The following is a 57671-nucleotide window of genomic DNA, read 5'->3' on the forward strand; positions in this document are numbered from 1 at the left end:
CGCCCGTGCTGACGCTGACGCTGGCCCGCCTGTCCAACGCCTCCGGCCAGGCCGGCATCGCGCTGGGCGGCGTGCTGTCCAGCTTCAGCCTGATGGTGGCCATGGCCATCATGGTGGCCAGCTTCCGCGTCTCGCTCGACGACTGGCTGCAGCACCTGCTGCCGGCCGATTTGTATGTGCGCTCGGCCAGCGGCGGCGTCACGGCCGGCCTGCGTCCGCCGGAACAGGCCGCGCTGGCCGCACTGCCGGGCGTGCGGAAGGCCGATTTCCTGCGCGCCCGCGCGCTGTCGCTGGCGCCAGACCGGCCCAACGTGGCCCTGATCGCCCGTTTTATCGACGCGGCAGACCCGGGCCGCCTGTTGCCGCTGGTCGGCCCGGCCCTGCCCGCCCCGGCCGGCATGGCGCCCGTGTGGGTTTCCGAGGCGATGGTCGACCTGTACGGCATGGCGCCGGGCCAGCGCATCGCCCTGCCGCTGGCCGGCAAGCCGCATCCCTTCTTCGTGGCCGGGGTATGGCGCGACTATGCGCGGCCCACCGGTTCGATCCAGATGCGCCTGTCCGACTACCGCGCCATCACGGGTGACCTGGAAGTGAGCGACTCGGCGCTGTGGCTGCAACCCGGCACCAGCACCGCCCAGATAATAGAGCGCCTCAAGCGCCTGCCTTTCGGCGCCCGGCTGGACTTTGGCGCGCCGTCCGACATCCGCGCCATGAGCATGAAGGTATTCGACCGCAGCTTCGCCATCACCTATCTGCTGGAGGCGATCGCCATCGTGATCGGCCTGTTCGGGGTGGCCGCCACGTTCTCGGCCCAGACGCTGGCGCGCTCGCGCGAGTTCGGCATGTTGCGCCACGTGGGCGTGACGCGGCGCCAGGTGCTGGCCATCCTCGCCATCGAGGGCGGCTCGCTCACAGGGCTGGGCATCGCCACCGGCTTCGTGCTGGGCTGGGTCATCAGCCTGATCCTCGTGTTCGTCATCAACCCGCAATCGTTCCACTGGACCATGCAGCTGCACCTGCCCTGGGGCTTGCTGGGCGCCGTGGCCGGCCTGCTGCTGGGCGCTGCCGCCCTGACGGCGCTGCTGGCCGGGCGCCAGGCCCTGTCCGGCGGACCGATACGCGCTGTCCGGGAGGACTGGTAACCATGCTCCAACTGCCTGTACTTATGTGGCCCGGCGCGCGACGCCCCCTGCTCGCCTTGACCGCGTTGATCGCGCTGGCGGCGCCACTGACCCTGGCGTCCACGCCGGCCCTGGCCGCGCCGCCACAATACGCGTCCGTCACGCCGCTGGCCGCGCCACTGCCCTTCCCCGCCAGCTACGGCGCCCATCCCGGCTACAAGACGGAGTGGTGGTATGTCACCGGCTGGCTGCAGGGCGCGGACGGCAAACCGCTGGGCTATCAGGTGACCTTCTTCCGCAGCGCCACCCCGCACGACCGCGCCAATCCCAGCCGCTTCGCGCCCAGGCAGCTGATCATCGGCCACGCCGCCCTGTCCGACCCGGCCAACGGCAAGCTGCTGCACGACCAGCGCAGCGCGCGCGAAGGCTTCGGCCTGGCCTACGCCAGGGTGGGCGACACCGACGTCAAGCTCGACGCCTGGCGCATGGTGCGCGACGCCGACGGCAGCTACCGCATCAGCGTCGACACGCCCGGCTTTGCCCTGGCGCTGCGCCTGGCGCCGCGCCAGCCAGTGTTGTTGGAAGGCGACGCCGGCTATTCGCGCAAAGGCCCGCAGCCGGCCCAGGCCAGCTATTACTACAGCGAGCCGCAGCTGGCCACCACCGGCAGCGTCACCCGCCAGGGCAAGGCGCAGGCCGTGTCCGGCGCCAGCTGGCTCGATCACGAATGGTCGTCCCAGGTGCTCGATCCGGCCGCCTCGGGCTGGGACTGGGTGGGCGCCAACCTGGACGACGGCGGCGCCCTGATGGCTTTTCAGATCAGAAGCGCCACAGGTGGTAAACTATGGGCGCACGCGACATGGCGCGATGCATCCGGTAAGATCACGCAGTATTCGCCGGACCAGGTCAGTTTTACCCCGCAGCGGCGGTGGCGTTCACCCCGCACCAATGCCGAGTATCCCGTCGCCACCCTGCTTACCACCGGACGCACCGCATGGCAGATCGTGCCGCTGCAGGACGACCAGGAGCTGGACTCGCGGCGCTCGACCGGCGCGGTGTACTGGGAGGGTGCCGTCACGGTCAGCCGCGACGGCGCACCGGCTGGGCGCGCCTACCTGGAACTGACCGGGTATGTACGGCCCATGAAACTTTGAAAACGATGACAACTCAAACTGCCAACACGATGACCAATAGCACCACCGCCAGCACACCGTCCGCCGCAGCTCCCACCGAATCCCGCCAACTGAAAAAAGGCAGCCTGGCCGCCTTCAAGGGCCTGATGCCGTTCCTGGTGCCCTACCGCCGCCAGTTCATGCTGGCCGGTATCGCGCTGGTGGTGGCCGCCGCCTCCACGCTGGCCATCCCGGCCGCGTTCAAGCAGATGATCGACCTGGGCTTCGGCGGCACGGCCGGCACCAAGAGCATCAAGCATGTGGACCTGGTGTTCCTGGCCCTGTTCGCGGTGGCCACCGTGCTGGCACTGGCGACGGCGGCCCGCTTCTACACCGTGTCCTGGCTGGGCGAGCGCGTCACGGCCGACATCCGCAGCGCCGTGTACAAGCATGTGGTCACGCAAAGCCCCGAATTTTTCGAAACCACGCAGACCGGCGAAGTGCTGTCGCGCATCACCACCGACACCACGCTGATCCAGGCCGTGGTCGGCACCAGCATCTCGATGGCGCTGCGTAACGTGCTGCTGTTCCTGGGCGGCCTGGTGATGCTGTTCGTCACCAGCGTCAAGCTGTCGTCCATCATCATCGGCCTGCTGGTGCTGACGGTGCTGCCGATCGTGATGTTCGGGCGCCGCGTGCGCAAGCTGTCGCGCGATTCGCAGGACCGCATCGCCGACGCGTCGGCCATGGCCGGCGAGATCCTCAACGCCATGCCCACCGTGCAGGCCTTCACCCACGAGAAGGTGGAATCGGACCGTTTCGGCGCGTCCGTCGAAAACGCCTTCCTGACGGCCATGCGCCGCATCCGCGCCCGCGCCCTGCTGACCATGATCGCCATCGTGCTGGTGTTCGGCACCATCGTGTTCGTGCTGTGGCTGGGCGCGCACGCCGTGATCGAGGGCACTATGACGGGCGGCGACCTGGGTCAGTTCATCCTGTACGCCTCCATCGTGGCCGGCGCCATCGGCGCCCTGTCGGAAGTGATGGGCGAAGCCCAGCGCGCCGCCGGCGCCACCGAGCGGCTGCTGGAACTGATGTCGGTCAAGTCGCGCATCGAATCGCCGGCCCAGCCGCTGGCGCTGCCGCCGCGCGCGGCCAACGGCGCGTCGCTGGCCCTGCAGGACGTCTCGTTCAACTATCCGTCGCGCCCCGACACCCAGGCGCTGGAACACCTGTCGCTCGACATCCAGCCCGGTGAAACGGTGGCCGTGGTCGGCCCGTCCGGCGCCGGCAAGACCACCCTGTTCCAGCTGTTCCTGCGCTTCTACGACCCGCAGCACGGCAGCATCAAGCTCGATGGCGTGGACATCACCCGCCTCGACCTGCACACGCTGCGCGACGCCATCGGCATCGTGCCCCAGGATACGGTGATCTTCTCGGCCGACGCGATGGAAAACATCCGCTACGGCCGCGCCGGCGCCACCGACGCCGAAGTGATCCAGGCCGCCAAGCTGGCCGCCGCCCACGAATTCATCGAGCGCCTGCCGCAGGGCTACCAGTCCTTCCTGGGCGAGCGCGGCGTGCGCCTGTCCGGCGGCCAGCGCCAACGCATCGCCATCGCCCGCGCACTGCTGAAAAACCCGCCGCTGCTGCTGCTGGACGAAGCGACCAGCGCACTGGACGCGGAATCGGAACGCCTGGTGCAGTCGGCGCTGGAAGCGGCCATGGTGGGCCGCACCACCGTCATCATCGCCCACCGCCTGGCCACCGTGCAGCGCGCCGACCGCATCATCGTCATGGAAGACGGCAAGATCGTCGAAACCGGCACCCACGCTTCGCTGGTAGCGCTGGGCGGCGTGTACGCCAACCTGGCTGCCCTGCAATTCCACAACGTCCACGTCGTCCACTGACCGGAGACTGCCTTGACCGACGCCGAACTGCGCCAGCAATGCCATACCGTCCTGCCGGGCCACCGGCAGCCGACGCCGGCCGAGACTTTCGCGGCCATGGCGGCATGGTGCGAGGCCAACGGCGTGGCGCACGACACCTACGGCGACGGCGCCCTGCTGCAGCAGTTCGAGGCGAAGGTGGCGGCCCTGCTGGGCAAGGAAGCGGCCGTGTTCTGCATCACCGGCACCATGGCCCAGGCCACGGCGCTGCGCCTCGCTTGCGGGGAACGGGGCAGCCGGCTGGTGGCCTTGCATCCGACGGCCCACATCCTGCGCCATGAGCGGGGCAACCACCAGCTGTTCGACCATTTCCAGGTACTGCAGATCGGCGACCAGTACCGGCCCTGGACGCTGGACGAACTGCAGGCCATCCCGGACCGCCTGGGCGCGGCTGCGCTGGAGCTGCCGGCGCGCGAGATCGGCGGCCAGTGCCCGGACTGGGACGAACTGGAGGCCATCAAGCGCCACTGCGCCGCGGCGAACATCCATTTGCACATGGACGGCGCCCGGCTGTGGGAAACCGCTGCGGCCTACGGCAGGCCCGTGGCCGACATCGCCGCCGGTTTCGACAGCGTCTACGTCTCGCTGTACAAGGGCATAGGCGGCCTCGGTGGCGCCATGCTGGCCGGCAGCCATGCCTTCGTGGCCAAGGCCGCCGAATGGTATCGCCGCCAGGGCGGCAATATCGTGCACCGCTCGCCCTACGTGGTGGCGGCGGCCATGCAGTTCGATGCCCGCCTGGCCGCCATGCCGGACTACTTCCGCCGCACGCAGTGGCTGTACGAAGCGCTGCGCGCGCACCCGCGGATGATGGTCAATCCGGCCCGTCCGCAAGCGAGCATGCTGCATCTGCACCTGCCCGTGAGCCGCGAGCGCGCCACGGAGATCCGCGACGAGATCGCCGCCCAACACGGCGTCTGGCTGTTCAACCGCGCCAACCATGGCGCGCTGCCGGAGCACAGTGTGGTCGAACTCTATGTGGGCGACAACCTGCTGTCGCTGCCCGACGAGCGCGTGCGCGACATCCTGGCCCTGTGGGCCGCCGCTCTCGCCAACCCCGTCACGAATTAAGCGGGCGGCCGGCCCTGGCGGCTGCGCCGCCCTTCCCGCCTTCCGCCTTTCCTGCCTCTTATTAAGCACACCATGACTTTCCATTCCCTCGGCCTGATCGATCCCCTGCTGCGCACGCTCGAAACGCTGGCCTACCGCGAGCCCACCCCGGTCCAGAAGCAGGCCATACCGGCCGTGCTGGCCGGGCGCGACCTGATGGCCGCCGCCCAGACCGGCACCGGCAAGACGGCCGGCTTCGCCCTGCCCATCCTGCACCGCCTGACCATGGAAGGCGTGGTGGCGCCCCTGTCCGTGCGCTGCCTGGTGCTGGTGCCTACGCGCGAACTGGCCGAACAGGTCTACGACAGCTTCCGTACCTATGGCCGCAACCTGCCGCTGCGCTCCTTCGTGGCCTATGGCGGGGTGCCGATCGAGCCGCAGATAAACAAGCTGCGCAAGGGCCTGGACGTGCTGGTGGCCACGCCGGGCCGCCTGCTGGACCTGCTGGGCCAGCAGGCCGTCACCTTCGACTCCCTGCAAACGCTGGTGCTGGACGAAGCGGACCGCATGCTGGACCTGGGCTTCTCCCACGATCTGGACCTGCTGTTCATGGCCATGCCGAAGAAGCGCCAGACCTTGCTGTTCTCGGCCACCTTCTCGGATGCGATCCGCGCCATGGCCAAGGGCTTGCTCAACGATCCCCTGTCGATCCAGGTCAGCCCGCGCAACACGGCCACCAAGACCGTCACCCAGTGGCTGATCCCGACCGACAAGAAGCGCAAGCCGGAACTGTTCCTGCACCTGATGAAGAAACGCCGCTGGGGACAGGTACTGGTGTTCGTCAAGACCCGCAAGGGCGTAGAACAGCTGGTCCAGACGCTGCTGCAGGAAGGCATCGCAGCCGACTCCATCCACGGCGACAAGCCGCAACCGGCCCGCCTGCGGGCGCTGGACCGTTTCAAGACAGCGCAGGTGCAGGTGCTGGTGGCGACCGACGTGGCCGCGCGCGGACTCGATATCGAAGCGCTGCCGCAGGTAGTGAACTTCGACCTGCCGACGGTGCCGGAAGACTATATCCACCGCATCGGTCGCACCGGTCGCGCCGGCGCCTCGGGCGAAGCCGTGTCCATTGTCTGCGCCGATGAAGTCGACCTGCTGGCCGCCATCGAAACCCTGACTGGCCAGGTGATACGGCGCGAGGAAGAACCGGGCTTCGAGGCCGACCACCGCGTGCCCGCCACGGGCGGCGCGGCGTCCACCACCAAGACGGACGCCCCGGCCAGGAAGAAGCGCCCCTTTACCGGCCCTCCGGGCGGCAAGGCGGCGCTGGCTGCCGGCGGCGGACAGCGACCATCCAGCACCGCGCCCGCTGGGGGGCGCGCGCCGCAAGCGGGCGCACCAGCCAAGCGCGCCACGCCGGCGGGCAAACCGGCCGCGCCAGGCACGCGCGGCGCAGGCAGCGCAGGCGGCGCCAAGGGCCCCGCTCCAGGTGCATCGGTGCCGCGCGGCGCCGTGATTGTGGCGGGCGGCCGGGGTGCCAAGTCGGTTGCGCGCAGCGCCGCCAAAGCAACGGCCGGCGGCGCGCGCAAGGCCAAGGCCGGCGGACGGGGCCCGTCCCGCTGAGCTCCGCCCTGAATCCGGCCTGCTACAATAACCGCCTTTCCGGGCCCACGGCCCTCGCCTCATGTTGGAGAATTGAATGCAGCAATACCAGGATCTGATCAAGACGGTACTCGACACCGGCAGCTGGCAGGACAACCGCACCGGCATCCGCACGCTCAGCGTGCCGGGCGCCATGATGCGTTTCGACCTGCTGAACGACGGTTTCCCCGCCGTGACGACCAAGAAGCTGGCCTTCAAATCCGTGGTCGGTGAACTGTGCGCCTTCCTGCGCGCCTCGCGCAGCGCCGCCGACTTCCGCGCCCTGGGCTGCAAAGTGTGGGACCAGAACGCCAACGAAAACCAGCAGTGGCTGGACAATCCCTATCGCCTGGGCGAGGACGACCTCGGCCCCGTGTACGGCGTGCAGTGGCGCGGCTGGCCCGGCTACAAGCTGATCGCCGCCGACCAGACGGCCCAGATCGAGGACGCGCAGCGCAACGGCTTCCGCCTGGTGGCGCCGCTGCAGGACGAGGGCGTGCCCAAGGTCCTGCTGTACAAGGCCATCGACCAGCTGCGTGAATGCCTGGACACCATCGTCAACAACCCGGGCAGCCGCCGCATCCTGTTCCACGGCTGGAATCCGGCCGACCTGGACGCCGTGGCGCTGCCGGCCTGCCACCTGCTGTACCAGTTCATTCCCAACGCGGCCACGCGCGAGATTTCGCTGTGCCTGTACGTGCGCAGCAACGACATCGGCCTGGGCACGCCGTTCAACCTGGCCGAAGGCGCCGCCCTGCTGCACCTGGTGGGCCGCCTGACGGGCTACACGCCGCGCTGGTTCACCTACTTCGTGGGCGACGCGCACATCTACGAAAACCACCTGGACATGGTCAAGGAACAGCTCACCCGTGCGCCCTTCCCCGCGCCCCGGCTGGTGATCTCCGACCGCGTGCCGGCCTACGCGCAGACGGGCAAGTACCAGCCCGAATGGCTGGAACTGATCGAACCGTCCGACTTCGCGCTGGAAGGCTACCAGCACCATGCGCCCATCACGGCGCCCATGGCGGTATAACACGCCGTGATCCGGCTCGACTTCATCCCCGGCACCATGTGCGACGAGCGCATGTGGTCCGGGCTGACGCCGCTGCTGGACGCTGGCGCCGACTGCCGGTTCGTGCCGCTGCACCAGGTCCGCGACCGGGCCGCCATGCGGCAGGTGATTGCGGCGCACAGCGCGCCGTCGGCCAACCTGGTGGCGTTTTCGATGGGCGCCTACCTGGCGCTGGAACACGCGCTGGCTCATCCGGAGCGCGTCAGCTCGCTGGTGTTGATCGCCGCCTCGGCCAAGGGCCTGGAGGCCGATGAAATCGAACGCCGCCAGCGCACCATGAAAGTGTTGGCCAGCCATGCCTACGCCGGCATGTCGGCGGCGCAGCTGCGCGACTTCGTCCATCCGTCCAACATGGAGAACCAGGCAGTGGTCGGCGTGATCCGGCAGATGGCGCTGGAACTGGGCAAGGATGTCCTGCTGGCGCAATTTGCCGCCGCGATGGAACGCGCCGACCTGCTGGACCGGCTGGCGGAACTGCGCTGCCCGGTGCTGCTGATCGGCTCCACGGACGATCGCAAGGTGGACGCCGGCGACCTGCGCCAGATGCACGCGCGCTGCCCCGGCAGCCGCCTGGCCATGCTGCACGATACGGGCCACATGATCCCGCTGGAAGCGCCGCAAGCCGTGGCGGCTGCCATACAAGACTTCTACGCCTTCGGCCCGGCATAAGGGCTGGCCCTGCGGGCGCCACGCCCATCCAAACCCAGAGCAGCAGCCAAGCCAGGTCCGCCACGCACCGCAGCGGCGAAGCCTTCTCAAATCGTTCGAACAAATCGAATGATTCATCAATAACTTACAAATAGACACAACATTACCTGCCGTCGATAATCCGTGCATACGAATAATGTAATAACGGAGCAATGCGATGATGAAAAAGGTAATAACAAACGCAAAAAGCCTGCTGCCCGGCTTGCTCCTGTGCGGCGCCGTCACCGCCGCCGCCCACGGCCTGGAGGTGCTCGAGGTGCGCCTGTTCGGCCGCGCCTGGCTGGAAAGCCTGGTGCTGGCCATCATCCTCGGCACCATCCTGTGCACGGCGCGCGGCCTGGCGCCCCGCTACCAGGGCGGCGTCAAGTTCAGCGCCAAGACCTTGCTGGAAGTAGCCGTGGTGCTGCTGGGCGCCTCCGTCAGCGCCAGCGCCGTCCTCGCCCACGGCGCCTCGATGATCGTGGGGATCGCCGTCGTGGTGGCCGTCACCATCACCGGCAGCTACGGCATCGGCCGCGCCAGCGGGCTGCCCGGCAAGATGGCGCTGCTGATCGCCTGCGGCAATTCCATCTGCGGCAATTCAGCCATTGCCGCCGTGGCGCCCGTCATCAATGCGGATGGCAAGGATGTGGCGGCGTCGATCGCTTTCACGGCCGTGCTGGGCGTGCTGGTGGTGCTGGCCCTGCCCTTGCTGGTGCCCCTGCTGCACCTGTCGGACGTGCAGTACGGCGTGTTCGCGGGCATGACCGTGTATGCGGTGCCGCAGGTGCTGGCGGCCACCGCCACTGTCTCGCAGACGAGCGTCCAGATCGGCACGCTGGTCAAGCTGGTGCGCGTGCTGATGCTGGGCCCCGTGGTGCTGGCGCTGTCCCTGCTGGGCCGCGACGATGCGGGCCGCCGGCCGCCCCTGTCGCAGATGGTGCCCTGGTTTATCGCCGGCTTTCTCGTGATGATGGGCTTGCGCTCGGCCGACGTGCTGCCGCAGCCGCTGCTGGAGGTGGCCCACGAAAGCGCCGGCTATCTGACCGTGATGTCGATGGCGGCGCTAGGCCTGGGCGTGGATGCCCGCGCCGTGCTGCGGGCCGGCGGCCGCGTCACCGGTGTGGTCGTGCTGTCGCTGGTGGTGCTGGGTGTATTCAGCGCCACCCTGATTCAGTTGCTGCGCATCGCCTGACGCGATCAGGCAAATCCGGTTCAGGCGATCAGCGCTTCCAGCGCCAGCGACGCCTTGTTCTTGTAGCGGGCCTGGTGCCGCAGCAGGCAGAAGGCGCGAGCCGGCAACGCGAAGTCCACCTTGCGCAACAGGCCGGCCTGCAGATAGGCCGCCGCCACCAGTTCCGACACGACGGTGGCAAAGCCGCCGACCATGGCCGCCGTGCAGACCGCCTCGTTCGACGGCAGCGTCAAGGCGACATCGAGCCGCGCGCAATCCATGCCCAGCGCGGTCAGCATGCCTTCAAACGCCGAGCGGGTGCCCGAGCCCTGCTCGCGCAGCACCCAGCGCCCGGCCAGCAGTTCTTCGCCCGTTACACTGATTTGGCCGTCCCAGCGATGGCCGGGCGCCACCAGTACCGCGATGCGATCCTCCGCCACCACCTGCACCGACAGTTCCGGCTCGTCGATCTCTCCTTCCACGAAACCCAGGTCGGCCCCGCCCTCGACCACGGCCCGCGCCACGCTTTGCGTATTGCCGATGGTGAGACTGAGCTCGATCTGCGGATAGCGCTGGCGGAACTGCACCAGCAGCGCCGGCAGCCAGTAGCTGGCGATGGTCTGGCTGGCGTGGATGCGCAGCGCGCCCCGTTTCAGGCCGCCCAGTTCGGCCAGCGTCAGCTCGGCGCTGCGGGCCATGGCCAGCGTGGCCTGCGCCTCGGCCAGGAAGATGCGGCCCGCTTCGCTCAATTCGATGCGGCGCCCCACCCGGTTGAACAGCGGCGTGCCGTAGCGGTCTTCCAGCGCGCGGATGGCGGCGCTGACGGCCGATGGCGTGAGCGCCAGCGCGCCGGCGGCCTGCGTCAGGTGTTCACGCTCGGCGACGGCGATGAAAATCCGTAATTGGTCTAGCGTCATGGAATGGCGGCCTCCGGGGATGGCCGGCAAGTTGCGGCAACAACAGATTGTATAGCGTGCGGCAAGGCCGCGTATAGCGCCGACGGGGCCGTCGGCGCCCGGTAGCCAGTCGGACTTAGGGTCGTCGGCTACCAGGCCCGCCGGCGCGATGCACCGGGCGGGCCAGGCGGAGGTGCTGGCCCTCCGTCTATTCAAAACAATATCAAGCCGCGTCGTTACGGCGGCGGCTACGATAGGCGACCAGGATGGCGCCGGCCAGCAGCATGCCGTAGGTGGCCGGTTCCGGTACAGCCGAGGTAATCACGGTGCCGCTGTAGCTGGTCGCTGCCGGCGACAGGATTTGGCCCGTCACCAGCAAATAGTAGCTGTCCGGCACCAGATGGCTGCTGACGAGCTTCCACAGGTCGACATTGCCATCGAGCACCTGGGTGCCACCCAGCGACAATCCGCCGGAATTGAACAGGGAAAAGCCCGTGATCTTGATGCCGTCCGTTTGCGGGCTGATGGCCGAGACGTGCGCCACCAGATTGCCGTCGCCGGTGGTGGTGAAATTGTAGCGGTCGCTGAACGTATTGCCGCCGTTGCCCAGGTCAAACACGTGACCGAAGACGTTGGCCCCCGCGCCCAGGGAAAGCGTTTGAGCAGGCTGGCTGGCGTCCGCTGCGCTGGCGGTGCCGCCCGCCAGAGCCGCACCGGTCAGCGCCATGACGGCGAGCGCCGATTTGAATTTGGTCATATTTCCTCCTTGTAGTGCGGGACACTGTCGTCCCGCAGATTGATCACATACTGCTGTTTGATCCTAGCATGGTTGATTTGACATTTTTAATCGTGCGACACTATTTCAATTCTTATAGGAAATGTTTCATATTGCCAATTTTCAGGCCATGGACGTGGTTCAACCGGGCTCCGCCCTATGAAAACCGGGACGGTACGGCACGCGCCGACGCCGCCGCCGACGTTTCCGTAGGAGACTTCCTACAAAAAGACGGGAAAAACAGGGCTATATCGGGGGGGCGTTGCGGCGCTGGCTGTCGACAATGGCGCGCACCGCGTCCAACAGGCCAGGCCGCGCCGCCAGGCAGGCAGCGCGGTCCTGTGCGATGCGCACGCGGTCCGCCTCCAGCGTGGCCTTTTCGAGCACCATGCCCAGGCCTTCGTAGCCCTCTCCGGTGGCCAGCGCACGCAGCACCTTGTCGCCCAGCGCCTTCTTGAAGTGGCCGCCCTCCCAATACCATTGCGTCGGCGCCGGCGATCCGCTGGCCGGCACCGCTTCGCACTGGCGCTCGCCGAACCCGCTGAAGTCGGCAAGCACGATGCGGGCGCCGGGGTGGCGCGCCCGTGCCGCCTCGACTTCCTGCGCCAGGATCGCCTTCCACGCCTCGAACCTCGGCCACAGCCCGGTTTGCTCGAACAACAACAGCACCTGGGCGTGGTAGGGATAGATGACCAGTTTGATGTCGGCGTCCGATGCGGCCAGCAAGTCGAGGATGCGACGGGTATCGCGCCTTGCCCCGTCGGCATCGAATCGGGCGCGCGCCTTGCGCAGGTAGTTGGCCGCGTTCTCCTCGGCACGGCGCTGGAACATCAGGTGATAACCATCGACCCGGGCAAAGGCAAGGTACTCGCGCAATGGGTTGAAGCCGCGCGGGCTGATCGACTCGGCGTAGGCATCCTGCTGGATGCGCAGCGTGCGCACGCTGTCCTTGAGCGAGGCGAACGAGTAAAGCGTGTCGAAGCGCCAGAACGCGCGGTCGGCCGGATGGACCGCCGCCACGGGCGATGCCACGGTGTGCGCGGAGCGCGGCGCATCCGCAAAATCGAGAAATTCCATGCCGACGATGGCGCCAGCAGGCTTGACGCCACGCGCCAGCAAGTAGGCGATCTGGCCGATCGCGGTGGCCATGCCGGAGCCGGAGATGGCCAGGTTGTACGCGTTGCCCAGGGTCTCCGGGTCGAATCCGATCTCGGCGCGCGAATTGCCAAAGATGAATGTGGCCGCGCCCGAGCGCAAGGCATTGGTGGCCTTGATCTCGACCTGATAACGCGTGAGCGCAGGCTTGACCGAGTTCATGCCCGCCCGGTTGACGGCGCCGTACAGGCTGTAGGGGTCGACCACATAGACGAAAGCGGCGCAGGCGACGCTGCCGGCGGCCAGCGTGAGCAGGACGGTGCGCAGGAAGGTGCGGGTATGCGCTTGCATCAGAACTGGAAGTAAAGAAAATCGCTGGGGCGATTAAGTGAGAGCAGGTCCAGCAGCGCGATCACGCCGATCACCACGCCCCACGCGCGTGTCGGCGCCCATGCCAGGCGCGCCGGCCGACAGGCGCCGCAGTCGAGCGCAGGTTCGAAACGCGCCGTGATCTGCTGGGTATTCGGGCCCAGGAACACGATGGCGGCGACCGCGCCGATAGCGCTCCAGGTTTCGATGAACTGGCTGCCGCCGCCACCGTAGAAGGTGACACCCAGCCGTTCCATGGCCGGCAGCAGGCTACCAAGCCGGCTGGCAAAGGCATCGGGCAGCGCGATGCCGTTGGCGCCACTCATGCCCCGTGCCATCGCCAGCGCCCCGTGCAGGTCGGTGGCCCGGAAGAATACCCACGCATAGCACACGGCGAGGAAGGTGATCGCCGTCGCGCAGCGCCGTTCCAGCGGCAGGCGCAGCGCAGTCCATGCATGGTGTACGGCGAGGTAGAGCCCGTGCAGCCCGCCCCAGATCACGAAGTTCCAGCCCGCGCCGTGCCACAGGCCGCCGAGCAGCATGGTGGCCATCAGGTTGGCGTAGCGGCGCACCTTGCCGCGCCGGTTGCCGCCCAGCGGAAGATACAGGTAGTCGCGCAGGAAGCGCGACAGGGTCATGTGCCAGCAACGCCAGAATTGGCTGATGTTGGCCGCCTGGTACGGAGAATTGAAATTGAGCGGCAGCCGCACGCCGAACAGGCGGGAAAGGCCGATCGCCATGTCGGAGTAGCCGGAGAAATCGAAATACAGCTGGAAGGCATAGGCCAGCACGCCGCCCCATGCCACCAGCAGCGACGGGCTGCCGCCATGGTTGAATACCGCATTGGCATAGGGCGCGATGTTGTCAGCAATGAGCACTTTCTTGGCCAGCCCGGCGAAGAAGATGGTGGCGCCGACCGCGAAATCGAGCGCACGGGGACGGTAGATGCGCGGGTCGGCGAACTGCGGCATCATTTCCTTGTGGTGCAGCACCGGTCCGGCCACCAGGTGCGGGAAGTAGGTCACGAACAGCACGTAGTGCACGAAGCGGCTCTCGCTGACCTTGCCCTGGAAGGTATCGACCAGGAACGCGATCTGGGTGAAGGTGAAGAATGAGATCCCGACCGGCAGCACGATGGCCGGTATCGGCAGATGCACGGTCGCCGCGAGGAAGCCGGCATACTTGAACCAGCCCAGGGCCAGCAGGTTGGCCGCAACCCCGGCCGCCAGCCAGCGCCGGCGCGGCCTGTTTCGCAACAGGACGCCAAACCGGTAGTTCAGCAGGACCGAGGCAAGCAGCAAGGGCAGCAGGCGGGGATTCCAGTAGCCGTAAAAGAACAGCGAGGCGACGGCCAGCCACCAGGCCGCGGCCACGGTCGAACGGCGCCCCAGCAGGAAAAAGCCGGCCAGCACGGCCGGCAGGAACAGCAGCAAGAAGGATTGAGAATTGAACAACATGGCCGGCGCGCCAACGGAAATGGCCATCGTAAGCCGGCCCGCGCGGTGCGGCTTTATGCCAGATCAAGCCACGCGACTACCCGCGCGCCGGGCGGTGGTGCGGCACGCGGCCATTTGCCACCAGCCTTTGCCATCCGCCTCATTTGTCATTTGTCATTTGTCATTTGTCATTTGTCATTTGCCATCCGACATCCGACATCAGCCATTTGCCGTCCGCTCTCCGCCTTCCGCCATCGCCCCCCTCGCCTACACCAACGCCCGGGTGCCGCCCAGCAGCGGCGCCAGGCGTCAGAACTCCTCCCAGTCGTCCTCAGCCTGGTTGCTGTTGACCACAGCCTTGGCACGGGCCGGCGCCGCGGCAGGCGCCGGCTTGGCCGCACGCTGGGCAGCTGGCTTGAGCGTCCGCACCGGCGCGGGCCGGGCCGCGGATGGGCGCGGGGCGGTGGCGGACAGCTGTGGCGAGGCGGCGGATGGCCGAGCCGCGGCCGCCGCAACCGGCGCCATGCCGTCCAGCCGGAACACGCTCACCACCTGGGCCAGCGAGCCGGCCTGGTCCTGCAGCGAGGTGGCGGCGGCCGATGCCTGCTCCACCAGCGCCACGTTCTGCTGGGTAATGGCGTCCATCTGGCCGATGTCGCCGTTAATCTGATCCAGTCCCGCCGTCTGCTCCTGGCTGGCCTGCGTGATCTCGCCCATGATGTCGGCCACGCGCTGGATACTGGTGACCACTTCCTGCATGGTCGCCCCGGCCTGGTCCACCAGGCGCGCGCCGCTGCCGACCTTTTCCACGGAATCGCCGATCAGTTCCTTGATTTCCTTGGCCGCACCGGCGCTGCGCTGGGCCAGGTTGCGCACTTCCGACGCCACCACGGCGAAGCCGCGCCCCTGTTCGCCGGCGCGGGCCGCCTCGACGGCCGCGTTCAGGGCCAGGATGTTGGTCTGGAAGGCGATGCCGTCGATCACGCCGATGATGTCGACGATCTTCCTGGAAGAATCGTTGATCGATCCCATGGTCTGCACCACTTCGCTCACCACGCTGCCGCCCCTGACGGCCACTGCCGAGGCCGACTGCGCCAGCTGGTTGGCCTGGCGCGCGTTGTCGGCGTTCTGGCGCACGGTGCCCGTCAATTGTTCCATGGCGGAGGCGGTGCGCTCGAGCGAGCTGGCTTGTTCACCGGTGCGGGCCGACAGGTCCATATTGCCGGCCGCGATCTGGCCCGACGCGCTGGCAATGGTATCGGTACTGCCCCGCACTTCGCGCACGATGCTGGCCAGGTTGCCCTTCATCCGGTCCAGCGCCGTGAGCAGCGCCCCGATCTCATTGCTACTGTGCGATTCGATGCGGCCCGTCAGGTCGCCGCCGGCCACCCGGGTGGCGATCGCCATCGCCTGTTGCAGCGGGCCGGAAATGGCGGCCAGCAAGGCCATGCCCACGGCGCCGCCCAAGAGCAGGCCCACCGCCAGCACGGCCACCATGGTCCAGGTGGTCGACTGGAGGCTGGCGTCCACGGCCGCCTCGTTGGCCTGGGCCTTGGCCGCCGCAAATTCCGTCAGCGCCTTGAGGGCGGCATCGCCCTTGCGGTAGGACGGGTTGATTTTCCGGATCAGCACCGATTCGGCTTCATCCCATTGGCTGGCCTGGATGGCGGCGCCGGCGGCCTTGATGGCCTCCAGCCCCAGGCCGGCGCTGTCGGCGTACCATTGCTCGGCCAGGCGCTTCTCGTCCGGTGAAGCGATGGCGCCCAGGTAGGCGTCCCAGCGCTTGGCGGTACGGCCCGTGTAGGTATTGATCAGGTCGAAATGCACGGTCAGCGGATGGTCGTGCAGCTTGGCCCAGGCCAGGTCGGGGTTGTGCTGCAAGGCTTGCAGGATCTGGCTGCGGCTCTGCTCCATGTCCAGCCGCATCGCGTTGAGCTCGGTGCTGTGCTGCTGGTCGCGCAGGGTGACTTGCCGCACCAGGCCGACGGAATGGCCGGCGCCGTAGATGCCCATCAGGCCATTGGCCAGCATCAGTGCCAGCAGCACGGCCAGCACGCCTATCACCAGAGTGCGTATCTTAAGGTTCATAAACATGTCCTACTCCCTGTATTGGTATTGTTCTCGGCGCCAGGCCCGGTATGTCCCACTCCCGGCACTGCTATTGTTCTCGGCGCCAGGCCCGGATGGGGAGTTGTTAAATTTCCAACTGGAAATCGCTAACAATTCCCCCGTACAATACGCAAAAAAATCAAACATGAAACTCACACATTTTCACTCTGGAATGATTGATCTAAATATCATTGTGCAAGTCACTGTGCAGTCTCCCCTTGCGGGGCCGAATTCAACGATAATGTCGCCACAACGCCGCGCGCCAAAAAAGCAACGCAACAGCAACGCAACTGCAACCAAACGGCAGCACCGGAACGCGGCCATTCCGACCAGCCCTTTCAGGACTTGAGCAGCACATGAGCCAATTGAACATCATCGTCGCCATGGACGCCCAGCGCGGCATCGGCATCGCCAACACCCTGCCGTGGCGCCTGCCGGAAGACCTGGCCCATTTCAAGCGCCTGACGACGGGCCACCCCATCCTGATGGGACGCAAGACCTTCGAATCGATCGGCCGGCCGCTGCCGGGCCGGCGCAACATCGTCATCACCCGCAACGCCGGCTGGCGCCACGACGGCGTGGAGACGGCCGGCTCGCTGGCCGCCGCCGTTGCCATGGTGCAAGACGTTCCGGCTTACATCATAGGCGGCGCCGAGATCTACGGACAGGCCCTGGCGCTGGCCGATCAGCTCGATCTGACCTGCATCAACCAGACCTTCGCCTGCGACGCCTTCTTCCCCGCTATCGTCGAGGAAGACTGGGTCGAAACGGCCCGCGAACCCCATATATCGGCCGATGGCCTGGAATATGCCTTCGTCACGCTGCGCCGCAAGGCCGGTCAATAACGCCATTCATACCGACACTTACTGAGAGGAAGCCTACCACCATGTCAGGTCACGGATTTCACGTACACGGCCCGCACGATCACGCGGTCGAACATGCTGCCCACAGCAGCGATAGCTTTTCCAACAACATCGCCGTCATGACGGCCATCCTGGCCACGGTGGGGGCCATGTTCGGCTACCAGGGCGGCGCTACCCAGAACGACGCGGCCCTGTTCAAGAACAACGCCGCCATCGACAAGACCCAGGCCGCCAACAGCTGGAACTACTACCAGGCCAAGTCGAACAAGCAGAACCTGGCCGAGCTGGCCATGACCCTGCCCGGCGTGGACGCGGAACGCTACAGGTCGGAAGTGGCGCGCTACAAGGCGGAAAAGGAAGACATCAAGAAGGAAGCGGAAAAGTGGGAGGCATCGTCCAAGGAATGGAACCACAAGTCCGATGAAGCCATGCATGCCCACCACCAGTGGGCGCTGGCCACGACGGCCGAGCAGATCGCCATTTCCCTGGCCGCCATCACGCTGTTGACCCGGAAGAAATGGTTGCAAGGGGCCGCCTACGGCATCGCCGGCATCGGCATCGCGCTGGGCGCTTTTGCCTGGCTCCATGTGGACCCGCTGGGCGTCCTGCTGCTCAAGCTGGGCGGCGGCGCCGCCGGCCACTGACGGTAACGGGACGATAACGCGAAAAAGCGCTAATTTTTTCACCACAGCGCCCCCATTTCTGCGAGAATCCCGTTCTTATTTTTTTTATGCGCCCAATATAGAGCAATGGGCGCCCAGCCCGCCCCTGTACAACCGTCAGGGGCGGTCTTCTTTTTTGGAGACAGCATGAAATTTCGTTTCCCCATCGTCATCATTGACGAGGATTTCCGTTCCGAGAACACGTCCGGCCTTGGCATTCGTGCCCTGGCCGATGCGATGGAAAAAGAAGGCATGGAAGTGCTGGGCGTGACCAGCTACGGCGATTTGTCGCAGTTCGCGCAGCAGCAATCGCGCGCCTCGGCCTTCGTGCTGTCGATCGACGACGAGGAATTCGGCGGCGGCTCGGTGGAAGAAACCGACCACGCACTCAAGTCGCTGCGCGCCTTCGTCGAGGAAATCCGCTACAAGAACGCCGACATCCCCATCTACCTGTACGGCGAAACGCGCACTTCGCGCCACATCCCGAACGACATCCTGCGCGAGCTGCACGGCTTCATCCACATGTTCGAGGACACGCCGGAATTCGTGGCGCGCCACATCATCCGCGAAGCGAAGTCCTACCTGGACGGCCTGTCGCCACCGTTCTTCCGCGCCCTGGTCCATTACGCCAACGACGGCTCCTACTCCTGGCACTGCCCCGGCCACTCGGGCGGCGTAGCGTTCCTGAAGTCGCCCATCGGCCAGATGTTCCACCAGTTCTTCGGCGAGAACATGCTGCGCGCCGACGTCTGCAACGCCGTCGAAGAACTGGGCCAGCTGCTCGACCACACCGGTCCCGTAGCCGCCTCCGAACGCAACGCGGCGCGCATCTTCAACGCCGACCATTGCTATTTCGTTACCAACGGCACGTCGACCTCGAACAAGATGGTGTGGCACTCGACTGTCGCCCCGGGCGACATCGTGGTGGTGGACCGCAACTGTCACAAGTCCATCCTGCACTCGATCATCATGTGCGGCGCCATCCCCGTGTTCCTGATGCCGACCCGCAACCACCTGGGCATCATCGGCCCCATCCCGCTGGAAGAGTTCACGCCCGAGAGCATCGCCCGCAAGATCGAGGCCAACCCGTTCGCGCGCGAGGCGGCCAACAAGAAACCGCGCATCCTCACCATCACCCAGTCCACCTACGACGGCGTGATCTACAACGTGGAAACGCTGCGCGAAATGCTGGACGGTAAGATCGACACCCTGCATTTCGACGAAGCATGGCTGCCGCACGCCACCTTCCACGACTTCTACAAGAACATGCACGCCATCGGCAAGGACCGCCCGCGCGCCAAGGAGTCGATGATCTTCTCGACACAGTCCACCCACAAGCTGCTGGCCGGCCTGTCGCAGGCCTCGCAGGTGCTGGTGCGCGAGTCGGAATCCGTCAAGCTGGACCAGGACGCCTTCAACGAGGCTTACCTGATGCACACCTCGACCTCGCCGCAATACTCCATCATCGCCTCGTGCGACGTGGCCGCGGCCATGATGGAAGCGCCGGGCGGCACCGCCCTGGTGGAGGAATCGATCATCGAGGCGCTGGACTTCCGCCGCGCCATGAAGAAGATCGACGAGGAATGGGGCAAGGACTGGTGGTTCAAGGTGTGGGGTCCGGACGAGTTCTCGGACGACGGCATCGGCTCGCGTGAAGACTGGATGATACGCGCCGAGGACACCTGGCACGGCTTCGGCAAGCTGGCGCCGGGCTTCAACATGCTCGACCCGATCAAGGCCACCATCGTCAATCCGGGCCTGTCGCTGGACGGCCAGTTCGCCGAGACCGGCATACCCGCCTCCATCGTCACCAAGTACCTGGCCGAGCATGGCGTGATCATCGAGAAGTGCGGCCTGTACTCGTTCTTCATCATGTTCACCATTGGCATCACCAAGGGCCGCTGGAACACGCTGCTGACGGCGCTGCAGCAGTTCAAGGACGACTACGACAAGAACCAGCCGATGTGGCGCATCCTGCCCGAATTCGCGGCCGCCAACCCGGTCTACGAGAAGATGGGCCTGCGCGACCTGTGCCAGCAGATCCACAACTTCTACAAGGCCTACGACGTGGCGCGCCTGACGACGGAGATGTACCTGTCGGACATGATTCCGGCCATGAAGCCGTCGGACGCCTTCGCCAAGATGGCGCACCGCGAGATCGAGCGCGTGGCGATCGACGAACTGGAAGGGCGCATCACGTCCATCCTGCTGACGCCGTATCCGCCGGGCATTCCGCTGCTGATTCCGGGCGAGCGTTTCAACAAGACCATCGTCGACTACCTGCGCTTTGCACGCGACTTCAACGAGCGCTTCCCCGGCTTCGAGACCGACGTGCACGGCCTGGTCAAGCGCGAAGTGGACGGCAAGCGCGGCTACTTCGTCGACTGCGTCAAGCAATAAGCTGTACGTCGGCCTGTCCAGCGGCGGCGCCTCAGGGCGCCGCTTTTTTTTGGGGGGCGGGGTCTTCACGGATCCCCGGAACGCCTGTAGGGGCGCGGCAGGCGTCGGCGTTCTGAGGTTGTCCTATGGTCTAATTCGGTCGAGTTCGAGCCGGCTGAGGCTAATCTGGTCTGAATTTTCCGAGCGCCAGTCCAAAACTGTCCATGAAGTCCGGGCCTCGGGTCTAATCTGGTCGCATCTTTTGACGTGAGAGTCTAAAACGAACCAGCTTTCGATTCCCCTGTCCAACTTCTAGACTCATTAACCTGGCGCGCATTATGCGCCGCCAGCCCCTGACGTTCCAACCGGGCACTGGCCGCCCCGTTTCCCCAGCCGTACGCTGGTCGCGCCAGCACCGCCTGCCGCGCACTATTGGCACACCGCAAACGGCTGCACTGGACGCCAATCTATAGTGCAGCACTGCCATCCACGCACGCGCCACGCTCAACATTTCCTGTACACACGGCGCCGCGCGGCCAGTCCTGCGCCGGCCCAAACCAACGCCTGCGTAACACACGCAAAGCTCCGCTCACAAAAATGCCATGAACCCGCCCCCGCCCGCCGTCTGGCTGCACGCCGCCAAACCAGCACTGTCCGCGCACACCAGCCAGGTGGCGAACCTGCTGGCCAAGGAAGGCATCGCCGTCCATGCGCGCGATGGCGGTGGGCCCGCCTGCGGTATCGCGCTGGCCAAGGAAGGCATCGCCATCCATGCGCGTAATGGCGGCGGGCCCGCCTGCGGCATCGCCGTGCTGGACGACGCCGACGAGGAACAACTGGCCGCGTTGACCCCATGGTGTGAAGACGGCTGCGTACTGGCCCTGTTGTGCCGCGCCGATGCGCCCACGTCCGCCATGTCGTGGGCCGCGATGGGCGCGGGCGCGGCCGATGTGCTGTGGTGGCCCCCGGCCGGCGCCGACCCGGCACCGCTGCTGGCCCGCATCCGGCGCCGTCTGGCCGTCCAGCAGCTGGTCGATTCGGAGGCCGTATGCCGGATGCTCGTGGGCCGCAGCATGGCTTGGCGCGCCCTCGTGCGCGAAGCGGTGGAAGTGGCGGCCTTCAGCACCTCGTCCGTGCTCATCACGGGCGAGACGGGCACCGGCAAGGACCTGATCGCCCAAGCCATCCACCAGCTGAGCGGCTGCCCGGGCGAACTGACGGTACTCGATTGCACCACCCTATCGCCTGAACTGGCCGGCAGTGAACTGTTCGGCCACGAACGGGGCGCGTACACGGGCGCCGTGGGCGCGCGCGACGGCGCCTTTGCCCAGGCCGACCATGGCGTCCTGTTTCTCGACGAGATAGGCGAACTGCCCCTGCCCCTGCAGGCGCAACTGCTGCGGGTGGTGCAGGAGCAGAAATACAAACGGGTGGGCAGCAACACCTGGCAACCGAGCCGGTTCCGGCTCGTGTGCGCCACCAACCGCGACCTGGAACAGGAAGTGGCGCGCGGCCAGTTCCGCGCCGACCTGCTGTACCGCATCGCCGGCTGGCGCTGCCGCACGCCGCCCCTGCGCGAACGGCGCGACGACATCCTGCCGCTGGTCGCCCACTTCCTGGCCGCCCATGCCCACCCGCAGCCCGGCTGCGAACTCGATCCGGCCGTGCGCGAGTACCTGCTCACACGCGACTACCCCGGCAACGTGCGCGAGCTGCGCCAGACGGTGGCGCGCCTGTGGCACCGGCACTGCGGCGCCGGGCCCATCACGCTGGGCGCCGTGCCGCCGGACGAACGTGCCCTGTGCGGGGCGCACCTGGCCGCACCGTGGCCGGACGCCGCATTTGCCAGCGCCATCCGCCATGCGCTGGACCAGGGCATAGGACTGGCGCGCATCACCCAGGCCAGTGCCGACACGGCCATCCGCATCGTGCTGGAGCAGGAAGGCGGCAGCAACCAGCGCGCCGCCCAGCGCCTGGGCGTGACGGACCGCGCGCTGCAAATCCGCCGCAAGGCGCGCCCGGACGATGGACGCCAAACTTGAGCGGAACGCGCGAATGTAGGCCCGCACTTGCAGTTGCGGCCATGCCCCTGCGTCCGCCGAGCGCGAAATGAGGAAGAAAATGGGGACGTACCCCTTTTCTAACCCTGCCTCCGCCGGGCGCAATATTAGGGACGTAACACGATTTTTGAAAATGGGGACGTACCCCTTTTTATACCTCCTTTTTACGAAAATGGGGACGCAACGCGATTTTCGCCTCTGCACCGCGCCGCGACTTGATCCGCTGTCAGCGCTCCAGCCGGCACAAACGCATCAGGTTACCTCCCAGGATCAAGCATTCCTCCTCCTCGGGCAGGCCGAGCAGCCGCACCTTGTGCAGTTCCAACCCCGGATGCAACCACGGACCATCTGAACCGAACAGCACCTTGTGCGCCCCGGCGCGCCGCACGGCTTGTTGCAGCAGATCGAAGCGTCGTATGCCAGCCGTGTCGGTGTAAATGTTCGGATGGCGTGCCAGCTGGTCGATCATGGCCAGCTGCGCGCCCCAGTCGTCGGCAAAGCTGCCCAGATGGGGCAGGATGAAATCGACGTCCGGATAGTCCTGGGCCAGCAGTTCGGCCACGGCCACCTCGCCCATCGGGTCGTACAGCACGGGCAGGCGAAAGGCGCGGGCCGCATCGCATACCTCGCCGTTGATGCGTGCGTCGTGCCGGTGCAGTTTAACGCCGACAAAACCCAGCCGTTCGACCGCTTCGCGCAGCATGGCGTGGATGCGCCCCCGGTCGCGCGCGGCATGGACGAAGGCAAAGCCAAGGAAGCGTTGCGGCGCCGCCGCCACGATGCGCGCCACGGCCCGGTTGGCATGCCGGTAGTCCGAATGGAAGGCCGCAAACAGCACGGTACGTGCTATCCCCGCGCGCGCGGCACGGCGCAGGTAGCGTTCCAGGCCCGCGTGCGCATCCCAGGGGCCGGTCAGCCCGTCGCCGGGCCCCGCATGGCAATGGCAGTCGATGATCACGGCAGCGCTCCCGGGCAAGACGGACGACCGATCAGAAATCGCCGCTCAACACGATCCGGTTGCCACGCCGGCGCCAGCGCCCGGTGGCACCGCCAGGCATGGGCATCGCGCCAAAGTCTCGGCATGTACCGCCTTGCGCGGCGGTGCCGCCCGCCATGGCTGGCCGCGCCAGCGCGGGAATATGGCGGCGCGCCGCGACCAGCACGGCGGCACGCACGGCCCGCGGGCTGCCGTCGCCCTGCCCCGCCAGCTGCGCCGCCGTACCGGCCAGCCGCACGAAGCGGCGCGCCGATTCGAATTCCCGCTGCTGCGCGGCGAGGCCTTCAAATTCCATCTCCAACGCCTGGCTGACGGCGCTGCCCACTGCGCGCCCCAGCGCCGTGCCGACGCCAGGTATGGGGATCAGCGACCCCAGCGCCCCGCCCACGTAAGGCAATGCCTGCTTGGCCACCGCCTTGAGCACCCCGCCCAGCGGCGCCGCCACCTTCTTGACACCTTTCCAGACGCTGCTGAATACGCTACCCAGAAATTGCTCCATCTCCGCCTCGCTGGACACCGACAGCAACTCCATCGCCAGCTCCTGTTCGCGCGCGGCGCTGAACGGCAGGCCGGGGCGGGCCGCCGCGGCCCGGAACGGCATCACGTCAAAAGCGGCTGCGCCGCGTGCGCGGCATTGGGGACAATTGCAATACGGTTGATGCATGATGCTCTCCTTTGAACTGGTAAATCGAGCCCAGTCGCCGCCCGCCGCCTGAGGGATGGGGAACAACTCGTCCGACGGAGTGCCATCGTCGCCGTCGTCGTAAATATCGAACATGTCGCCATAGGGGCCCGCACTGTATCCATGCCCGGGATAGGGCCACCTGTACGCCCAGTAATGTGGCCAGTAATGTGGCCGGTATGGCCGCCGATGATGCGACCGATGATGCGACCGGTGAGCCGGCCGGCCGCCGCGCTCCGGCTCCAGCTCGCGTTCCAGCCCATACCGCTGTCCCCTGCCCGCCGTACCGCCTGGGGCGGGGAACGGCAGCGTGTCAAATATCTGGCTCATATGCGTACTCCAACTGGTTGGCAAGCGCATCCAGCGCCTGCTCGATTTGCTCCGGCCGGTGGTCGGCGCGCAGCAGGAAGGTAAGCGCCCCCTGCCGGCCCGTCCACTGGGCAACGGCCTGTATTCCACGCCCGGCCAACGCGGCCTGCACCTGCAACGGCCCCTCGCGCGGCGGTAGCAGCACGGTCTGGACGGGAAACCGGCCGCCCCGGCAGCGTATGCCACGCCGCACCGCGCCGGCGCGAAACTGCGCCACTCGCTGCCACAAACGCTCACGCAGCGTGTCTCCGTATTTCCCGTTCACAGCCAATGCCCGCCTTGCCGCCGCGATCGCCGCCACCGACGGCGGGCTGCAATGGCGCCGCACTTCGCTGCGCGCACCAAACCAGCCCACCAGCGCGGCACTCCCGGCCAGCACCGCCAGCGGCACGCCGAATCCCTTGGCCAGTGACGCCCCCACCAGTACTCGCGGTCCCGCCACACCGGGCAGGCGCAGCGAGCCACCACCCTGCTCGCCCCGGACGCCCAGCACCTGTGTGTCGTCCAGTACCAGGTAGCCATCGCATTCGGCAGCGATGCGGGCATAGGCCGCCAGCGGCGGCGCCGCCTCCGCACCGGGGCAATAGCCGTCCGCCAGGATCAGCGGACGCCGGCCATCCCGCGCCGCCTGGCGCGCCAGCACGCTGGCCTGCTCCACCGCGCCAGGTGGGAAGACCTGCAGCGACGCCCCCTGCATCACGGCCCGTTGCGCGCCCCAGCGCGCAATCGGATAGGCGCCGGCATCGACCAGCACGGCCAATGGTTCGGCGGCGAGCATGCCGAACAGGTCCCAGAACAGGTGCAGCGTGGACGGCAGCAGCAACGCCGCCTGGCAGCCCTGCAGGCGCGCCAGCTCCGCCGCCAGCTCGGGCGCCCCCGGCGCGTCTTCCAGCGCCGCCGGACGGCCCAGCGTCAGGCCCGGCCAGCGGCCCAGCGCCCATGACGGATGGCGCATACCGAGGTATAGCGCGCTGCAAAAGTCCGCCATGCCGCGTCATGCCGTGCTGCGCGCCTGCTCGGCCAACCGTTGGCGCAGCAGCACCGACGGGATGGTCGCCTCGGCCACCGGGTCCACCTTCTCCACCGACAGGTCGACCCCGGTGGCCGCGCGGTAGGCGTGGATATAGCCCTGCACCTGCGGTCGCCAGAATCGGGCCCAGTTGAAGGCCGGCGTCGGTTCGTAGATATCGGCCCAGGCGCCGTAACGCACCGACAACAGCACCTGCTCGCCGAACATGGCCAGGCTGCGGAAGTGCACCACGCTGGTGTCGGTCCAGCCCTGCAGCTTCTTCATCGCGTCCACCCGGTCCATCCACGGCTCCGGATAGGCCACCATCAGCCGGGTGGGCAGGAATTCGCGGAACTCGGGCCGGGCCAGCAACCATTGCTGCATCAGCATTTCGATGCGGGCCGTCGATGGCAGGTCGCCGAACTGGTTGTGCGCCCCCTGCGACAGGATCAGGTGCACTTCCTTGAGCGCGTTCAGCACGGGGAAGGCGTCGGCCTTGACGGTGGTGTCGTCGTCCTGCTTGTAGAACTGGGTACACAGGCGCAGCAGGTGGTGGAACGCTTCCAGGAACTTGGAGCGGGTGTCGGCCGCGCGGATATGCTGCACCGCCTTGCCGTCGAGCCGCACGCCGTAGTGGTGGTCGTACTCGTAATTGCGCCGCACCACGGTCAGCCGGTGCTGCTCGTCCTGGGTGTAGCCCCAGATCAGGTTGTTCAGCGGGCGCAGCATGTCGATCTCGGTGTTGGCCAGCGGGTCGTTGGCGCCGGGGCCGCGCACGTTCTGGAAACGCTGGGTGATGGCGTTCATGGTCTGCACCAGCATGCCCTCCTCGTGCCAGTAGGACCAGATCAGCTCCAGCAGGCAGGGGTTGGCCAGCTTGTCCTGCAGGATGCCGAAGCACAGGTCGGCGTCGTGCTCGCGCCCATGCGTGATGGTGATCGGGATGTCGGGCAGCTTGCGGCGGATGATGGCCAGGTAAGGCAGCGTGGCCGTGCCGTCCACCTTTTCCAGGTAATCGTTCAGCAGCACCGTCTCCAGGTCCTTGCCGGGCGGGATATCGCGCCGGTCCAGGTAGGCGTTATCCTCGTCGGGATTGAAGGCCAGCGGCTTGCTCAACACGCCGCAGTTGACCATCACGAACGCCTCCGTCGCGGCCTTCAGCACGCGGTAGGATTCGGCGTCCGTGAACGGCAGCGCGCGCCGGTGACGCAGATGGTGGAACCGGTCGGCCTTCTTGAGGAAGCGCTCGCCCTCGAAACCGGCCGGGCCGAATATCGTGCCATTGGACGGCTCGGCGCAGAACAGGCTGTCGATGAAATTGAGGTAGTTGGTGAAACCCATGGCCTCGGTACTGTTGCGGATCAGGGTCCACAGCGGCAGGTCCTCGGTCGGCTCCGTCTCCGTGCGCGACAACGACACGCCCACGTTGCCGCCGATGAGCTGGGGCGTGCGCTCCTCGGCGTCGAAGTCGGCGGCCAGCCCGATCAGGGCACGCGGGCCGGACGCGCCGGGCGCCTCCGGGCCGGCCAGCGCGACCAGGCCCGTGTCGGCGCGTCGCGCCAGCAGCATCTGCGCCTCGAAGCGCTGCACGCCGGGGCGGCGCACGGTGTAGGTGAACTGATAGTCCTCGCCCCGCACCCGGCTCCAGGGCGCATGCGCCACCACCTCGACGTGGGGCCGCAGGTCGCCGCTGGTGTCGCCGTAAAAGCTCACCTGCGCCGTGGCGCGGTCGTTCACGCGGGCGTTGTGGCAGTTGCTGGGCTGGCAGTCGGGCGTCTCGAAGCTCAGCGTCACGGCCGGTTCGAGTTCGAGCTCGAAGCACAGCAAGGCGGCGCAGCCGGGATGGACCTGGGCGCATTGCGGCGCCGTCACCGGAAAGTGGTCGTACACGGCCACGTAGGCCGCCGGCGGCAGGTCGGGAAAGGTGACGTAGCCGCGCGCATCGGTGGTGCGCACGTCGACCAGCGCGTCCTGGCCGCCGCCCCACTTGACGGGGTCGAACTTGGCGCAGTCGCCTGTGCCGCGGTACAGGGCGATCGCGGCGTTGACGACGACCGCGCCGGTCGCCTTGTCATGCACGCTGACCTGCACCGCGCCGGGCCGGGTATCGGCGGCCGCCGGGTTCTTGGTTGTCATATCAAACTCCTTCCAGGGTGGACAATCGATGTTGATGGGCGCCGCAGACGGCGCTCGTATCCAGCGTGCTGCGCAGGGCCCAGTGCGTGAGCAGGCGCGCCAGCAGCGCCGCCTCCGCCTCGGGTTCGAGCGTGCCGTCGGCGCGCGCCTGCCCCAGCACCGCGAACACGAGCGAGGGCGCGGCGCGGTACATGCGCGCCGGCGCGCGGTTCCAGAAGCGGTACAACAGTTGCAGGCGCGCGGGCTGGCGCGCCGCGGCGTTCATCGCCTCCAGCAGCGAACGGCCGCGCAAGGCCGGCGGGCGATGCTGCACCAGCAGGCCGACCAGCGCCGGCAGGCTGTCCTGCAGCTGGCCCAGCACGCGCAGCTGGGGCGGTGCCAGTCCGGCAACCGGGTAGTAGGACTCCCACAAGCGTTCCAGCCGTTCCCATTGCGGATGGGGATAGACGCTGCGCCCCATGGCGCAACTGAGCTTGACCCGTATCCACGGCACCGGATGGGGGTCATCCGCGTTGAGCCGGAAGACGAAGGCGCGCGGCAGGCTGACCACGCCGATCAGGCCCAGCGTGGAGACCACGCCCACCCGCAGCAGCGACCAGAAATCGGCCACGATCTCGGAGATCCAGCGCTCCCACAGCTGCCATGCCTGCGGCGCACCGCTGCCGCCCTGCTGCATGGCCTGCAGCAGCGGGCGCATGGAGTTGACCAGGTCCAGCAGGGCCGCGCCCTGGTGTCCCACCTCATGCACCAGCGACGAGGCGATGCCGCTGCCGACCATACGCTCGCGCGGCACCCGCACGATGGCCACCGGATTCTCGCCCCCGCCCGGCAGCCGCGTGCGCGCGCGCCGGATGGCCGCGCCGGGTCCACGGTCCAGGTAGCACACCACGGGCGGTGCCCGGTAATAGCCGCCGGCCAGGGTCAGCGCGTCGGCCGCCACGGCATCGAGCCCGGACAGCCAGACGCCGTTTTCGTGCTCGCTGCGCTGGGTGATGACTTCGTTAAACAGGTCGAACTGGGTCAGCGTGGCGTTGAACCGCAGCCGCAGGAAAGTGAAACGGCGCTGCGCGTCCGCCGCGCTGGCGCTGTGCCGGGCCGGACCACGCAACCAGGCCAGGTAGTCGCGCACCATGACGCGCAGCTCGCGCCGGCCGCGCGCCAGATAGCTTTCGATGGCCGTCTGCGCCTCCGGCAGCAGCGCCGCAGCCGGAACCATCGGCTCGATCAGCGCGAACGGCCGCAGGCGCGCCAGGCGCGCTTGCAGCGAACGCGCTTCCTGCGCCAGCATCCATGCCGCAAATGCGCTGATGGCCATGGCGATCAAGCTCCGTACAGGACGATCTTGTGGCCATGGCGCATCCAGCGCCCCGACTGGCCCCGGCCCTGCGCCGCGGCCCCCTGGGCGCCGGGCACGATGCCGGGCACGCCGCCGCCCTTTGCCAGCAGGCCGGGCGCAAACTGGCGGGCCGCCGCCATGGCCGCCGCCTGGGCGATGGCACGCGGATCGCCCGGTCCGCGCGCGGCCGCGGCGCGATTGACGGTGTCGGCCGCCAGCCGCACGAACTGGCGGGCGCCCTCGAACTCGCGGTCCTCGCCCGCCAGCGATTCCGCTTCCAGGCCCAGCGCGCCGCCGGCCGCCGAGGCCAGCCCGCTGCCGATCTTGGCGCCCAGCGGTCCGCCGAAGTAGCCGCCGATGGCGCCGCCGGCCAGCGGCAGCGCCTTCTTGGCGACCCCCTTCAACACGCCGCCGATGGCCTGGCCTATCGGTGACTTGATCACCTGCCCGGCCACCGACGCGGCCTTGCGCAGGAAGCTGCCCAGGAACTGTTCCAGCTCGGCCTCGTTACTGACCGACAGCAGCTCGTTGGCCAACTCCATCTCTTCCGCTTCCGAAAACATGCCTTGCTGGCCCATCTCGCCACCCCATTCTCCCTGGCCGAACTCATACTGTTCCGCCTCGTAGCCGGACATTTCCTGCTGGCCGAATTCCAGCGTTGTACGATCGATGTCATGCATGGTGAACTCCCCCATCTCAAGTCAAACAACAAAAGCGCGGACGGCCTGGCCGCCCGGCGCGCCACAAAATCAGCAGTCGAATACGACGATGCGGCCGCCCTGCCGCTGCCAGCGCCCCATCTGGCGCGCCTCGCACTTGAGCAGGCCGGGGGCGTGGCTGCGCGCAGCCTGGGCCAGCGCGGCCGGCACGCCGGCCGGCGTGGGCGCATCCGCCGCCAGCCGGATCGCTTCCCTGGCGAAGCGCACGAAGCGCTGGGCCAGCTCGAATTCCTTGTCTTCCGGGCTCAGGCCCTCCAGCTCAACACCAAAGATGCGTGCCGCCCGCGTGACGGGATCGGCCTTGCCGCGGTGCCGCAGCGCGTCGATCACCGGGCCGCCCGCCGGGCCATGCAGCGGCAACACCTGGCGCGCCGCGCGCTTCAACGCCGGCGCCAGCGGGGCTGCCACAGGTCCGCCATCGGCCCGCACCATGGCGTCGATGAAGCGGTCCAGCTGGGCGCCGCCCTGCAGCTCCAGCAGGCGCGCGGCCAACGTCAGGTCGTCCCCGCCGGCCAGGCTGGCGCCGCCGCGTTCTTCGAGGAACTCAAGCTCGGGACGGTAGGCGAGCAGGCGCTGGTTCATGGGGCCTCCGGGAGGATGGGCGCGGATGCGCCGATGACCATTGCATCGCAAGCGCCATGCCAGGCGCGGTCCCGGTGCGGACAGGGAAAAGGAGCGAAATCGGGTTCGGATCGGTGTGATCGGGGGCCGTGGCGGCGAAAAGGAGTTCGCCTGCGGGCCGGGGACATGGACTATTCCATGACAGGAGGCACTTGCGTGACGGGGAACCGGCATGCCGCGCGCCGCGGCATCCCCGGCTTTCTTGCGACAGGGCAGGCGCCGGCCAGGGCGGCCGGCGCACATACGGGTCGCGCCGTCAGGCGCTCACGCCCGCCGTCAGCGTGACGACATAGCCGTCAGTCACGTTGCCCGTCACGGCCACCATCTGCAAGGACGTGCCGTCGCCGAACACCATATCCGTGGCATAGCTGGTCTGCGCCAGGTTACGCACGCTGGTGCTGTAGCCGGTGCTCGCATACACCTCGTTCAGGGTCGCCATCGGGAAGGTGAACTGCGACGTCTTGACGCGGTTGGCCGCGCTCACGCTCTTGGCCAGCGTCGGGTAGACCTCGAAATGGACGTGCGGCATGCGCCCCGAATAGCAGCCGGGGAAGATGGTACTGAAGGTGATGTTGCCGCTGCTGTCCGCTTCCTGCACGCCGCGCAGGTAGTTCTGGTCCGTCACACCGCTCGAATACAGCGAGTAATTGCCGTCGCGGTCGCAGTGCCACAGGTAGACCGCGTAGCCTGGCAGGGCCGCGCAGCTGCCGTTGGCGTTCACGATCTGCAGCTTGATCGTCAGCGGTACGCCGGCCGCCACGGCCGTCGCGCCATTGAAGCTGCTGCGTATATCGCTGCGTACCACGCCCGCCAGGTTGAGCACACTGGTGGTGCCGCTGCCGGTGCCGTTACTGTTGGTGCCGTCGGCCGGGTACGGGCCGCCCGTCTCCTCCGGTATCACGGCGCAGGAACCGGCCGCTCCTGTGCTGCCTGTGCTGCCGGAGCTGCCCGTACTTGTGCCGGTGCTGGTGCCCGTGCCGGTGCCGGACGACGTGCTGGTGCTGGCCGTACTGGTGTCGGTTGCCGAGGAACCGCCGCCGCAGCCAAGTACCGGCAGCGCCGAGGCACCCGCCAGCAGCCAGCGCAGCGACTGCCGTCGGCTGGCACTCATTCTCATCATCGCGGCCAGGTCTTCGGCCAGGCTGTTCCCGTGCGCTGCTTCGTGGTTTGCTTCCATTGCCTTGTCCTTAAACGGTGGTGTTAATCAGGTTGCCACTGGTGCCGGCGCCCGACAGGTTGTTCGATAGCGCCTGCAGGAAGCTGGCCAGCTTGTCGTTGCTATCGGTGCTGCCGGTGCTACTGGCGCTGCCGGTTCCGCCCAGCTGGTCGAGCAGATTCTTGAAGGTGCTCTCCAGATCGGTGGTGGCGTCGGTCGACGTGGTGTCGTCCGTATCGCCGGTGGCAGTTGTGGAGGTGGTGGACGAGGTGGACGACCCGCTGCCAAGCTTGGAGATCAGGCTTTGCAGATCCGACGCGAGCCGGCCCGGACCGCCGCCGCCACCTGGCCCGCCCATGCCCTGCCCCTGCTGCCCTTCGCCATAGGGCGGCGGGCCATCCTCGTTGGCGCTGCCCTGCGCGTGCAATGCCCCCATCAGGCTTTGCAGGAAGCTGCCCAGCGCCTGCGCGACGTTGCTGCCGTCGGTAGACGAGGTGTCGGTGCTGGACGCGGTGGTGCTTGCACTGTCGGTCGAGGTGGTGCCCGATGCGTCAGTGCCCGACGTGGTGCTGCCCGAGGCGCTGGTCACGCCGATTTCCTTGAGCGCGTTGGCGATAGCGGCGACAAAACCGCCGCCATCGGGACGGCCGCCGGGCGGCGGCCCGCCTTGCACCGGGCTGCCACCGCCGGCGCCGGACGAGGCGCCGGTTTTGTTCAGGAAGCTCATCTGGCTGACAGCAGTGCTGGAACTGAGGGCATTGATCGACATCTTGTTCTCCGTAGGTTGGGGGCAAACGTGGGGAAATGGGGGGCGCCCGGTTATTGGCGCGGCGCGCGTTGCGGGTGCAGAGCTTGCGGCAGGTGCGCCTGGTCATCGGCCAGCTGCTTGCGCTGCTCGGGCGTCAACAGTGCCAGCAGCTTCTGCTCGGTACGCACGTGCTGCAGCATGATGTTGGCCATCGCCTGGGCTCCAGCCTGGGCCAGCGCGGCCGCCTTGGCGTCGTCGTATTGCGCGGCATGCGCCAGTTCACGCAGGCCGGCATGGGCCTTGCCGGCAGCCTTGCCCTGCTCGCGCAGATACGGTTCCTGTGCATGCAGGATGGCAAACACCTTGTCCTGCTGCGCCTCGCTGAGCTCCAGGCCGCGCAGGAATGGCGGCTCGCCGCCCATGTGGGGGGCGCCGAACGGCATCATGCCGGGCATGGCAACGCCGCCGTGCATCGCTTCCGGCCCGGGTGGCATGCCGCGCATCGGATGGCCATCTTCCAGCCCGGGACCGGGCGGATGACCGAATCCGGGAGCGGCGCCGCCAGCGCCATCGGCCAATGCGGCCATATCGGCGTTGGCCACCAGCGGCAGGGCCAGCATCGCGGCCAGCAGCAGTCCATGCAAGTTTGGTTTTTTGATATTCATGTTAGCGGTCCTCGATTGAACTTTGGAGCCGCCATTTTCTGGCTGCGGCGTGTAAAGCGCCGTTAGGACAAGGTAAATCCGTGTAAAGACCGGGTCGCGGAAGCCGGCGCGCGCCGGTGTAAAAGCGCGTAAATCCGGGCCGGCGCCGGTGCCGCTTTTGTTATGATGGCCGCATCCACACTGCCCCCATAGCCGCTGCAATGAGCAAAGTACTGCTGATAGATGACGATATCGAACTGATAGGCATGTTCCAGGAATACCTGGAGCAGGAAGGCTTTGAGGTCAAGGCCGTCCATGACGGCGAAGCCGGCACCGCCGAGGCCTTTACGGGTTCCTATGCGATCGCCATCCTGGACGTGATGATGCCGCGCATGAATGGCCTGGAAACCCTGCGTCGCATCCGCACCAGCAGCCAGCTGCCTATCCTCATGCTGACCGGGCGCGGCGACGATACGGACCGCATCGTCGGCCTGGAACTGGGCGCCGACGATTATGTGGCCAAGCCCTGCACGCCGCGCGAGCTGACGGCCCGCATCCGCGCCATCCTGCGCCGCTCGCAGGGCGCGCCGGCCGACGCCGGCGGGGCCGCCACGCTCACCGTCGGCCAGCTGACCATGTGGCCGGAACAGCGCCGCGCCGCCTGGGCCGGCGTCAAGCTGCAGCTCACCAGCACCGAATTCAACCTGCTCGAAGTCCTGGCCCGCAATGCCGGGCGGCCAGTCAGCAAGAACACGCTGTCGGAACAGGGCCTGGGCCGGCCCATGGCGCGCTTCGACCGCAATATCGACGTGCACCTGAGCAGCCTGCGGCACAAACTGGGCACCATCGCCGACGGCCGCTCCTGCCTGCAGACCGTCTACCGCCAGGGTTACCAGTTGATCAAGGAGTAAGCTGTGGGCCGCCTGTTCTGGAAGTTCTTCCTCTCGATCCTGTTGGCCCAGCTGGCCGCCACGGTGGGCATAGGCGGCGCCGTGTGGCTCAAGAACCGCAACGCCGATCGCGTCGCCGGCGCCGGCATCGACACCAGCCCGCCGGCCGAAATGGCCATCAGCTCGGCCGCCGCCACGCTCGAATTCGGCGGCGCCAAGGCCCTGCACGGCCTGCTGGCGGCCATGCATCACCACCGGGTGTATGCGGTCGACGCCCAGGGCCGGGAACTGCTGGGACGCACGGTGAACCCGGCAATGGTGGCCGAAGCGCGCACATTGCTGAAGCAGGATGATGCGCGCCCCGCCGTGCGCGACGTGCGCGACAGCGCCGGCCAGCACTACCTGCTGTTCCTGCCGTCGCACGAACGCCTGCGCGGGCTGGACGGCGGCTACCCCGGCCAACTGCTGGCCGGCCTGGGCGAGCCGCGCATGGGCGAGCCGCACCGGGGCGATCCGCAAGGGCACGATCCCAACGACGGGCCGGGCGGACCGCCGCCGATGCCGCACGGCGGCGGCGCACGATCCGCCTTCGAAGGCACAGCGAACCGCATCTCCCCAGCCGGCGATAGCTTGGCGAACCGCATGCCCCCGCCCGGTGATGGCGGAGGATTTCGCATGCCGCCGCCCGGCGACGACGGCGCCGGACCCCGGCCAGGGCCGCCGCCCGGTGGCCACGGGCCCCGCTTCCAGCCATTGGCTCCCTACGTTCCCATGGTGGCGGCCATCCTGGCCAGCCTGCTGTTCGCGGTGCTGCTGGCCTGGTATTTCTCCCGTCCCATCCGGGCGCTGCGGGCCGCGTTCGAAGCGGCAGCCGGCGGCGACCTGGCGCCCCGCTTCGTCGATGCGTCGGGCAAGCGCGGCACGGAATTGAACGACCTGGGACGCGATTTCGACCGCATGACGGCGCGCCTGCGCAGTCTGATCGATGGCCAGACCCGCTTGCTGCACGACGTATCGCACGAACTGCGCTCGCCGCTGGCGCGGCTGCAGGCGGCCATCGGCCTGGCGCACCAACAGCCGGACAAGATGGCGTCGTCGATGGCGCGCATCGAGCGCGAGAGCGTCCGCATGGACAAGCTGGTGGGCGAGCTGCTCACGCTGTCGCGCCTCGAAGCGGGCGCGCTGGGTGCGGGGCAGGAAGAAATCAGCATGGCCGACCTGCTGCAGCAGATCGCCGACGACGCCAGCTTCGAAGCCTCCAGCCAGCAGCGCAGCGTGGCGTGCGACGGCGAGGCCGACGTGGTGGTGACCGGTCAGGCCGACCTGCTGGCGCGCGCCATCGAGAACGTGGTGCGCAACGCCATCAAGCACAGCCCGGAGGGCGGCGTGGTACAGCTGCAGCTGCGGCCACGCCCGCAGGCGCGCCAGCTGTGCATCCGCGTGCTCGACAACGGACCGGGCGTGGCGCCGGAAGAACTGGCGTCCATCTTCCAGCCCTTCTTCAGATCCAGCAATACCCGCAACGATACCGACGGCCATGGCCTGGGCCTGGCTATCGCCCAGCACGTGGTGCAGGCGCACGGTGGCACCATCACGGCCAGCAACCGGCCCGAGGGTGGGCTGTGCGTGGAAATCGTGCTGCCGGCGGCCCAGCAACGCGCCGCCGGAACGGCTGGCGCGGGCTGACCGGATGCGCCCTGCGCTCCGTCACTCGAAAGCCCACAGCAAATGGGCGTCGAGCTTCAGGCGCGCGTAGGCCTGCAGCGCATCCAGCTGGGCCGACTGGGCCCCCATTGCCGCCTCCAGCGCCTGCCGGCGGGCCAGCAGGGCCTCGCTCAGGCTGACCTCACCGGCCGCATAGGCTTTCATCGTCAGCGCGGCCTGGCGTTCGCTCTGCTGCGCCATGCCCTGCAAGGTCTGCCATATCTGCCGGCTGTGGGTGCCATCGAGCACTACCCGGCGCGCCGCCGCATCGACGCGGATGCGCGCCATGTCGAGCCGCTCCTTGGCCTGTTCCGCCCTGGCGGAAGCGGCACGGGTTTCGGCCTTGCGGGCGGCGCCCGGCAATGGCATCGACAACATCACGCCGAGCACCCGTTCCTGGCCTCCGCGCTCGCGGCTGGCGCGCACGCTCAGGGTGGGATCGGGCATGCGTTCGCTGCCGGTACGGCGGGCCTGTTGCGCCGCCAGCTGGGCCTCGGACTCGGCCAGTTCCAACTCATGATTGTGGCCGACGATGCGGGCGATCCAGCTATCGGGTGTGCCATCCGGTTCCGGCGGCACCGGCAGGCTTGCCGCCGGCACAAGCGGCAGTCCGGGATAATTCGATCGCAGCAGCTGCTGCGCCACCGCGCCACGCTGGCGCGCCTGCTGCAGTTGCGCCGCCACCCGGGACTGTTCCGTTTCCGCCTGCAGCTGCTCGAGCGCGGCGCCGTCGCCGGCCTTCACGCGCTGTACGGCCACGCGCAACAACTGTCCGGCCAGCGCGTGCTGCTCTTCCAGCCGTGCCACCGCCACGCTTTCGCGCAGCGCCGCGAACCAATCCCCCAGCAGGGCACGCCCGGCTTCATGCCAGGCATCCTCATGGGCGGCCTGCGCCACGGCGACGCCCGTCGCGCCAATGGCCGCATCCTGCGCCGCCTTGCCGAACCAGCGCAAGGGCCGCTCCAGCGCCAGCTCCTGCTCGCGCCAGGTGGGGCCGGCCAGCTCGGTGCGCGTGCTGGCGCCCGCGCGTACGGTCCATTCATGGCGCCCCGCTTCCAGCGCCGTCTTGTTCGCTTGCGCCAGCTCCCCCTGCAATGCCACTTCGCGCAATTGCGGCATGGCGGCCAGCACTTGCCGCACCACCGGTTCGGCCGGCAGCAACGCCAGCCCCGGCTCGTTCGCCTGCTGGGCCAGCGCCGGCGCGCCGGCCAGCAGTGCACAGATCGAAAATGCTGCAATGGTTTTCATGCCAGCCTCCCAAAACCCAGCACCGGAGTAAGCCACCAAGCCACTTCGGCATTGCGCAACTCCTGCGCCAGCGCCTGCACCAGGGTTTGCAACCCGGCCACGCTGCCCACCACATACACCAGCTTGCGGCGGCAACGTCCCTGCACCTGTTCCAGCGTGGTGTGCAGGGTGGCCCCCTGCCCCATGCCGTGCGCATCGACCACGGAGAAGCCGGGCGCGTGTTCGGGGTGGAGCAGCAGGAAGTCCAGCACATCGCCTTCCAGCGCGCCGGGGATGGCCAGCGTCAGCATGGCCTCATAATTTGTCGCGGTATTCATGAATGCTCTCTCTCTTTCAGCCACGCCGTGCCACGCCAAAGCGGCGGAACAGCAGAGGCAACAGGATCAGCGTCAGCGAGGTCGCGCTCAGCAGACCGCCCGTGACGACAATAGCCAGCGGCTTCTGGATTTCCGAGCCCGGGCCGCTGGCCAGCAGCAGCGGCACCAGGCCGAAGCCGGTGATACAGGCCGTCATCAGCACCGGCCGCAAGCGCCGTAATGCGCCTTCCATCACCACCTCGGCCAGCGGCATGCCACGCGCCAGCAGTTGGTTGAAGCAGGTGATCATCACCAGCCCGTTGAGCACGGCGATGCCCATCAGGGCGATGAAGCCGACGGAGGCCGGAACGGACAGGTACTGCCCCGTGACGGCCAGCGCCAGCACGCCGCCCACCAGCGCGAACGGGATGTTGACGAACACCAGCAGCGCCTGGCGCACACTGTGCAGCGTGGCGAACAGCAGCAGGAAGATCAGCGCCAGCGCCACCGGCACCACCATGCCCAGGCGGGCGGCCGCCCGCTGCTGGTTCTCGAACTGGCCGCCCCAGGCCATGTGATAGCCCGGCGGCAGCGGGACCTGGCGCGCCACCCTGGCCTTGGCCTCATCGACAAAACCAACCAGGTCGCGCCCCCGCACATTGGCGCGCACCACCACCATGCGCGCCGCGTTCTCGCGCTCCACCTTGACGGGACCGTCCACCATGCGCAGCGCGGCCAGTTGGCTCAGCGGCAGTGCATCGGCACCTTCCTGCGGCAGGCGCACTTGCTGGAACAGATCGGGCGAGCGCTGCAACTGGTCGTCGCCCCGCAGCAGCAATGGCAGGCGGCGGCCCTGCTCCACCACCACGCCCACCGTGCGGCCCTCAACCAGCGTGCGCAAGTCGTTCTGCACCTGCTCGCCGTTCAGGCCAAAACGCCCCACCGCGCTGCGGTCCAATTCCACCTGCAGATACTGGACTCCGCTGTTCTTCACCGTCAGTACGTCCTCGCTGCCCGGTATGGCCTGCACTGCCGCTACCACCGCATCGGCCAGTTCGCCCAGCCGCTTCAGGTCCGGCCCGTAGATCTTCACGGCCAGGTCGCCCCGCACGCCGGACAGCATTTCCGAGGTGCGCATCTCGATCGGCTGCGTAAAGCTGATGTTCAGGCCGGGGAAACCGGCCGTGGCGGCCCGCAAGCGGTCGACCAGCACCTCCTTGTCGGGACTGCGCCATTGGGCGCGCGGCTTGAGCACGAGGAAGCTGTCCGTCTCGTTCAGGCCCATGGGATCGAGCCCCAGTTCGTCGGAACCAAGGCGGGCCACGATGCGCGACACCTCCGGCACCTGGGCCAGGATGCGCTGCTGGATCGCCATATCCAGCCGTGCCGACTCCGCCAGGTTCACAGACGGCAGTTTTTCGATCTGCATGATGATGTCGCCCTCGTCCAGCGTGGGCATGAAGGACTTGCCGATGAACGGGAACAACCCGCCCGCCAGCACCAGTGCCGCCACGGCACCTATCGCCACCTTGCGGCCCTGGCCCAACGCGCCGGTCAGCAGCCGCCGGTATTGGCGTTCGAGCCACTGTACCAGCCGCGGCGCCGGGGCATGGTGCTCCTTCAGCAGCAGCGAAGCCAGTACCGGGATCACCGTCAGCGACAGCAGCAGCGACGCCGCCAGCGCGAAAATGATGGTCAACGCCACCGGCACGAACAGCTTGCCCTCCAGGCCCTGCAAGGACAGCAACGGCAGGAACACGATCATGATGACCAGCATGCCGGCCGTGACGGGCAAGGCCACTTCGCGCACGGCACGGTAGATCACGTGCAGCCGCGCCAGCTTCGGCCCTTCCCCACCGCTGTGCGCCTCGATATTCTCGACCACCACCACGGCCGCGTCGACCAGCATGCCGATGGCGATGGCCAGGCCACCCAGCGACATCAGGTTGGCACTCAGGCCGAATGCCTGCATCAGAACGAAGGTGCCCAGCGCGGCCAGCGGCAGGATGCAAGCCACCACCAGGGCCGAGCGCAGGTTGCCAAGGAATACGTACAACAGCAGCACCACCAGCACGGTCGCTTCGCCCAGCGCGGAGGTCACGGTACCCACGGCACGCTCCACCAGGTTGCCGCGGTCGTAGAAGGTCTTGATGCTGGTCCCGGCTGGCAGCGTCTTGCCCAGCGCTGCCAGCTTGGCGCGCACCTCATTGACCACCTGCTGGGCATTGGCGCCGCGCATGGCCAGCACCAGCGCTTCCACCGCCTCACCCTTGCCGTTCTCGGTCACGCTGCCATAGCGCGTCAGCTGGCCGATGCGGACCGTGGCGACCTCGCCCACCCGCACCGCCATGCCCTGATGGGACGCCACGCTGATGGCGCGCACGTCGTCGAGGGTGCGGATATTGCCGTCGCTGCGTACCAGCAGCGATTCTTCCGCCGCCGCCAGGCGGCCGGCGCCGTCGTTGCGGTTGTTGTTTTCCAGCGCGGCCTGCAGCTGCGCCAGCGACAGGCGGCGTGCGGCCAGGGCCGTCAAATCCGGCACCACTTCGAAGCTGCGGACCATGCCGCCCAGCGTATTGACTTCGGCCACGCCGGCGATGCTGCGCAACTGCGGCCGAATGGTCCAGTCGAGCAGCGTACGCTTTTCCGCCAGCGACAGCGGGCCTTCGATGGTGAACATGAACACTTCGCCCAGCGGCGTCGTAATGGGCGCCAGTCCGCCGCTGACGTTGGCCGGCAGGTCCTTGAGCACGCCGGACAGCCGTTCGCTGACCTGCTGGCGGGCCCAGAACACATCGGTGCCGTCCTGGAAGTCCAGCGTAATGTCGGCGATGGCGTACTTGGACTGCGAACGCAGCATGGCCTGGCGCGGAATGCCCAGCAATTCCTGCTCGATCGGCGCCACGATGCGCGCCTCCACTTCCTCCGGCGTCATGCCGGGCGCCTTCATGATGATTTTGACCTGCGTGCCCGAGACATCGGGAAAGGCATCGATCGGCAAGCCGCGCAGGGCCTGCACGCCGGCGGCTGTCAGCATCAGCGTCAGCACCAGCATCAGCAGGCGCTGCGACAGTGCGAATGCGATCAGGCGTTCCAGCATCACTTGCCCCCTTCCGCGCCCAGGCCCAGCCAGGCCCCCTTGATGGCGGCCACGCCGCGCACGGCGACCTGGCTACCGGCCGGCACCGCGCCCTTGACCCACAGCGCGCCCGCGCCTGCCGGCGACGTCGTCACCGGCACCGCCGCGTATCCCGCCGGGCGCTGCACGAAGACATAGCTGGCCGCACCACGCTGCACCAGGGCCGCCGCCGGCAGCAGCACGCCGCCCGCCGTGCGGAGCGCCACCGACGCCTGCACAAACTGGTTCAGTTTCAGACAGCCGTCGTCACGCTCCATGCGCGCGCGCACCTGGACGCTCTGGTTGCCTGCGCTCAGCTGCGGCGACAACGCTTGCACCCGCGCCGTGCCGCAACCCGCCACCTGCACGGCCTCGCCCACCCGCAGCTGCGCCGCCAGCTGGGGCGTGGCCTGCAGTTCCAGCCACAGCGCGCCGGACTTGGCGATGCGGGCCAACGGCGTGCCGGCCTCCACCCGTTGGCCGGGCGACAGCGGCAATTCCAGCAGGGTGCCAGCCGCGCCGGCCGTCACTGTCAGCACCGGCGACATGGCCTGGCTGGCCAGCAGCCGCTGCAACTGCGCCTGCCCCATGCCGGCCGCGCGCAGCGCCTGGCGCCGCTCGCTGGCCATGACGGATGCCTGCAGGGCCGCTCCCCGGCTGTCTTCCAGCCGCGAGCGGGCGATCACGCCGTCCGCGAACAAAGCCTCGTCGCGGGCCAGTTTTTGCTGCGCCAGGGTCGATAGTGTGGCCAGCTGCAGATAGTCGCGCTGCCACTCCACCAGCTGTTGACTGAACAAGGTCACCACGGGCGTATTGGCCCGCACCGCCTGCAGCGGCCCTACGTGCAGCTGCTGCACTACGCCGCCCACCATGCTGCTGAGAACCGCCGTGCCCTCGGGCGCCGCCACTACCGTGCCGGAAAGCTGCTGGCCCGTCCCACCGCCTTCCTGTGCCGGCGCCGTACCGGCGGCCACGGTCTGGATGCCGGCATTGCGCTGCTGCGCCGCATCCAGCTTGATGATTTCTTCTGGCGCCGCCTGCGCCCCGGGGGAGTAGGTGGCGGACGCCAGCGCACAAGCCAGCAACAGGAGTCGTGCGCGCCGGGGGGCGCTGGCAACAGCGTGGAGAGGTATGGAATTCATGACAGCCCGTGGATTTGTGGTGAATGCTGCGGATAGTGGGCGAAACTTGTTAAGAGCTTCTTAACAACTGCGCCCTACCATGGGATCATGTTAATCAGCGGACGGCCGGCACGTCCGGCCGGCAAATCATGTAAGGAGCAGAAAGGACACCATGCGCATATTGTTGGTCGAGGATGATCCCCAGCTGGGCCGGGCCACCCAGATCGGGCTGGACCAGTCGGGCTACGCGGTCGACTGGGTGCAGACGGCCGAAAGCGCCCTGACGGCCGCCCGCCTGCACCATTACGACTGCGTGCTGCTGGATCTGGGCTTGCCGCAGATGGACGGCATGCAGGTGCTGCGCAGCCTGCGCGGGAACGGCTATGCGGGCGCCATCCTGATCGTGACGGCGCGTGACCAGGTGCCCGACCGTATTGCGGGCCTGGACAGCGGTGCGGACGATTTCATCATCAAACCGTTCGACCTGGACGAGCTGGCGGCCCGCATCCGCGCCGCCAGCCGCCGCGTGGCCGGGCGCACGCACGAGCTGCTGACCCATGGCGCGCTGGAGATCGACACGGCCGCGCGCCAGGTGCGCAACGCCGGCCAGCCGGTGCCGCTGACGAACAAGGAATACGGCATCCTGCTGATGCTGGTGGAGAACCGGGGCCGGGTGCTGAGCCGGGAGCAGCTGGAAGAAACCCTGTACAGCTGGGGCGAGGAAGTGGAGAGCAATGCGATCCAGGTCCACATCCACCACCTGCGCCGCAAGCTGGGCAAGGAACTGATACGCACCGTGCATGCGGTAGGCTATACGATAGATCCGGCGCCGGCCGGCCCGGCGCTATGAATCCGGCCGCGCCGGCGCGCAGCTGGTCCCTGCGGCGCACGTTGCTGACGGTGCTGCTCAGCCTCACCTGCGCCGTCTGGGCCGTGAGCGCCTTCACCGTCTATCTGGAAGCGGACCGGGAAAGCCAGGAGCTGTTCGACCAGTCGCTGACGGAGACGGCCCACCTGCTTCTGACGCTGGCCTCCCACGAGGTGGAGGAACGCCAGGGCGTGGACGCCACGGCGCTGGACGAACATGACGACCTGCTGCATGGCGAATACCTGATCTTCCAGCTGTGGGACAGCACCGGCCATCTGCTGTACAAAAGCGCCGCCGCGCCGCAGACGCCGTTCGCCCGCGCCGACGGGCTAGGATGGGCTACCATCGCCACCCGCCACTGGCGCACCTACACCACCTGGGACGGCAAGGGCAGGCTGCAGATCCAGCTGGCCGAACCGGCCAGCCACCGGCAGGAGATCAGCGACCATTTCGCGCACCGCATTGCCGCCTACGCCTTGTTGGCGGTGCCGCTGCTGGCCGGCGCCATCTGGTGGAGCATCAACCGGGTATTCGGCGCGCTGCAGCGCAGCGCTGGCGAAGTGGCGGAACGCAACCCGAACGAGCTGCGCGAAGTGAGCGTGGAGGACGCGCCGATGGAAGTGCAGCCGCTGCTGCGCGCCATCAACCAACTGTTCGAGCGGGTACGCCTGACGCTGGAACACGAACAGCGCTTCACGGCCGATGCGGCGCATGAACTGCGTACGCCGCTGGCCGCCATCAAGACCAACCTGCAGGTGATCCAACGCGCCCGCAACGACGCCGAGCGCAACGAATTCCTGGCCGCCCTGGGGACGAGTGTCGATCGCGCCAGCCGCCTGGTGGACCAGCTGATGACGTTGTCGCGCCTGGAGCCGCAGACGGGCGCCCATCCAGCCCTGCAAAACCGGGACCTGGGCGAGCTGCTGGCCACGCAGGTGCCGGCACTGCAGGAACAGGCCCGCCGGCAGGGTTTGCGTTTTGAGGCGGAACTGTCCCCGGCGCCATGCCGGCTGGACCCGGACAGCATATTGATCCTGTTGCGGAATTTATGCGACAACGCCATGCGCTACACGCCGCAACCGGGTGTGGTGCGGCTGTCGTGCCGGCGCGAGGGGGAACAGGTCTGCCTGGAAGTGGCCGATACCGGCCCGGGCATCCCGCCCGCGATGCGCGAGCGGGTATTCGACCGCTTCTTCCGCCTGGCAGACGCGAACCAGCCGGGCAGCGGATTGGGACTATCCATCGTGCGGCGCGTGGCCGACGCCCACGGCGCCAGCGTGCAGCTGGGCGAGGGACTCGATGGCCGTGGATTAGGTGTAAGGGTGCTGTTTCCCGTCAGCGCCGCGCAGTAAGTCCACGTGCCGGGTGCCGGGAGATGCCGGCGCCGGAAACCCGGGATGCGGGGCCTGGACGTGGAACGTCGGGGCCTGGAACGTCGGAACGTCGGGGCCTGGCCCCGACCTGGCGTTACGCTTTTGGCAGGGTCACGCCGTGCTGGCCCTGGTATTTGCCGTTACGGTCCTTGTACGACGTTTCGCACACTTCGTCGCTTTCGAAGAACAGCACCTGGGCGCAGCCTTCGCCGGCGTAGATCTTGGCCGGCAGCGGCGTGGTATTGGAGAATTCCAGCGTGACGTAGCCTTCCCACTCCGGCTCGAACGGGGTGACGTTGACGATGATGCCGCAGCGGGCATAGGTCGATTTACCCAGGCAGACCGTCAGCACATTGCGCGGAATACGGAAGTATTCGATGGTACGGGCCAGCGCGAACGAATTGGGCGGAATGATGCAGACGTCGCTCTTGACGTCGACGAAGGAGTTCGAATCGAAGTTCTTCGGATCGACGATGGTGCTGTTGATATTGGTGAAAATCTTGAATTCGTCGGCGCAGCGGATGTCGTAGCCGTACGACGAAGTACCGTAGGAGATCACCTTGCGGCCGTCCTGCATGCGCACCTGGCCGGGCTCGAAGGGCTCGATCATGTTGTGCTGCTCCGCCATCCGGCGTATCCATTTATCGCTTTTAATCGTCATTGCAAAGGTACCTCAAAAGTGGGAACGGCTGCTCCGCACGCGGCGGCGCGGCGCTTTGCACGCGATTTTACGCGAAACGACCGCCGACCTGAAGATTTAATGGCCTCAAACCTGCGCCGGCTGCCTTTTAGGGCCGCGGGCATGGCGTCCATCGGCCAACAGCGCCTTGATCATGCCGGACGTGGCTTCGGCCGCCAGCTTGGGCGACTCCATGGGGAACAGGTGGCCTCCCGGCAGCAGCTTGAAATGCTCGCCCACCAGCGCCTGGGTGTGATCGAGGCCCGACTGGCTCGTTTCCCACGAATCGGTGCCGCCGATGAAACCGATGGGTACCGGGAAGCGGCCCCGCATCATCGCCCCCAAGTGGTGCGGCAGGCTGCGGTAGACGGCCGTCTCGATTTCGCGGGTAAAGCGCAACTGCACCCCTTCCGGATGCGGTTTCAAGCCGTGTTCCATGTAGTCGCGCAGCACACCTGGGGCCCAGGCCGCAAACAGGTCCTTGCTGACGAAGTGCTGGTAGGCCGCTTCCGCGTCCGGCCACACATAGCGGCGGCGGGCCGAGAATTTGGCCGGCGAATACTTGTCCGCACCCTTGGTCATCTTCATCACGCGCCAGAACAGCGCGCGCCAGCCGGCCACCACTGGCGAATCGAGCATGACGACGCAGCGTACCAGGTCCGGGCGCTTGTGGGCCACCATGAGACTGAGCATGCCGCCCAGCGAGTGGCCCAGCAAAATGACGGGTTCGCGATAACGGGCCGACAACTCGGCGATGTACTCGTCCACCAGCGCATCCCAGCAGTCCGTCACCGGATAGAGCGGGTTATGGGCGTGCATGTCGAGCGCCTGGATGTCGAATTCCTTGCCAAGATGCTCAAAGAACTGGCGGTAGGTGCCTGCCGGGTAGCTATTGGCGTGGGCGAAGTGCAGCTGGGGCTTACTCATGTTTTTATGCTAACGCCTTGCGGTACAAGGCGGTCTCCGTATGATGGCTATCGTTTTTATTGTAATGGAGGTGCCGCAGGGCTGTTGGTGGAATGGCTCTAATTTGCCCCGGCCAGGCGTCTAGCGCCCGTACCAGTAGCGCTGGTGGGCGGCGCGATAGGCGTCCGCGTGTATGCCTTCGTCGAACTCCAGCATGACGGCGCCCGATTCATCGGTGCGCAAACGCTGTATGCCCATCGTCGCGTAACGGGCATATACCTCGGGCTTGGGATGATGGTAGCGGTTGCGATAGCCGACCTGGAACAAGGCCAGTTGCGGATGGACGGCCAGCAGGAATGCCGGCGTGGACGATGTGCCGCTGCCGTGGTGCGGCGCCAGCAGCACGTCGGCGGCCAGTCCGGCACCCGCGCGCTGCAACAAGGCCGCTTCCTGCTGCGCTTCGATATCGGCGGCCAGCAGCAACGATTTGCCGCCGGCCGTTATCTTCAACGTACAGCCACGCGCATTGGGCTTGAGCGTGGCCTCGGCATAGCTGGCTGCCAGCGGATGCAGCATTTCGAAGCGCACGCCATCCCAGGTCCAGCCCTGCCCCGCCGCGCAGTGCCGGTGCGAATGGGCCGCGCGGACGATGGCATGTTCGGTCGGCAGCGACGACAGCACCCAGCCGAGCGGCAGCGCGGCGAGCACCGTCAACGCCCCGCCGGAATGGTCGCTGTCGCTGTGGGTGACGATCATGCCGTCCAGCGCGGCGATACCGCGCGCGCTCAAATAAGGCAGTATGACCCGGTTGCCGCCGTTGGAAACGTCCGAATACAGCGGCCCGGTGTCGTACAGCAGCCGGTGCCCGCTCGTTTCGATCAGCAGCGCCATGCCCTGCCCCACATCGAACGCCGTGACGCGCATGGCGCCCTCGCGCGGATGCGTAGGCGCGGCGGCCAGCAGCGGTATCCAGGTCGCCAGACCCAGCCAACGCACGGGCCAGCCACGCGGCGCCAGCATCCAGACGGTGCCGAACAGCGCCCAGCAGAACAGGCCGAGCGGCGGCGTGGGCGCACTCCACACGGCAAAAGGCAGGCCGCTGAACCATTGCAGGCAGACGGCCAGCACCTGCACGATAAGGTGGGCCAGGCCCAGCACGGGTATCGCCAGCGGCATGGGCAGCACGCTGCCCACCAGCGACAACGGTGCGACGACAAGACTGACCAGCGGTATCGCCACCGCATTGGCCAGCGGACTGACGACCGATACCTGCGCGAACAGCAGCATGGACAAGGGCACCAGCCCCAGTGTCACCGCGTACTGCGTGTGCGCGCCCAGCCGCAATGCCTCCCACAGCCGCCGGTGACGCGGCAATGGCACATCCTTCGGCGGGCGGACGACGGTGCGGCCCACCGTCGCATACAGGATCACCGCCACCGCGCCGAACGACAGCCAGAAACCTGGCCACAGCACGGCCCAGGGATCGAGCAGCACCACCACGCCGAGCGCGGCGCACAGCACGTAGGATACGCAGGTGATCCGGTCCAGCCACAGTGCGATGGCCACCACCGTCAGCATGTACAACGTGCGCTGGGCGGGCACGCCGAACCCGGCCAGCAGCACATACAACAGCGCCGCAGCCGCGCCGGCCAGCGCCGCCACCTTTTGTGCGGGCAGGATCAGCGGCAGCTGCCAGCTGGTGAAGAAGGAGCGGCGCCACAGGGTGGACACGCCCAGCGCGAACAGTCCCGCCACCATCGTAATGTGCAATCCCGAGATGGATATCAGGTGTCCGATGCCGGTGCGGTTGAAGACCTGCCAGTCCGATTGGGGTATGCCGCGCTGGTCGCCCACCACCAGCGCCACGATCACGCCGGCATACTCCTTTCCCGGCAAGGCGCGCTGGATGCGGTCGCGCAGCACGGCACGACAGCGCTCCACCACATGCCCGAAGCCAGGGACGAAACTGTCCAGCCGTCGGTTGGCCGCCGATGGCCGCACGTAGCCCGTGGCGCGCAGGTTCTGCTCCAGCAGCCACACTTCATAATCAAAACCGTAGGGATTGGCATTGCCGTGCGGTCGCTGCAACCGCACGGCCAGCTGCCAGCGCTCGCCCGGCTGGACGTCGCCGAACGCGCCGTTGTCCACCGGCTGTGTGATACCATCCGCCTGCTGCCTAGCCCCTTCAAACGCGCCCGCTGCCCCACCGCGCCGGGGTGCATACCAGGCCAGCGACAGGTTGGCCGGCACATGGATGGCCGCGCCAACCACCCGCTCCACGGCGAAATTGAAACGCACGCCGTCATGGAACCGAAAGGGAAGATTGGCCACGGTGCCGACCAGCGCAATGTCGCGCCCTTCGTCGGCCTTGTCCAGCTGATCCGCCAGCGCGCCGCGGGCCTGCATGGCTGCCCAGCCAAAGCCCAGCAACAGGCCCGAGGCCAACACCAGCACCGTGCGCAACCAGCCATCGCGCAGGCGCATGGCGGCCAGCGCCAGCAACAGCCCAGCACCTATGGCCGGCCAATCCGGCAAGGCCGCCTGCATCTGCAACAGGGCGACGCCTGCCGCAAATCCCATGATTGCTGTCCGCATCTTCCGCCCGCCGTTTCCGGCCCGCCTGGCCCCCTGCCAATCCGGCACATAGTAGCCAAAGCGCAGGTGAAACCGGCGTGCTGGCAGCGACATCTGTTGATGCCGCTCAGTGAATATGTCGAATGTGCGCCGTGCGGGCGCAGAGCACAGCGGCACAGCGCAGCCGGCGGCGCGCAGAACTTGCCAAAAAAGCCACTTCGTCGTATTTCAACCGGCCGCGTTTCGGTCAAGATCTAAGGCTGTCCTCCATCGCGCGTCAAGGTGCTGCCGTCGCTAAAAGTCATCGTTTGCGCTTGCGCTGGCGTCGGCGGATTGGCTGGCGGCGTCTGCCCAGGCGGCCCCATGCGCCCGGAGAGCCGGCGCGTTTGCGTGCCGCGAACAACGTCGAGCTCGATGTGGCGCATTACGGCGTAGCCGCTGACCGTGCCCGCCTGGCCGCCTGGCCGCCCAGACTATCGTCGCCCTTGAGAAATTCGGTCGCGTCGTCACTGAATGGCGGATCGGTCTCGAAGTGGACTTTCCACACTTGACCAGTGGTGGCATCCTTGCCGGTCCATCGACTGTCGTGCAATACCGGACGGAACGAGTTATCTGCCCGCAACAAGGTAATGGCCGGCAAGCCAGCTGCGGTGGGAGTCATCACGATCGTGTCGGGTTCGACAAACTGCGCCGAGTACGCCGGCGACAGCGGCGCCGCCGCGCCCGGCACGCTGAGTTGCATGGAGTTGCCGACGTAGGTGCCGCTCACGTCGTTGTGGAACTGCTGTCCGGCCGCCAGCGTCGCCGTGATGGCGCCCCGGGTCTTGCCCTGTGCAACATCGGGCGAAACGAGATTAAGCCGGACCTGCTCACGCGAGCTCCCAGCGTCGGTAACGACACCCTCGAATTGGAAGGTGATGAATGGCACCACCAACGCCTCCCCTACCCCGCCGGCGCAACTGCTCACCAGTAGCGCTGGCAGCACCAGCGCCGCCAGCATGCCGGCAACGCGAGGCCCCCACCGGCGCGACCATCTAGTGTGAAAGACCGCCATGATCGATTCTCCTTTTTCCCAAGTCATCGGCGAAGCGGGCGATATCGCGCTGCAAGGTCGCCAACTCCGGCTCCAGCGCCGCCATTTGCTCCCGGACCGGCGGCGGCGAACGCTCGGTCCGGGTAATCGTCGTCGCGCTTGCCCCGTTGAGGCCAAAGAACTGCATGTGAATCTGCCACAGCCGCTCGCGCAGCGCCTGCCATTGCGGCAGCGTGCCGGCGGGCCAGTTGCGCTGCAGCGTGCCATCGTACTTGTCGCGCGCCGCCTTGAAACGGTCGACCGCGCTGCTGTAGCGTTGCACCAGCTGGGCAAAGGTTGGCCTGGGCACGATCTCCTGCCGCAGCAGCGCATTCAGGTCGCGTACGGCGAACAGATAAGCGTTCAGCGTTTCGGTCAGGTCGGCTACCGCGGCCTGCGGATCGCCGGGGGGAATATTGTTCGCCTCGCCAAGCTGGAACGGTGGCCCGGCCATCGCCAGCACGCGCGCCGCCAGGTCGGCGATGGTATGCACCCGGATCACCTCGTCATCGGAGCGCTTGATCAATCCGACGATGCCGTATCCGCTCACCAGCGGCCCGCCCGAGGTGCCACCCAGCACGCCGTGCAGGTCGGCCCGCATGGTGTGCCTCGCGTCTGGCCGGCCGGCGATAACGCCCGGGGTGGGTACCACCACGCAGTCCGATTCGCGGCCAAGCTGCCAGGCCTGGCTGCCGACACCATCGTGGCCGGCGGGCGCCAGCACGTCCAGCTGCGGCGTGTAAGCGGACGGACGGGCAGTCCGCAGCAACGCCAGATCGTCGTTGGCGCCATCGAAGCTGTCGAGCATGGAAGCGGGCTGGCGCGCCGCGCCCGGCAGCGTGCAAAAGCTGACAGCGATCTCGCGGCTGGGCCGCTCCGGGTCTGTCAGCCCTGCCAGCGCGGGCTTTGCCACCACGTGCCGGGCGGTCGCGATATAAACAGCGTCGCGGTCAACGCCAACCACCAGCCCGAAGCCGTGTTCGGCCAGGTCGCGCGCCTCGACCCGCACCAGGTTTTGCAGCAGCCGCTGGGCGAGTTCGGGGCCGGTATCGAAGGTGGTGGCGCGCCCGCACGCAAGCGGTGCCAGCGCCAGCAGCAGCGCCGGCAGCGCGGACCGCTTTACCCGCCGCCGTCGGCAAGGCGTTGCAGCCATTGCACTATCCCCCACAACATGAGCGCCGCGCTCCACAGCAACGCAACTGTCTTGTGGCGCGCCGCATATTCAAGCAGGCTGGGTTTGAGCGTACGCTCGAAGTGGCCGGTGCGTGTGAGCACGCTGCGCGCGGTACCCGCCATCCTCACCCTGACCACCGGCCCCAGCGTGACATCGCATCGCCGCAGGTCCAGCCCGCCCAATTCCAGGTCGTCGCCCTCGCCCAGCGTGACCTCGGCGGCGCTCGCCTGCAGAACCAGGTGCGCCTTGCGCAAGCTGGAAAGGACCGCCGCCTCGGTGCCCTCCTCATTGAGGCGGCGCTCGACAAAACGCACCTCCTGCGGCCGCAGCGAGGCCCAGCCGTACTCGGTCTGCCCCGGGCGCGCCAGCGTGAGGACGAGTGGCGGTGGCGTGGCCATAGGCGCCGCCGCCAGCACCCGCAGCCGCTCAGCGAACGGATAATCGGCCTGTCGGCCCTGGTCGCCCGGTCCAAAGCGGACCGTCGCGCGACCCGACAATTCGAGATCGGCCATCACGGGCGCCCGCTGGCTGTGGAGCGTCAAGGTCGCCGCCTCCCTTCCGCTGGCCAGTTCGATGTCGGCGCCGGAGGGATAGCTGACGCGGCGCAGGTTGAGCATGGTGGCGCGGACGGTGAGCCTGCCGGCCGCAGGCGCGCCGGGCTGCCGCGTCAAGTCGGCGGCGGGCGACTGCAGCGCCGTGTAACCGTCCACCCGCAGCTCGCCCGGCACCGTCTGCGGACCGAGCGCGCCGGCAGTGGCCATGTGCAGGCGCAACCCGTCGGCCTCGGCCTCGAGCGAGAAAGGCACGCTCGGCACCGGTATCAGGGCTCCGAGGGACAGCACGGCCGCAACGGTGACCAATGCGAGCCATGTCGCGCGCCGGCGGCGGCGCCCGGCATCACGCGGATCGGCAATCGCAGCGTCGAGCAGCAACAGGCGTTCCTGCATTTCACGCAGCTCCGGCAGCGGCGCATCCGGCTCACCGGCGCGCTGCGCGAAACGGCGCGCGACGTCGGCACGCAGATTGCGCAAGCCGGTGATGTGGTCGGCAGCCATGGCGTTTCAATGGCCGGCGACGGCGAATTGCAGCATCGGCAGCAGGCTGCCGTCGGTGCCGAGCGCGCGCACGTCGACGCGCAGGTCTGGGCCATCGCCAGCCAGCGCGATCGGCAGCACGATTGTGTCCCATTCGAACAAGGGGGTGCCGGGCAACTCGCGCCAACTGCCGGCGTCGGCGCCGGGGCGATACTGGCGCGCCGCGATCGAGGCGACCGGCACCGAGACGCGCAACACGGCATAAGCGACGGCGCCAGCGTCCGGGGCGAGCGACAGCGACACCGGCGCCAACAGAGGCGTGTCAGGATCGGACGACGTCGCGCGGGCGAGAAAACCGAGATCGGACAGGCGCAGCCCGGTACTGGCCAGCATGGTTGCGGCGTTCCACTCGAGCGCGCCGGCCGCCGCCAGCCTGCCATCGACCCGATAGAAGGGGCTGGGACGCAGCGGCCGGATAATCAACTGCAGTGGCGCGTCGGCACGGGCACGGATTTGCAAGACCTTGGCGGCGGCGAGCGGCGGCGCATCCGGCCGATGACGTGTCAGCGACAACAATTCGATGAACGGCTGCGACACGGTCTGTTCGAAGTAACCTTCGCACAACTCCTTGCCTGGCACGCGCGAGTACGGCGGCGCCCTGGAAGCGCTGGGCAGCACCGGCGCACATTGGAATGGCGCCGTCTGCGCGGCAAGCGGCTGCATGACGGTTGCGATGGCAAACGCGCAGGCGGCCATAACGCCGCAGTCTCTGGCGTGCATGTCCATGTGCTCACTCCGCTTAGTGGTCTCCCTGTTAGACCGCGGAGACAACGCTAAGTTCCGGACGGCGGCTCAGGCCTCGGTCAGGGGAACAGCGGCATGCTCGGCAGCACCGCGCGGGCATTGGCGCTGGTGGCCGCTGCCGCCTCGTCCACGCCGATGCCGCGCAGCTCGGCCAGCACGGCGCCGATGCGGGGCAGGTGTTCGGGGGCGTTGCGGCCGGGATGTATCCAGCTGGGCGAGATGTCCGGCGCATCCGTCTCCAGCACGATGGCGGACAGCGGCAGCTCGGCGGCGAGCCTGCGTATCTGCAAGGCGCGGGTGAAGGTCATGGCGCCGCCAAAACCCAGTTTGAAACCGAGGTCGATATAGCCTTGCGCCTGCTGCATGCTGCCGTTGAAGGCATGTGCAATGCCGCCGGCGGGCCGGATCTGGCGCACATGCTTAAGCACCACGTCCTGCGAGCGGCGCACATGCATCAGCACCGGCAGGTTGAATTCGCGGGCAATCTTCAGCTGTTCACGCAAGAAGAAGACCTGCTTTTCCCGCATAGCCGGCTCGGTCAGCATGGGGATGAAGAAGTCCAGGCCGATCTCGCCGATGGCGACCATGCGCCCGTCGTTGATGCTGGCCGCAACCTGCTCGCGCAGGCAGCGCAAGTCGTCCTCGCTGGCGTGGGGCACGTAGATCGGGTGGATACCCAGCGCGTAGCAGGCGTTGTCCACCTCGGCGGCCAGCCTCGCAACGATATCGAAATTGGCCCGCTCCACGGCCGGGATCACGATCATGCCGACACCCTGCTCCCGCGCCCGCGCCGCCACGGCGGCCGATTCGGTGCCGAATTCGTGCGCGTCCAGGTGGCAGTGGGTGTCGATCCACATGGTTATTCCTCAGCTGGCTGCAAGCCCTCGTCCGTCAGGCGCAGGATGCGGTCGCAGCGCCGGGCCAATTCTATGTCGTGCGTGACGATGACGAAGGCCGTGCCCAGGGTGCGCGACAGCTCCAGCATCAGGTCAAAGATCTGCTGCGCCGTGGCGTGATCGAGATTGCCGGTCGGTTCGTCGGCCAGCACGCAGGCTGGTTGCGTGACGAGCGCACGCGCCAGGGCCACGCGCTGGCGCTCGCCGCCGGACAGTTCGCCCGGTACGTGCGTCACCCGCTTGGCCAGGTTGACCCGGGTCAGGATCTGCTGCGCGGCGCTGATCGCCTCGCTGCGCTTGGTGCGCCGTATCATCAGCGGCATGGCCACGTTGTCCAGCGCCGTGAATTCGGGCAGCAGGTGGTGGAACTGGTAGACGAAGCCCAGCGACTGGTTGCGCAGGTCGCCGCGCGCCTTTTCGCTCAGGCTGGCGAAGTCCTTGCCCTGCAGGGTCACGCTGCCGCGGGTGGGCGTATCGAGCCCGCCCAGCAGGTGCAGCAGGGTCGATTTGCCGGAGCCGGATGCGCCGACGATGGCCACCCGTTCGCCGCGCCGCACGTCGATGTCGATACCGTTCAGTACCTGCACCGAGTAGGCGCCCTGGGTAAAGGTCTTGCCCAGCCCGCGGCAGGACAGCACGGGAACGCTATTCTGCATGTCGTGATTACTCATAGCGCAGCGCCTCCGCAGGTTTGACGCGGGCGGCCCACCAGCTTGGATAGAGCGTGGCGACAAATGCCAGTACCACGGCCACGCCGCCGATCTTGCTCACGTCTGGCCAGCGCAGGTCCGACGGCACGGTGCTGATGTAATAAATATCCTTCGACAAGAACTGCACTCCCAATAAATGTTCGATAAACGGCACGATCACGTCCACGTTGAGCGCCACCGTCACGCCCAGCGCCACGCCGATGGCGGTGCCCAGTATGCCCACCAGCGCACCCTGGATCATGAAGATCTTCATGATCGAGCGCGGCGAGGCGCCCAGTGTGCGCAGGATGGCGATGTCGGCCTGCTTGTCCGTCACCGTCATCACCAGCGTGGAGACGAGGTTGAACGCGGCCACCGCGATGATCAATGTCAGGATGATGAACATCATGCGCTTCTCCGTCTGTACGGCAGCGAACCAGTTGGCATTCAGCTTGGACCAGTCGCGCATGATGAGGTCACTGTGCATGCTGCGCTTGAGGTCCTGCGCCACCTGCGGCGCGCGGTGCATGTCCACCAGGCGCAGGCGCAGGCCGGATGGGGCGTCCAGGCGCAGCAGCTTTTCCGCATCGTTCAGGTGCACGAAGGCCAGGCCGGAGTCGAACTCGTTGTGGCCGGCCTCGAAGATGCCTACCACCGTAAACGAACGCAAACGCGGCAGCACGCCGGCCGGGGTGGCCTGGCCCTGGGCCAGCGCCAGCGTCACCTTCTCGCCCAGGCCCACATGCAGCGCGCGCGCCAGTTCGATACCCAGCACGATGTTGTAGGCGCCCGGCTGCAGCGCCGCGAAGCTGCCGCGCTTGACCTGGCGCGACACGTCCGACACGCTTGGCTCCTGCTCCGGCAGCACGCCGCGGATCACGGCGGGACGCAACTCGTCGTCGCGCACCAGCATGCCCTGCGTTTCCACGAACGGCGCGGCCCCTTTGACTTCCGGATTTTTCAGCGCCTCGGCGGCCTCGAACTGCCAGTCCGGCATGGAGCCGCGCGCATCGAAGATTTCGACGTGGGCCAATACGGACAGCATGCGGTCCGTCACTTCCTTCTGGAAGCCGTTCATTACGGACAGTACGACGATCAGCGCCGCCACGCCCAGGCCAATGCCGGCCATGGAGATAAGCGAGATAAAGGAGATAAAACTATTGCGGCCGCTGCGCTTGCCGGCGCGCGTGTAGCGCAGGCCGACCAGCCACTCAAACGGCAGTTTCTGGATGATGCTCATGGAGTCCCAAAACGGTGGAATGTTTGTGAGCCCGCAGTTTGCCATATAAATAGCATGTCATGGGGTGGATGGCGCGCTTTTGGCGCCCGCCAAAGTCCATCAGGCTCACGCCGGCCAGCAGCATGGCGTAGCTCGACGGAACTGGTCCGGCATGATCGATATTACTACATGGACAAGATTGCAATTTAATAATTTCAATTAACGATAAGTGGCATGGCACGGCGACGATGAGCGGGCGCCAGCTCTCCCGGACGGGCACGGATAAAGTTACAATGCCGCATGACACAGATTACCCTCGCCTTGCCGTTCGCCCTGCCCCCGTCCGAACTTGCTCCCGACCTCCAGCGCGCCCTCGATCTGCCCGCCCTCGCCGCCCTGCTGTCACGCACCGCCGCCGAGCGCCGGGAAACGACAGACACGGGCGCCCGCACGCTCCCTTACGAAGCCTGGCTGGCCCGCGCGCTGGGACTGCAAGACGCCACGGTAGCCGGACAGCGTACCGCGCCGCCCGGACCGGGCGCGGCGCCGGCCGAGCAGAGCGCCCCGCTGGCCGCCGCCGCGCTGGCCGGGTTTGACGCCGCGCAGGCCGACGGCCACTGGTTCATTGTCCACCCTATCCACGTGCAGATGGCGCGCACCCACCTGACGCTGGCCGACCCGCGCCAGCTGCGGCTGGATGACGCCGATGCCCGCGCCCTGTACGAGTCGGCCCGGCCCTATTTCGAGGAACTGGGCAAGCCGCTGCTGTACGGCGACGCCGGCACCTGGTTCATGCGCGCCGACGACTGGCAAGACCTGCGCACCGCTTCCCCCGACTGCGTGACCGGCATGAACCTGAGCGACTGGATGCCCGAGGGCGACAACGCCATCGCCTTCCGCAAGCTGCAGAACGAAATCCAGATGCTGTGGTACGAACACCCCGTCAACGAGGCACGCCAGGCGCGCGGTCTGCCGCCCGTCAATTCGTTCTGGCTGTGGGGTGGCGCCGCCGCCGGCCGGCCCGCCGCCGGCCCCGCCGTGATCGCGGGCCAGCCCTGGCTGCGCGCCATCAGCCCACCGGCGCTGCGCGATGCCACGTTCGACATGCTGCTGGCGCAAGGCGGCCCGCGTCCGCAGGCCGTGCTGGGCCAGCTGATCGAACCGGCCATCGCCGGCGAATGGTCGTCCTGGCTGGACGCCATGCAGCAGCTGGAGCAGCAATGGTTCGCGCCCTTGCTGGCGGCGCTGCACAGCGGCCGTGTGACGCGCGCCACGCTGGTGCTGAGCCACCGCCACACCAGTATCGCCTACACCACCAGCAAACTGGCGCAACGTAAATTCTGGCGCAAGCCCACCCTGAACAAGTTATCGACATGACCCGCATCGCTACCCGCCCCTGCTCCTTCCGCACTTCCGAAATGCTGCGCCAGGGCGGGGTTCACCCCGTGCTGGCCCGGCTCTATGCGGCGCGCGGCCTGACCGACATCAAGGAGCTGTCGAGCGAACTGGCGGCCATGATCCCGCCATCGGGCCTGCTGCATGTGGACGCGGCGGCCGTGTTCCTGGCCGACGCCATCGCCGCCGGCAAGCGCATGGTGATCGTGGCCGACTACGATTGCGACGGCGCCACCGCCTGCGCCACCGCCCTGCGCGGCCTGCGCAGCATGGGCGCACAGGTGGACTTCATCGTGCCCAACCGCTTCGAATACGGCTACGGCCTCACGCCGGAGATCGTGGCCCTGACGGCGCGCGAAAAGCAGCCCGACATCATCATCACCGTGGACAACGGCATCGCCAGCATCGACGGCGTGGCCGAAGCGAACCGGCGCGGCATCGAAGTGGTGGTGACCGACCACCACCTGCCGGCGGACACGCTGCCCGACGCGCGCGTGATCGTCAATCCCAACCAGCCGGCCTGCGGCTTCCCCAGCAAGCACCTGGCCGGCGTGGGCGTGGTGTTCTACGTGCTGCTGGCGCTGCGCGCGGAACTGCGCCGGCGCGGCGTGTTCGACGCCCAGACCCAGCCCAAGCTCGACAGCCTGCTGGACCTGGTGGCGCTGGGCACCGTGGCCGACGTGGTGCGGCTGGACCCGAACAACCGCATCCTGGTGGCGCAGGGCCTCAAGCGCATGCGCGCGGGGCGCATGCACGCGGGCGTGGCGGCGCTGTTCCGGGTGGCGGGGCGCGAACCGCGCAGCGCCAATCCCTTCGACCTGGGCTTCGCGCTCGGCCCGCGCCTGAACGCGGCCGGCCGGCTGGAGGACATGTCGCTGGGGATCGAATGCCTGCTCACGGACGACGAGGGCCGCGCCTGGGAACTGGCGCAGCAGCTCAACGACATCAACCTGAAGCGGCGCGAAATCGAGGCCGAGATGCAGGACGCGGCCCTGCTGCACCTGGACCAGTTCGAGCCGGCCAACAGTAGCACCATCAGCGTGTTCGACGACAGCTGGCACCAGGGCGTGATCGGCATCGTGGCCTCGCGCCTGAAGGAGAAGTTCTTCCGCCCCACCATCACCTTCGCGCCCGGCGCGGACGGCTGGCTCAAGGGCTCCGGCCGATCCATCCCCGGCTTCCACCTGCGCGACGCGCTGGACCTGGTATCGAAACGCGCGCCCAGCCTGATCGACAAGTTCGGCGGCCACGCCATGGCGGCCGGCCTGACCATCCGGGCCGAAGCGTTCGACGCCTTCTCGGCCGCCTTCGAGGAAGTGGGCCGCGCCTGGCTCACGGCGCAGCAGCTGGAACGGGTGATCGAAACGGACGGCCCGCTGGAGGACGACTGCTACACCACCAACTTCATCGCCCTGATGGATGGCCAGGTATGGGGCCAGGGCTTTGCGCCACCCGTGTTCTGCGACGAATTCCGCGTCGTCAGCCAGCGCATCCTCAAGGAGCGCCACCTCAAGCTGCTGCTGGAGAAGAACGGCACGCGCTACGACGCCATCTGGTTCGGCCACGTGGACGCGCTGGGCGACCGTGCCCGGGTCGCGTTCCGGCTCGATGCCAACGAATACAACGGCGTCACCAAGGTGCAGCTGCTGGTGGAGCATGCCGAACCAGCGTGATCTGACGAAAGACTATGCAGGCTATAAATTGCCATTGACTCTCCATACCGGTCTAAACCGGGGCGGCAAAA

47 protein-coding genes are annotated in these 57671 nt (G+C 67.5%); 18 read left to right on the plus strand and 29 right to left on the minus strand.

Annotated features, from left to right (window positions below):
- The 8 genes from AC3WOS_RS19485 to AC3WOS_RS19520 form a co-directional block, all read left to right on the plus strand.
- A partial coding sequence (locus AC3WOS_RS19485) for an ABC transporter permease (protein WP_492717728.1) occupies positions 1–1142 on the plus strand: 1142 nt, incomplete at its 5' end.
- Between the two features lie 2 nt (positions 1143–1144).
- Positions 1145–2275, plus strand: a complete 1131-nt coding sequence (locus tag AC3WOS_RS19490) for a lipocalin-like domain-containing protein (protein ID WP_492717730.1) — start codon at positions 1145–1147, stop codon at positions 2273–2275.
- Positions 2276–2304: 29 nt separating this feature from the next.
- On the plus strand, positions 2305–4143 hold the full coding sequence (locus AC3WOS_RS19495) for an ABC transporter transmembrane domain-containing protein (RefSeq protein ID WP_492717828.1): 1839 nt from the start codon (positions 2305–2307) through the stop codon (positions 4141–4143).
- Between the two features lie 12 nt (positions 4144–4155).
- Positions 4156–5253, plus strand: coding sequence for a threonine aldolase family protein (locus AC3WOS_RS19500; RefSeq protein WP_492717731.1), 1098 nt, complete (start codon positions 4156–4158; stop codon positions 5251–5253).
- Between the two features lie 72 nt (positions 5254–5325).
- Entirely contained in the window at positions 5326–6855 is a 1530-nt protein-coding gene (locus AC3WOS_RS19505) for a DEAD/DEAH box helicase (protein WP_492717733.1), read from the plus strand.
- Positions 6856–6931: 76 nt separating this feature from the next.
- Positions 6932–7906 carry a thymidylate synthase gene (locus AC3WOS_RS19510; protein ID WP_492717734.1) on the plus strand — a complete coding sequence of 325 codons (975 nt, stop codon included), beginning with the start codon at positions 6932–6934 and terminating at the stop codon, positions 7904–7906.
- A gap of 6 nt (positions 7907–7912) precedes the next feature.
- Complete coding sequence (locus AC3WOS_RS19515) at positions 7913–8614, plus strand: alpha/beta fold hydrolase (RefSeq protein ID WP_492717736.1); 702 nt, start codon at positions 7913–7915, stop codon at positions 8612–8614.
- A gap of 196 nt (positions 8615–8810) precedes the next feature.
- Positions 8811–9827 (plus strand): YeiH family protein, encoded by a 1017-nt coding sequence (locus tag AC3WOS_RS19520; protein ID WP_492717738.1) that lies wholly within the window; start codon positions 8811–8813, stop codon positions 9825–9827.
- A 20-nt stretch (positions 9828–9847) separates the two neighbouring features.
- On the opposite strand, the gene AC3WOS_RS19525 is transcribed toward AC3WOS_RS19520, so the two are convergent.
- From AC3WOS_RS19525 to AC3WOS_RS19545, 5 genes are all read right to left on the minus strand, one after another.
- Complete coding sequence (locus AC3WOS_RS19525; RefSeq protein ID WP_492717739.1) at positions 9848–10723, minus strand: LysR family transcriptional regulator; 876 nt, start codon at positions 10721–10723, stop codon at positions 9848–9850.
- A gap of 202 nt (positions 10724–10925) precedes the next feature.
- Complete coding sequence (locus AC3WOS_RS19530; RefSeq protein ID WP_492717740.1) at positions 10926–11459, minus strand: FxDxF family PEP-CTERM protein; 534 nt, start codon at positions 11457–11459, stop codon at positions 10926–10928.
- Positions 11460–11723: 264 nt separating this feature from the next.
- The gene (locus tag AC3WOS_RS19535) at positions 11724–12923 is read right to left on the minus strand and encodes a hypothetical protein (protein ID WP_492717741.1); all 1200 of its coding nucleotides are present in this window, start codon (positions 12921–12923) and stop codon (positions 11724–11726) included.
- Positions 12923–14398 (minus strand): MBOAT family O-acyltransferase, encoded by a 1476-nt coding sequence (locus AC3WOS_RS19540; protein ID WP_492717743.1) that lies wholly within the window; start codon positions 14396–14398, stop codon positions 12923–12925. Before AC3WOS_RS19540 ends, AC3WOS_RS19535 begins: the two co-directional genes overlap by 1 nt.
- A 288-nt stretch (positions 14399–14686) precedes the next feature.
- Positions 14687–16465 carry a methyl-accepting chemotaxis protein gene (locus tag AC3WOS_RS19545; protein ID WP_492717744.1) on the minus strand — a complete coding sequence of 593 codons (1779 nt, stop codon included), beginning with the start codon at positions 16463–16465 and terminating at the stop codon, positions 14687–14689.
- A gap of 377 nt (positions 16466–16842) precedes the next feature.
- Here AC3WOS_RS19545 and AC3WOS_RS19550 point away from each other — a divergent pair, with 377 nt between their 5' ends.
- From AC3WOS_RS19550 to AC3WOS_RS19565, 4 genes are all read left to right on the plus strand, one after another.
- The gene (locus AC3WOS_RS19550; protein WP_492717746.1) at positions 16843–17331 is read left to right on the plus strand and encodes a dihydrofolate reductase; all 489 of its coding nucleotides are present in this window, start codon (positions 16843–16845) and stop codon (positions 17329–17331) included.
- Between the two features lie 41 nt (positions 17332–17372).
- Entirely contained in the window at positions 17373–17993 is a 621-nt protein-coding gene (locus AC3WOS_RS19555) for a DUF4337 domain-containing protein (protein WP_492717747.1), read from the plus strand.
- Between the two features lie 165 nt (positions 17994–18158).
- Positions 18159–20411, plus strand: coding sequence for an Orn/Lys/Arg family decarboxylase (locus AC3WOS_RS19560; protein ID WP_492717749.1), 2253 nt, complete (start codon positions 18159–18161; stop codon positions 20409–20411).
- 581 nt (positions 20412–20992) lie between these two features.
- Positions 20993–22432 (plus strand): sigma-54-dependent transcriptional regulator, encoded by a 1440-nt coding sequence (locus AC3WOS_RS19565; protein ID WP_492717750.1) that lies wholly within the window; start codon positions 20993–20995, stop codon positions 22430–22432.
- Positions 22433–22676: 244 nt separating this feature from the next.
- On the opposite strand, the gene AC3WOS_RS19570 is transcribed toward AC3WOS_RS19565, so the two are convergent.
- The 10 genes from AC3WOS_RS19570 to AC3WOS_RS19615 form a co-directional block, all read right to left on the minus strand.
- Complete coding sequence (locus AC3WOS_RS19570; protein ID WP_492717752.1) at positions 22677–23408, minus strand: amidohydrolase family protein; 732 nt, start codon at positions 23406–23408, stop codon at positions 22677–22679.
- A gap of 31 nt (positions 23409–23439) precedes the next feature.
- Positions 23440–24111: a hypothetical protein gene (locus AC3WOS_RS19575; protein ID WP_492717754.1), complete on the minus strand. Its 672-nt coding sequence runs from the start codon at positions 24109–24111 to the stop codon at positions 23440–23442.
- A gap of 331 nt (positions 24112–24442) precedes the next feature.
- Positions 24443–25486, minus strand: coding sequence for an aminotransferase class I/II-fold pyridoxal phosphate-dependent enzyme (locus AC3WOS_RS19580; protein WP_492717756.1), 1044 nt, complete (start codon positions 25484–25486; stop codon positions 24443–24445).
- 6 nt (positions 25487–25492) lie between these two features.
- The gene (locus tag AC3WOS_RS19585; RefSeq protein ID WP_492717758.1) at positions 25493–27643 is read right to left on the minus strand and encodes an 8-amino-7-oxononanoate synthase; all 2151 of its coding nucleotides are present in this window, start codon (positions 27641–27643) and stop codon (positions 25493–25495) included.
- 1 nt (position 27644) lies between these two features.
- Entirely contained in the window at positions 27645–28958 is a 1314-nt protein-coding gene (locus tag AC3WOS_RS19590) for a hypothetical protein (RefSeq protein WP_492717760.1), read from the minus strand.
- 5 nt (positions 28959–28963) lie between these two features.
- Positions 28964–29659 carry a hypothetical protein gene (locus AC3WOS_RS19595; RefSeq protein WP_492717762.1) on the minus strand — a complete coding sequence of 232 codons (696 nt, stop codon included), beginning with the start codon at positions 29657–29659 and terminating at the stop codon, positions 28964–28966.
- Positions 29660–29728: 69 nt separating this feature from the next.
- Entirely contained in the window at positions 29729–30280 is a 552-nt protein-coding gene (locus AC3WOS_RS19600; protein WP_492717764.1) for a hypothetical protein, read from the minus strand.
- 295 nt (positions 30281–30575) lie between these two features.
- Positions 30576–31496 carry a dioxygenase family protein gene (locus tag AC3WOS_RS19605; RefSeq protein ID WP_492717766.1) on the minus strand — a complete coding sequence of 307 codons (921 nt, stop codon included), beginning with the start codon at positions 31494–31496 and terminating at the stop codon, positions 30576–30578.
- Between the two features lie 10 nt (positions 31497–31506).
- Complete coding sequence (locus AC3WOS_RS19610; protein WP_492717768.1) at positions 31507–32244, minus strand: hypothetical protein; 738 nt, start codon at positions 32242–32244, stop codon at positions 31507–31509.
- Between the two features lie 50 nt (positions 32245–32294).
- Positions 32295–32888, minus strand: a complete 594-nt coding sequence (locus tag AC3WOS_RS19615) for a Spy/CpxP family protein refolding chaperone (protein WP_492717770.1) — start codon at positions 32886–32888, stop codon at positions 32295–32297.
- A gap of 200 nt (positions 32889–33088) precedes the next feature.
- Between AC3WOS_RS19615 and AC3WOS_RS19620 the strand changes: the two genes are divergently transcribed.
- Together AC3WOS_RS19620 and AC3WOS_RS19625 are read left to right on the plus strand one after the other, a co-directional pair.
- Complete coding sequence (locus tag AC3WOS_RS19620) at positions 33089–33778, plus strand: response regulator transcription factor (protein WP_492717772.1); 690 nt, start codon at positions 33089–33091, stop codon at positions 33776–33778.
- Between the two features lie 3 nt (positions 33779–33781).
- The gene (locus AC3WOS_RS19625; RefSeq protein ID WP_492717774.1) at positions 33782–35443 is read left to right on the plus strand and encodes a sensor histidine kinase; all 1662 of its coding nucleotides are present in this window, start codon (positions 33782–33784) and stop codon (positions 35441–35443) included.
- 21 nt (positions 35444–35464) lie between these two features.
- Here AC3WOS_RS19625 and AC3WOS_RS19630 read toward each other — a convergent pair whose 3' ends face one another.
- Genes AC3WOS_RS19630 through AC3WOS_RS19645 form a run of 4 tightly spaced genes read right to left on the minus strand, consistent with a single transcriptional unit; the run spans position 35465 to position 41208 of the window.
- Positions 35465–36709 (minus strand): TolC family protein, encoded by a 1245-nt coding sequence (locus AC3WOS_RS19630; RefSeq protein WP_492717776.1) that lies wholly within the window; start codon positions 36707–36709, stop codon positions 35465–35467.
- Entirely contained in the window at positions 36706–37026 is a 321-nt protein-coding gene (locus AC3WOS_RS19635) for a DUF3240 family protein (RefSeq protein ID WP_492717777.1), read from the minus strand. Before AC3WOS_RS19635 ends, AC3WOS_RS19630 begins: the two co-directional genes overlap by 4 nt.
- Before the next feature lie 16 nt (positions 37027–37042).
- The gene (locus AC3WOS_RS19640) at positions 37043–40105 is read right to left on the minus strand and encodes an efflux RND transporter permease subunit (protein WP_492717778.1); all 3063 of its coding nucleotides are present in this window, start codon (positions 40103–40105) and stop codon (positions 37043–37045) included.
- Positions 40105–41208: an efflux RND transporter periplasmic adaptor subunit gene (locus AC3WOS_RS19645; RefSeq protein WP_492717779.1), complete on the minus strand. Its 1104-nt coding sequence runs from the start codon at positions 41206–41208 to the stop codon at positions 40105–40107. The genes AC3WOS_RS19640 and AC3WOS_RS19645 overlap by 1 nt, the downstream gene beginning before the upstream one ends.
- A 208-nt stretch (positions 41209–41416) precedes the next feature.
- On the opposite strand from AC3WOS_RS19645, the gene AC3WOS_RS19650 reads away from it, so the two are divergent.
- Both AC3WOS_RS19650 and AC3WOS_RS19655 read left to right on the plus strand, forming a co-directional pair.
- The gene (locus AC3WOS_RS19650) at positions 41417–42094 is read left to right on the plus strand and encodes a response regulator transcription factor (RefSeq protein ID WP_492717781.1); all 678 of its coding nucleotides are present in this window, start codon (positions 41417–41419) and stop codon (positions 42092–42094) included.
- Positions 42091–43464: an ATP-binding protein gene (locus AC3WOS_RS19655; protein ID WP_492717783.1), complete on the plus strand. Its 1374-nt coding sequence runs from the start codon at positions 42091–42093 to the stop codon at positions 43462–43464. Before AC3WOS_RS19650 ends, AC3WOS_RS19655 begins: the two co-directional genes overlap by 4 nt.
- 115 nt (positions 43465–43579) lie before the next feature.
- Here AC3WOS_RS19655 and dcd read toward each other — a convergent pair whose 3' ends face one another.
- The 10 genes from dcd to AC3WOS_RS19705 form a co-directional block, all read right to left on the minus strand.
- Positions 43580–44146 (minus strand): dCTP deaminase, encoded by a 567-nt coding sequence (dcd, locus tag AC3WOS_RS19660; RefSeq protein ID WP_492717785.1) that lies wholly within the window; start codon positions 44144–44146, stop codon positions 43580–43582.
- 105 nt (positions 44147–44251) lie between these two features.
- Positions 44252–45091: an alpha/beta hydrolase gene (locus tag AC3WOS_RS19665; protein ID WP_492717787.1), complete on the minus strand. Its 840-nt coding sequence runs from the start codon at positions 45089–45091 to the stop codon at positions 44252–44254.
- 120 nt (positions 45092–45211) lie between these two features.
- Entirely contained in the window at positions 45212–47665 is a 2454-nt protein-coding gene (locus tag AC3WOS_RS19670) for a DNA internalization-related competence protein ComEC/Rec2 (RefSeq protein ID WP_492717789.1), read from the minus strand.
- A 403-nt stretch (positions 47666–48068) separates the two neighbouring features.
- A complete protein-coding gene (locus AC3WOS_RS19675; protein WP_492717791.1) occupies positions 48069–48698 on the minus strand; it encodes a hypothetical protein in 630 nt (209 codons plus the stop codon).
- On the minus strand, positions 48679–49869 hold the full coding sequence (locus AC3WOS_RS19680) for a S1 family serine peptidase (protein WP_492717793.1): 1191 nt from the start codon (positions 49867–49869) through the stop codon (positions 48679–48681). The genes AC3WOS_RS19675 and AC3WOS_RS19680 overlap by 20 nt, the downstream gene beginning before the upstream one ends.
- A complete protein-coding gene (locus AC3WOS_RS19685) occupies positions 49836–50945 on the minus strand; it encodes a hypothetical protein (protein ID WP_492717795.1) in 1110 nt (369 codons plus the stop codon). The genes AC3WOS_RS19680 and AC3WOS_RS19685 overlap by 34 nt, the downstream gene beginning before the upstream one ends.
- A gap of 6 nt (positions 50946–50951) precedes the next feature.
- Positions 50952–51710 (minus strand): hypothetical protein, encoded by a 759-nt coding sequence (locus AC3WOS_RS19690; protein WP_492717797.1) that lies wholly within the window; start codon positions 51708–51710, stop codon positions 50952–50954.
- Positions 51711–51787: 77 nt separating this feature from the next.
- A complete protein-coding gene (locus AC3WOS_RS19695; protein WP_492717799.1) occupies positions 51788–52585 on the minus strand; it encodes a TatD family hydrolase in 798 nt (265 codons plus the stop codon).
- Between the two features lie 2 nt (positions 52586–52587).
- Positions 52588–53280: a lipoprotein-releasing ABC transporter ATP-binding protein LolD gene (gene lolD / locus AC3WOS_RS19700; RefSeq protein WP_492717830.1), complete on the minus strand. Its 693-nt coding sequence runs from the start codon at positions 53278–53280 to the stop codon at positions 52588–52590.
- Between the two features lie 7 nt (positions 53281–53287).
- Positions 53288–54553, minus strand: a complete 1266-nt coding sequence (locus AC3WOS_RS19705) for a lipoprotein-releasing ABC transporter permease subunit (protein WP_492717800.1) — start codon at positions 54551–54553, stop codon at positions 53288–53290.
- A 279-nt stretch (positions 54554–54832) separates the two neighbouring features.
- Between AC3WOS_RS19705 and AC3WOS_RS19710 the strand changes: the two genes are divergently transcribed.
- Together AC3WOS_RS19710 and recJ are read left to right on the plus strand one after the other, a co-directional pair.
- Complete coding sequence (locus AC3WOS_RS19710) at positions 54833–55909, plus strand: hypothetical protein (protein ID WP_492717802.1); 1077 nt, start codon at positions 54833–54835, stop codon at positions 55907–55909.
- Positions 55906–57600, plus strand: coding sequence for a single-stranded-DNA-specific exonuclease RecJ (gene recJ, locus AC3WOS_RS19715; protein ID WP_492717804.1), 1695 nt, complete (start codon positions 55906–55908; stop codon positions 57598–57600). The genes AC3WOS_RS19710 and recJ overlap by 4 nt, the downstream gene beginning before the upstream one ends.
- The last annotated feature ends 71 nt before the right edge of the window (positions 57601–57671 follow it).

The organism is Rugamonas sp. FW305-51 (assembly GCF_058786935.1).

Bases quoted from the DNA above. Each gene is read 5' to 3' on its own strand.
- AC3WOS_RS19490 (WP_492717730.1), top strand. From the start codon at position 1,145: ATGCTCCAACTGCCTGTACTTATGTGGCCCGGCGCGCGACGCCCCCTG.
- AC3WOS_RS19495 (WP_492717828.1), top strand. From the start codon at position 2,305: ATGACCAATAGCACCACCGCCAGCACACCGTCCGCCGCAGCTCCCACC.
- AC3WOS_RS19505 (WP_492717733.1), top strand. From the start codon at position 5,326: ATGACTTTCCATTCCCTCGGCCTGATCGATCCCCTGCTGCGCACGCTC.
- AC3WOS_RS19510 (WP_492717734.1), top strand. From the start codon at position 6,932: ATGCAGCAATACCAGGATCTGATCAAGACGGTACTCGACACCGGCAGC.
- AC3WOS_RS19520 (WP_492717738.1), top strand. From the start codon at position 8,811: ATGATGAAAAAGGTAATAACAAACGCAAAAAGCCTGCTGCCCGGCTTG.
- AC3WOS_RS19525 (WP_492717739.1), bottom strand. From the start codon at position 10,723: ATGACGCTAGACCAATTACGGATTTTCATCGCCGTCGCCGAGCGTGAA.
- AC3WOS_RS19530 (WP_492717740.1), bottom strand. From the start codon at position 11,459: ATGACCAAATTCAAATCGGCGCTCGCCGTCATGGCGCTGACCGGTGCG.
- AC3WOS_RS19535 (WP_492717741.1), bottom strand. From the start codon at position 12,923: ATGCAAGCGCATACCCGCACCTTCCTGCGCACCGTCCTGCTCACGCTG.
- AC3WOS_RS19540 (WP_492717743.1), bottom strand. From the start codon at position 14,398: ATGTTGTTCAATTCTCAATCCTTCTTGCTGCTGTTCCTGCCGGCCGTG.
- AC3WOS_RS19545 (WP_492717744.1), bottom strand. From the start codon at position 16,465: ATGAACCTTAAGATACGCACTCTGGTGATAGGCGTGCTGGCCGTGCTG.
- AC3WOS_RS19550 (WP_492717746.1), top strand. From the start codon at position 16,843: ATGAGCCAATTGAACATCATCGTCGCCATGGACGCCCAGCGCGGCATC.
- AC3WOS_RS19555 (WP_492717747.1), top strand. From the start codon at position 17,373: ATGTCAGGTCACGGATTTCACGTACACGGCCCGCACGATCACGCGGTC.
- AC3WOS_RS19560 (WP_492717749.1), top strand. From the start codon at position 18,159: ATGAAATTTCGTTTCCCCATCGTCATCATTGACGAGGATTTCCGTTCC.
- AC3WOS_RS19565 (WP_492717750.1), top strand. From the start codon at position 20,993: ATGAACCCGCCCCCGCCCGCCGTCTGGCTGCACGCCGCCAAACCAGCA.
- AC3WOS_RS19575 (WP_492717754.1), bottom strand. From the start codon at position 24,111: ATGCATCAACCGTATTGCAATTGTCCCCAATGCCGCGCACGCGGCGCA.
- AC3WOS_RS19580 (WP_492717756.1), bottom strand. From the start codon at position 25,486: ATGGCGGACTTTTGCAGCGCGCTATACCTCGGTATGCGCCATCCGTCA.
- AC3WOS_RS19585 (WP_492717758.1), bottom strand. From the start codon at position 27,643: ATGACAACCAAGAACCCGGCGGCCGCCGATACCCGGCCCGGCGCGGTG.
- AC3WOS_RS19590 (WP_492717760.1), bottom strand. From the start codon at position 28,958: ATGGCCATCAGCGCATTTGCGGCATGGATGCTGGCGCAGGAAGCGCGT.
- AC3WOS_RS19595 (WP_492717762.1), bottom strand. From the start codon at position 29,659: ATGCATGACATCGATCGTACAACGCTGGAATTCGGCCAGCAGGAAATG.
- AC3WOS_RS19600 (WP_492717764.1), bottom strand. From the start codon at position 30,280: ATGAACCAGCGCCTGCTCGCCTACCGTCCCGAGCTTGAGTTCCTCGAA.
- AC3WOS_RS19605 (WP_492717766.1), bottom strand. From the start codon at position 31,496: ATGGAAGCAAACCACGAAGCAGCGCACGGGAACAGCCTGGCCGAAGAC.
- AC3WOS_RS19610 (WP_492717768.1), bottom strand. From the start codon at position 32,244: ATGTCGATCAATGCCCTCAGTTCCAGCACTGCTGTCAGCCAGATGAGC.
- AC3WOS_RS19615 (WP_492717770.1), bottom strand. From the start codon at position 32,888: ATGAATATCAAAAAACCAAACTTGCATGGACTGCTGCTGGCCGCGATG.
- AC3WOS_RS19620 (WP_492717772.1), top strand. From the start codon at position 33,089: ATGAGCAAAGTACTGCTGATAGATGACGATATCGAACTGATAGGCATG.
- AC3WOS_RS19630 (WP_492717776.1), bottom strand. From the start codon at position 36,709: ATGAAAACCATTGCAGCATTTTCGATCTGTGCACTGCTGGCCGGCGCG.
- AC3WOS_RS19635 (WP_492717777.1), bottom strand. From the start codon at position 37,026: ATGAATACCGCGACAAATTATGAGGCCATGCTGACGCTGGCCATCCCC.
- AC3WOS_RS19640 (WP_492717778.1), bottom strand. From the start codon at position 40,105: ATGCTGGAACGCCTGATCGCATTCGCACTGTCGCAGCGCCTGCTGATG.
- AC3WOS_RS19650 (WP_492717781.1), top strand. From the start codon at position 41,417: ATGCGCATATTGTTGGTCGAGGATGATCCCCAGCTGGGCCGGGCCACC.
- AC3WOS_RS19655 (WP_492717783.1), top strand. From the start codon at position 42,091: ATGAATCCGGCCGCGCCGGCGCGCAGCTGGTCCCTGCGGCGCACGTTG.
- dcd (WP_492717785.1), bottom strand. From the start codon at position 44,146: ATGACGATTAAAAGCGATAAATGGATACGCCGGATGGCGGAGCAGCAC.
- AC3WOS_RS19665 (WP_492717787.1), bottom strand. From the start codon at position 45,091: ATGAGTAAGCCCCAGCTGCACTTCGCCCACGCCAATAGCTACCCGGCA.
- AC3WOS_RS19670 (WP_492717789.1), bottom strand. From the start codon at position 47,665: ATGCGGACAGCAATCATGGGATTTGCGGCAGGCGTCGCCCTGTTGCAG.
- AC3WOS_RS19675 (WP_492717791.1), bottom strand. From the start codon at position 48,698: ATGGCGGTCTTTCACACTAGATGGTCGCGCCGGTGGGGGCCTCGCGTT.
- AC3WOS_RS19680 (WP_492717793.1), bottom strand. From the start codon at position 49,869: ATGGCTGCAACGCCTTGCCGACGGCGGCGGGTAAAGCGGTCCGCGCTG.
- AC3WOS_RS19685 (WP_492717795.1), bottom strand. From the start codon at position 50,945: ATGGCTGCCGACCACATCACCGGCTTGCGCAATCTGCGTGCCGACGTC.
- AC3WOS_RS19690 (WP_492717797.1), bottom strand. From the start codon at position 51,710: ATGGACATGCACGCCAGAGACTGCGGCGTTATGGCCGCCTGCGCGTTT.
- AC3WOS_RS19695 (WP_492717799.1), bottom strand. From the start codon at position 52,585: ATGTGGATCGACACCCACTGCCACCTGGACGCGCACGAATTCGGCACC.
- lolD (WP_492717830.1), bottom strand. From the start codon at position 53,280: ATGCAGAATAGCGTTCCCGTGCTGTCCTGCCGCGGGCTGGGCAAGACC.
- AC3WOS_RS19705 (WP_492717800.1), bottom strand. From the start codon at position 54,553: ATGAGCATCATCCAGAAACTGCCGTTTGAGTGGCTGGTCGGCCTGCGC.
- AC3WOS_RS19710 (WP_492717802.1), top strand. From the start codon at position 54,833: ATGACACAGATTACCCTCGCCTTGCCGTTCGCCCTGCCCCCGTCCGAA.
- recJ (WP_492717804.1), top strand. From the start codon at position 55,906: ATGACCCGCATCGCTACCCGCCCCTGCTCCTTCCGCACTTCCGAAATG.